This is a genomic window from Microbacterium sp. MYb64 (assembly GCF_002979495.1).
Classification (GTDB): Bacteria; Actinomycetota; Actinomycetes; order Actinomycetales; family Microbacteriaceae; genus Microbacterium; species Microbacterium azadirachtae_A.
This window is the reverse complement of the sequence record NZ_PCOW01000002.1, coordinates 1-57,671: the sequence shown is the minus strand read 5'-3', so window position 1 is coordinate 57,671 and position 57,671 is coordinate 1. Positions and strand designations below refer to the sequence as shown.

Below are 57,671 nucleotides of genomic sequence, written 5' to 3'. Positions count from 1 at the left end.
AACTCCGTCGTGAACGGCCGGGCGCCGTACCACCACGCCCTCGAGCGGGGCGAGATCCACTACACCGAGCTCGTGGACCTCGCCCGGAAGGCAGAAGTGCCGCACCCGCTGTTCTTCGCCCCGCTCTCGCTCGTCCAGGCACAGGTTCGCGCGAAGACGGAGAAGCTGCTGCAGGGCGTAGCCCCGGACACGTTCACCGTCAACACGAGGACCACGATCAAGCTCCGCGACGTGGAGCTGATCATCAAGGACCTCCTCCGGAAGCAATCGCTCGCGAAGAAGCACGACCCGTCGCTCGTCAAGAACAAGATCGTCGGGCTCCTGCGCCGGCCAGGTGCGACCGTGCGCGCGGATGCCGAGAAGCTCGTCGCGGCCCTCGGGCTCGATCTCGACGCGATCCGTCGAGCGAGGACGAAGGACATCGCCCTCGAGATGCTCATCGAACGCCTCGAGGCGAACCAGGTGCTCGTCTCTCGGAGCGTGCGCGGCTACATGCCGCAGATCCTCGACGGCGTGCACTTCAGCGGTATGACGGTCCGGGACCCGAAGGTGCCATACATCTTCCTCACCGGCGGCGACCACGGCGACTTCCAGGAACCACCAGGGCGGCAGATCTTCACCCTGATGCTGATGACCGTGCTCGTCGCGCGCGGGATCTTCGCACCCGTGACGTATGACGCGAACAGCGACGCGCCAGACGCCGGCGGCGAGTACGACATCGTCGGCGAGATCCTCATGCCCGGCCACGAGCTCCAGGACCTCGACCTCGACAGCCTCGACGCGGTGAAGGCTGCGGCGGATGCCTTCAAGGTCACCCCGAGCGCTATGGCCGTGCGCGCGAAGCGGCTCGGCAAGCTCAGCGTCGAGGGTGCCGTCGAGTACCTCGGTGAACTCGAGACCGAGTTCCGGGGCCGCCCGAAGCCTGGGCCCCGAAGTCAACCGAAGCCCGTCAACGCGATCCGGAAGTACAGCGGGCGAGCGCTCACCGCGCGGATGCTCCGCGCCGTCGAGGAACACCGACTCTCCGAGCGGGAGTTCTGCCGAGTTGTCTGCCTCAACCGCCTCTCCCCCGCCGACCTCGGCGAGCTGAAGGCGGCGCTGCGATGAATGAAGAGTTGTACCTCCTCGACAACAACGCCCTCTCGCACCTCACCCGTGCCCAGCGCGCGAGCGCGTTCTTCCACGATCGCTGCGCACTCCCATCGGAGATCATCCACGAGGCGGACGGGTACCCCGATGCCGCATCGTTCAAAGACGTCGAGTACCCGACCACCGCGAATGTCCTCAAGCACCTCGGCACCGTGATGGCTACCGTGTCGGTCGATGACACCACGCTCGTGAACCTCTACGCGAACAAGGGCGCCGCCGACCCGATGCTCATCGCCTGCGCACTCGACGGCATGGAAGAAGCAGCCACTGCCCTGTGGGGCCCGACCTGGGTGATCGTCTCGAATGACAACGCGGTACGCGCCAAGGCCGCGGAGCTCGGCGTCGAGTCGTGCACGAGGGAGGAGTTCCTCACCGAGACGGCGGGTGTTTGGGAGGAGTGATCACGATTTCCCTGCCGGGATACAAAGGACCAGTGTCGGACCTGTATGTCAGGCTTCTGAAAGACCCAACGATTCAAGGAGCCAACCGAATGATGTTCACGGCACTCCCGCTTCGGCGGTGACGACATGCAGGAGCTCTACGACATGGCGTTCACCAGACACGAACGTGCAGCCGCTAAGCGGGGCGAGTTCGCGGCGGCCTGGGGCACGTATGTCGATGGACATCCGTGGGACATCGACGTTCGAAACGTCAATCCATGCACGCTGGAGGTCCTGGCCGTCATGCGGGAGCCCGCTCCGGTCGAGATGGCCCTGATCTTCTCCGAGTGGCTGGCCGCCCTCCGGGCTGCGCTTGACAACGGCCTGTACGCCCTGGCCGCGACACTTTCTGGACGGAATCCGCCGCCGCAGGCTGAGCGAATCCAGTTTCCAATCTGCACGACCCCTCGTGAGTTCAAGCAGCAGTCGAATCGCTTGTCGATGCTGCCGACGCATGTCGTCGAGGCACTCGAAAAGTCACAGCCCTACCAGTCGCCCTACGGACCCGAGAGCAACCTGACCTACTGGATCCACGAGCTCGCACGCACTGACCGGCATCGCTCCCTCCACGTCGGGCTCGGGCGCATCGACGCCCATCGCATCCGCATTGCCGTGCCACCCGGCGTGAAGATCCAGTTCGACGAGACCGTAACGCCGTATCGCCAGATCGAGGGCGAACTTATCGTCGGACGATTCACCTGCAGCCGACCGATCGCTCCACGAGAGGTGCAGGCGGACCTGCGCGGGGTTGCGATCGCACCTGAGATCCAGGCATGGGCCGGTTTCACTCTGAACGGCAGCACGCAATCACTGCAGGACCGAATGATCTACACCGAGATCTTCACGCGCAATCACCTGGAGAACTTGGCCGCGATGGGGAACGTGACTCCAATAGGCGGATTCACGACCATCGATCCGGGCTCCAAGAACGACGTATCGCAAGTCCGAATGGCCGAGTGAGCGCGTGGGCCTGACCGAGCGCCCAACGAAGAGTCCGCCGCTGCGGTTAGGTAATCACCGTCGACGCTCTGGTTGAGCCGCAGGCGCGACGCACTCCTGCCGAATACCGTGCGGAAATCCAGGATCTGCGTTGTTGCGGCCGCCTCACTACTCCCCTAGATCCACAGCTTGGCGATGGAGGGACACTTCGCTGGCCACTCGCTAGACCTCAACTGATCCTGCATCGGCTTCCTCCCTCTGGTCGGAGTGCAATGTTTCAGCGAGACTTTCGACACGATGGAAGAAATCAATTGACTCCCAAGTTTCATCGAGCAGCGGATTAACACGACCGTCGAGGCCGCCAAACGCGTCGTTCAACGTCATCACGTTGTCGCGGACCGACGCCGCGGCATTAAGCAGAGCGGTCCCGCCTGGCCTTCGTCCGCGAGGTTGACGCTCATGTTGCAGAGGCGCATCAGCGTGCGTCCATCCGCCCGCGGCCGCGCGAGTCCTCCCCACGCCAAGGAAGTTCGCGCGACATCAGCAATGTTCCACGGCGTCAATCCGAGCTTGGTACTCTCCTCGGGAAGTTCGTCCCGCGCAATGAGGGCCGATACAGCCGCCGCCTGCACCAACAGGGTCTCTCGATCCTCCTTTCGGACCTCCCTCCTGAAAGCGCTCCATGTCGGTAGCGGCTCGCGGGGCCGAGTAGGGGCTTCTCCACCTGGTCACAAACCGATTGTCTCCAAAGAACATCGATATTCAGGGCGGCCCCGCCGAAAGCTGAGCCTCAGGGTCGGCGATTCCCTCTGGAGCTTTTGCACTCACACACGAACATGCTCTGTCTTTGCTCAAGAGTTGGTCGATGGTCCCGGGTCGCTGCTACTTTCTGGGTGCCTCTGCGCCGTGCGCGCAGCTGGTCGATGCGTTCGCACCTGAGTCAGAAAATTGCCACGCGAACGAAACACGACAGGGGCATCAGGACTCAGCCCCGCCCCAGACTGACCTTGGCCTACCTTTGGCGGAGACTCACTCTCAACCTGCCAGTTCTGTGCGGAGCGTACTTGGAAACCACACCTTCCGTCTTGAGTTTGTCCAGGATGACTCGCGCGGAAGGGGTATCCGCAACCTCCTTGAGCCCAAACCCGGGATCGGCGATCTTCTCCCATGGACTGTTGAGCATTCGCAATACCCTCCTGAGCTCATCTCCCGTCAGACGATCGATAAACCTGGCCGTGAGTTCCAAGGTCGTTCTCTTTCCTACGCCGCCTTCCAGGGCCATCCGCACCCCACCGAAGTTCAGCTTCCATTCCCCCGCCATTGCGCCCTCGGCAAAGGCCTCATACGCATCGCGCGGGAGATCGGAATATGCCGAGAGAACCTCGACCACTGGATAGTGGTGCTTCTTGAGTTGGTTGTCGCGTAGTAGGCGGGAGACATATCTCGCACTCAGTGAGTCAGGGCCCACGAACGAGCTGAAGTTGTCCGAGAGAGCGATCGTCGATGCCTGTGTTGGCCAATCGACCATGAGTCGAGCAGAGAAGGCTTCCTCATCGTCCGCAATGAGCTCAGCCCTAATTAGTTCGCCGACAAGAGAACCGGAGCGGGGCGCGATCGCGGAGGTCGGCAAGGTCCCGGGCTCCAATGACTCGGCCAACTGAACGCGATGCTCAGCTTCCAAAAGGTCAGACGGAGAGTTGATGACGGCCACCGCAACCCGCGCCCTCGCCGCATCATCCAACTCGTCTATCTCACCTAGCTCCGCTACCCCCGCGAGCGCGGCCGCGAGGTCATCGTCGACTTCGTCGTATTCATCGAGGTAGTTGATGGCATTGCTGGCCGTCATCAAAGCGTGCTGCGTACGAACGAGTGCCGGCCATGTCTCCACCGGAACCCGCTGCAAGTCATCGACGACGCAGTCCGAAGCCGCACGCGTAATGATCTCCGCAATTGCGTCGGAACTCTCGCCACCGGCCTCCCGAAGATATGTCACCAAGAGAGGGGCTGACGCCACAGAAGCTTGAGTCGCCGATTCACGCAACGCGGAAGCATAGTCGCTCGGCCTCGCCGCAATGTGAGAGAGCGATGCCTTCCCTGATCGGGCGACGGCATCGAGCGAGATGTCATTTGAACCCGTAATAACCTCGAGGTTCTTGGGAGTAATCGACCAGGCATCGGTCTCGCGAAGCGCAACGACAGCGTGTGGCCCGACACCGCGCAAGTCCGGTAGCACTGCCCCGACCGCCGCGAGGAACTGAACGACGTGTCTCGCGGATGTCTGCTCCGCCGTTGCACCGAGCGACGGCATGCTGAAGTATCGCGATTCAATGAGTGAACGAACTTCGGGAACGACCACGAAACTGACGCCCCGCCCTCGATTGTTGATTGCGACGTCGACGAATTCCGCCTTCTCATCGGGGCTAAGCGTCGCGTTGCTTGCGAGCATGGCGAGGGTATCCGACATGACCGATGCCATACACGCCGCAAAAGACTTCCTCTCGACGCCAACCTCGAAGTAGCGCTCGACAAAATCCGAAACGGACACGTCCCCTGCGCCCTGAGCTGAGCGGAAGGCGGTTTCTGCGTCTTTGAATCGCGCGGCGAGCAGGTGATCGAAGATCCCAACATTCAGCATGCTGCGCTCACCGAGTACTGTGCTGCCCTGGTCCTTCAGAATCGCTTCGACGTCCTCGGAGTCCAGCGGATAGTCCATGTCCACGAGACCGTGCTCGACGTATCGCATGACATAGGTCATCGCATCCGGCCGGATCAACTTGCCGTAGAAGGATGACACGTGAAGCGCGAAGTAAGACGTGATGTAGCCGTTGATCACCAAGTCCGCGGCGAGCCGCGACGGCATGAGATCCTTCGTCCAGCTCTGGAAGTTCTTCGCCTGCTCGCCAGGTTCGAGCGCATGTCGAAAGTTGGGCTCGCCGCAAAGGCGCTCCCAAGTGTGCCGTCGTAGCATGCTGATCTTCTCTTCGTTCTCCTCCAGTACCTGCCTGCTTGCTTCTTCAGCCTCAAAGGAGAACTTGTCTGCCGCAAGCGACAGCCCCAATAGGTCCTCCAACACGGAGCGCGTAAAGCTCATGTCGCGGACCGTATAATTGACGCTCACCTGAACTTGAAGCCCCGGGTCCTTGAACTCTTGCCAGAACTCAAGGGACTGCAACTGATCATCGGTCACTAGGTTCCCGCCGTACCTGATGTGTGCAGCAGCCAGGGTCGTTCCCGGCGCGTTGGAGAGGGCCGTGAACCGCGTACGCACAGCCTTTCCAACCGTCCTGGCGTGATCCTTCGCTCGTGTCTCGGCGTTGATGCTCGCCCGCAAGACACGGTTCTCCTCGCGTATTGACGCGATGTTCGCCCGAACAAAGACGCGCCAGTAGCCCCACAACCGATCGAGAGAGCTGGACCCGAGGCGGATCTTCTCAAAATCGCCCATATGCGCGTTCTTGAACAAGATCATCGCAAACAGTCTGTCTGGATCGAGTTCCGGAACCGGAGTTGCGACATCGAGCAGACGATGCTTGAAAACCGCGTACTCATTGATGATGTTGTGGATGAGACGCATGTCAGCGACGTGGCGCGCGGCAAGATCGATGAGGTCTTTCGAGACGACGAGTTGCCTTCGCTCAAGAAGGTCCGCCATCAGATCCCGTGCATTCTTGTGAGTGATGAACGGCACCACGGGGACGACCAGTTCGAAGAACTTCGTTCGATTGGCGCGGACCAACTCGGCGTGCGCTTCGTCATCGATGCCTGTGGTGGCGCCCCACCCAAGTCGCTCAAAGACGCTATCGCGAACGGCATAGATGAACCTGAAGTTCCGTCCATCGAGCTGCTGCGCGGCGTTCAGTAGGCTATTGAGAGAGCGGAGAGCCTCAAAGATGTGGGGGTCGTCGAAGCGATCCAAGTCTTCGATAACGACGATGTCACGTCTCTTGTTGACCTCGAAGAAGTAGATGATTTCGTCGAGGTATTCGTCAAAGAAGCTCGTTGAGCGCGATGGAAGTGTAATCGTTGCGGGTCCTGCCGTGACCTTCTCTACGCCCACTCTCCCTCGCACCAGTGCTCGGATCGCAAGCGTGACGGACCCTGCCAGCAAAGCAACGGCCAATAGCAGGAAGCTCAGACGCACCCATTGCGGCCGATCAGCAAAAGTCACCGCGATCGACGGCTGAAGAGTTACATCGAGACCAGCCACGAGTGCGATCGCGACGGCAGCCACACTCACGCACGCCGCGATTCCGAGCTCCGGCCACCAGCGGAATCGCATGATGCGGCGGAACCGCGACTCCCGAGCGCGTGTTGGCCGCTGCTGGTAGAGCAGTTGCTTGACGATCTCCTTTTGGATGCGGTTCGTCGTCGTTGCGGCTGCCGGATTGGAATCATCGGGCAACCCCGTAGCGTCAGGGTGCTCGCCGAGAGTGAGAAGCGAGAGTTCTACCACCCGACCCTCGTAGGCTTCCGCGACTTGACGGAGGACGCTGCTCTTCCCCGTCCCATACGTACCCGCCAGCGCAATGTTCGCTACCTTGGGCTGCGTATCGATCGTCTTCTTGAGGATGCTGAAGTACGTTCCATGGCGCTCAAATGCGTAGTCAGGAGCGAGGCTCGAGAGCTCGGGAGCCGTTGCATCTACCTGAATCTCCGGTCCTGAACGACGAGTGAACACCGCGATCCTCCATGGCAAAGGGTTGGAACAACGCCGGGACAGGCGGCTGTCTATCCAGATCCTATGAGTTGAGGCACCCAACGGCGGAACCAGTGTGGTCGGTGGCGCTTCCGTGGGTTCGTCCCAAGTTCGCATATGCATGAGCTGCCACCTCACGTAGTACCGCAGGAGCACACCCGCCGTTTGCCCGGCGGTGTTCAGCGAGCCGCTGCGCCAGCCGGCTTCGACGACGATGGTCGCGTCGCCCAGGGCCGCAATGAGTCTGTTGCGCGCACAAACGTCAAGTTGCGATCGTTTGCGTGTCGCCCTGTAGGCAGGCAGGTTATGCAGCCCGCGTCTTTCGCGTTGACGCGGGTGCGTCAACGGTGCTCGAGGTCCCTGGAGTTGCCCCGCGGCGGGTGATGGTCGCGAACGCGTCGAGCCGGTGTTCGTCGAAGCGGAGTCCTGCTCCGGGGTACGGGGTTGTCCCTGCGGAGTCGAGGCGAAACGCCACATGCCATCCTGATCTTGCTGTCTCGAGCTCGCGAACCGGCGCGACCTGTAACGCTCTCTAGTTCGCCCCAACAGCTCGAACGGGCGTCAACGTCAATACCTCTCCCATCGCAATGTAGGTGTGCAAGAACACGAATCGAGCTTCATCGACCGTCACGTCAGCATGAGTGCCCGCCGAACACCGTGAGTACAGATCAGCGATGGTCCGCCGAAGACGGTCTCGACGCCCCTTAGGAATTCCGCATTGATGCGTATATGCCTGCAGACGATTCAGCACGTTCTGCTGTCCGACCGACAACGTCGCCTCTGCGCCTATGGCGTATGGTTCCTCCTGCGCCGGAAAAACGTGGTCAGCACAAGAATCAATTAGCCGCCGACAGGTCGTTAGAGCTTGACTGACAGACTCCGGGTCACCGTCACGGAGACGGTCGGAGACGCTCTCGATCTTCTGGAGCGCCGACCCACTCGCTTCGGCCAGAGAACCATCGACTCGGCCTTGGATGTCTGCGAACAAGCTCGCCTGCAGCTCGCTAAACAACAGCTCGTGATAGGTCTCAGCCAACATTTCGTAGATCGTGGCGACTACCTGACCGGCGATCCCAGACCATACTCCGACCGCCTTCGCCTGCGATGCGATGCGCGCGTCGTGCTCGCGAGACGCTATCGTCACATAGTCCCCAGAGTAGTTTCCACCCCCTTGCATGGCCTTGATAGCCTCTTGGGCAGCTTCGAGGCTCGCCTCGACCTTTGCGATCGACTGTGGGTAGAACTTACTGTCGTCTTCGGTGACACGGCGCCCCGCTCGCGCGATCCATTCGGACTCTGAACCCGCGTATCCATTGCGCTCGCACGAGAGAAAAGCACTCAACTCATCGTGCCCTGTTAGTCGTGCGACCCTACTTGCCTTGAGAACGATCTCAGAGGGCTTCAGTCGCTTGAGCTCAATGTCGGCCAGGATCTCCTCGGCGACTCGCAGCGCCTCATCTTGTCTAGTCACGGCACCATAGAATCACGGAGCCCTGCAGCGCTGAGACAACGACGCGGCGCATTCGGAACCCATCATCTTGAAATCAGCGCCACCAAATACTCCGGAGCACCAAGCTCCAGCACACGGAACACCACCGCTGGCGGTGACACGCGGCCAGTGTCGCCCCTGGGACACCAGTACTCCTCCTCGGCGGGAAGCGATGCATCATTTCGCGCGATCGACATAAGACTCACGCATCGTCGAGCGGTCCGACGTCCCCACTAGCAGACGTCCTGCGGTGAGCTAAGGGCGGGCGGGTGTCTTCATCGCTGTCGAAGCCTCACTCCTCGATTTCGTCGATCGCCCGCTCCAGCCGCTGGACCTTCGCTTCGATCTCACCCTCGTAGCCTGGCCGGATGTCCGCTTTGATCACGAGCGAGATCCTCGACCCAAACGGCTCCACCGCCTCGGTTGCGCGCTTGACTACGTCGAACACCTCGTCCCAGCTGCCTTCCAGCTCCGTGAACATGCTCGAGGTCCTCGAGGGCAGGCCGGAGTCGCGGACTACCTTGACCGCAGCTGCCACTGCGTCATGGACGGAGCCGTCTGCGCGACCTGTGCCGGACGGGGCGACGGAGAATGCAATCAACATGATGAGATCCTCTCTCAAGCGGTGACGCGGTCGGAAGCCGAACCATGCCTTAGACGATCGATATTCGTGAACATGCTCGTGGTGCGGTGCGCGAGCCCGGAGGCGCGGACCACGGCCACGGCGGCGGCGACGGCGTCGTGCACCGAGGCGTCGGCGCTCTCCGAGCGCTCGGGGGCGGATCCGCTGGGGGCGACGGAGAAGGCGACGAGCATCAGGACCTCCTGGTTTCGGGGAGTTCGGGGGCGAGGGACGAGGTGCGACGCACCGGGGTGCGCACGATCGCGCGGATCGCGATCACGCAGATGACCACGACCAGGATGTTGCGGGCGCTCAGCAGGGCGATCGGCAGTGCCTCGGCCGCCAGCAGATGGTCGTACACGACAGGGTAGACCGCCTGGGTGAGCGCGTAGTCGAGGAGCACGAGGATCGCGGGAATCCGCACCCGGGGGCCGTCGAACAGGCACCACAGCACGAGCGGGGCGAGCATCCACACCTGGAACTGCGGCGAGCCCACCTTGTTACACGCGATCAGGATCGCGACGAGGGCGAGCATGGTCGCCGGCAACAGGCGCCGCGCCGAAGCCCCGGCGCGCAGCTTCCAGAGTGCGAGCGCCGCCACGGCGACCACGCCCACGACCATGAGCGGGGTGAGCAGCGCGGCGACGACGTCGACGCCGGGGCCGGCGAGCTGGAAGGTCAGGATCTGGCGGTCGTACTGGATGCGCGTCACGCCGACCTGGGTGAGCCACAGCAGCGGAGTCGCGCCGACCGCCTCGATCTGCAGCCCGCGGCCGCTCATCTGGCTGAGGAAGCCGAGCAGGTTCTTGGACCCGCCCAGCAGCACGAGTCCCAGCACGACGACGAACGTGACGATCGCGGCCGAGACGATCATGCGGATCCGGCCGCGCAGCAGCGCGAGCGCCGCGACGAACAGCGCGCCGGGCCAGATCTTGATCCAGGCGCCGATCGTGAACAGCGCGCTCGCGACCGCAGGGCGGGAGAACAGCCACAGCCCGCCGATGATCGCGAGCGGCACGGTGATCGCGTCGATCCGGAACATCGCGATGGGGCCGAGCAGCACGAGCGCGATCATCCAGAGCAGGGCGGCGCCGCGGCGGATCCGGCTGCGTCGTGCCACGGTTCCGCGCAGCAGGAACGCGAATCCCACGGCATCGAGCGCCGTCACCAGGATCGACCAGGCGACGACGTAGCTCGCGGATCCGACGGCGTACGACCCGGGGACCAGCGGGTGGATGAGCTGTGACAGCCCCTGTGCGATGAGCATGGGCACGAGGGCGAGCTGCGGGTAGACCCAGCTCTCCGTGACGCCGACGATCGCGCCTCCGCCGAGGGCGTTCCTCGCCCACGGCTCGTACACGAAGACCGTGTCCCCCATCGGCAGCGCCGGCATGACCCAGCCGATGGTCGCGACATACAGGTGCGCGACGACGAACGCGAGCCACAGCACGGTGAGCGGCAGACCAGCCCTGCGCAGGGTCGTGGACGCGCGCCGGGCGGCGCCTCTGGTCGGTTCGGCACGGGTCGCGCCCGTCGGCTCGGCACCGCTCACGCGCGGCCCTCCTCGGTCTCTTCGTGGTGTTCGATGTGTCCGGCCCCGGCGTCGTCGGCGGCGAGCCCGAACGCGAACGCGGCCGGCAGCGCCTCGGCGACGTCCAGCGCGACAATGGGATGGCCCGGGCGGCGAGCGCCGACCTCCGCGGCGATGCGGCCGGCGGTTCCGTGCAGCCAGGTGCCTGTCGCGGCGACCTCGGCGAGGGGCGTCGCCGGATTCAGGACGCGGCTCGCCAGGAGCGCGCCGATGACGCCCGCGAGCACGTCGCCGGTGCCGGCGGTCGCCAGCCACCCCGTGCCCGCATCCACCGCGATCGCCTGCGCGGCGCCGGGGTCCGCGATGAGCGTCGTCGCGCCCTTCAGCAGCACGGTGCCGCCGAGGGCGTCGGCGGTCTCGCGCACGGCATCCGCGCGCCGCGCCGGATCCTGCAGCGTGTCGGTGTCCACCGGATCCAGCCCGAGCGTCGCCCGCAGCCCGCGGAACTCGCCCGCATGAGGCGTCGCGATCACCGGCGCCGTCGCCGGCAGCAGCGCCAGCGCACCCGCGTCCACCACGATGGGGACGGTCCCGGCGAGCAGTTCTCTCAGCGCCGCCGTCTCGCTCTCCGCCTGCCCCGCATGATCGGTGCCGGATCCGATCACCCAGGCGTCGCCACGGACGCCGCCGAGCGCATGCGCAGTCTCGACTCGGGTGCCCACTCGCACCGAACGATCATCCGCCACGATGGGATCCGTCACGATCGTCTCCGGCCGCCGCGCGAGCACGAGGTCCGCCGCACGCCGGGGACCGACGTAGCGCACGTAGCCGCAGCCGGCGCGCCAGGCGCCCTCGACGCCGAGCACCGCCGCACCCGGATACGCGTCGGATCCGGTCCGCAGAGCCACGACGCCGCGGCTGCGCTTGTCGTCGCGCTCGCCCGGCGCGCGCAGCAGTCGGCGTACGTCCCGACTCGTCCACACGATGCGGTTCTGCGCGTCGTGGGCGCCGGCGGACGGAGAAGGCATGGGGTCAACGGTACTGGGCCGACGCTGTGCGCGCCGCCGCCGGGACGTCGCAGGGCGGATCCGGCCCTCGCGCACCCGCGCCCCCTCCACGACGGGTAGCGTCGTCCCGTGAGCCTCCTATTCTCCCCACTGACCATCCGCTCCCTCACCCTGCGCAACCGTTTGTGGGTCTCCCCCATGTGCATGTACAGCGCCGTCGGCGGTATGCCGCAGGAGTGGCACCACACGCATCTCGCGCAGTTCGCCTCGGGCGGCGCCGGACTCGTCGTGGCAGAAGCCACGGCCGTCGTGGCGGAGGGCCGGATCAGTCCGCGCGACACGGGCCTGTGGAACTATGCCCAGCGGGACGCGTGGAGGCCGATCGTCGACGCGGTGCACGCGCGCGGCGCGCGGATCGGGGTGCAGCTCGCGCACGCCGGCCGCAAGGCCTCGACGTGGTGGCCGTGGGCGCAGGAGCACGGCTCCGTCCCCGCCGACGATGGCGGCTGGACGACCGTCGCCCCGTCGGCGATCGCGTTCGAGGGGTTCGCCGCGCCGGAGGCCCTGGACGCCGCCGGGATCGCCGGCGTCGTCGCCGCCTTCGCCTCCGCCGCGCGCCGCGCTCTCGACGCCGGCTTCGATGTGCTGGAGATCCATGGCGCGCACGGCTACCTGCTGCACCAGTTCCTCTCGCCGCTCAGCAACCACCGCGAGGACGCGTACGGCGGATCGCTGGAGAACCGGGCCCGCCTGCTGCTCGAGGTCACCGCGGCCGTGCGCCGGATCGCGGGCGACGAGGTCCCCGTGTTCGTGCGGATCTCGGCGACGGACCACGCCCCCGGCGGCTTCACGCCGGACGAGGCCGCGACGGTGGCGGACTGGGCGGTCGCGCACGGCGCGGACCTCATCGACGTCTCGAGCGGCGGACTCGTCGCGCACCAGCGCATCGAGGTGCATCCGGGGTATCAGGTGCCGCTTGCCGCGGCCGTGCGCCAGGGCGGTCGCATCCCCTCCTCCGCGGTGGGGCTGCTGACCAGCGGCGCGCAGGCCGAGGCCGTGCTCGCCGAGGGCTCCGCGGACGCGATCTTCGCCGGGCGGGAGTGGCTGCGCGACCCGCACTTCGGCCTGCGCGCCGCCCACGAGCTCGGCGACGAGATCACCTGGCCCGACCAGTATCTGCGGGCCCGCTGGCGCTGAGCAGCGAGCGCAGCGCCCTTCGTCTCGCCTTCGGCTCGCTCAGGGACCGATCACAGCGCACCCCCCGAGCGAGCGCAGCGCCCTTCGTCTCGCCTTCGGCTCGCTCAGGGACCGATCACGGCACGGTCCCTCAGCGAGCGCAGATCAGCGGCCGAAGCCGCGGCGGGTGATGTCTCGGACCTCGCCGACGAGCTCCTCGATGATGTCCTCCAGGAACAGGATCGCCGTGGTCTCACCGGCCGCGTCGCGCACCTGCGCGAGGTGACGGCCCGCGCGACGCATGATCGCGAGCGCGTCCTCGAGGTCGGTGTCCTCCTGCATCGGCACCATCTGGTGGATCCGCTTCGCGGGGATCGGCGCGGCCGCGCGCGCCGCAGCATCCGGCCCCTCGGCAGAGCGGATCACGTCCTTCAGGTGCACGTAGCCCACCGGCACGCCCTCGGGATCGACCATGACGTAGCGCGAGAAGCCGTGCTTGGCGACAGCGCGCTCGACATCGTCCGGGGTCGCGCCGAGCGGCAGCGTCACGAGGCCCGCGAGCGGCACGGCGACGTCCCGCGCGTCCTTGTCGGTGAACTCCACCACCGCGCTGACCGTGCCCGCGGAGTCCGTGAGCATGCCCTCGCGCCGGGACTGGTCCACGATCGTCGCGACCTCGTCGAGCGTGAACGTCGAGGCGGCCTCGTCCTTCGGCTCGACGCGGAACAGCCGCACGACGCCGTTGGCCGTGGCGTTCAGCCCGCGGATCACCGGGTAGAAGACCTTCGAGATCCACACCAGCGGCGTCGCGAGGATCAGCACGGCCCTGTCCGGCACCGAGAACGCGAGGTTCTTCGGCACCATCTCGCCGAACACGACGTGCATGAACGACACGATGACCAGGGTGATGATGAACGCGATCGCGTCGACCGCTCCCTCCGCCAGCCCGAGTGCGCCCAGGGGGGCTGCGAGCAGGTGGTGCATCGCGGGCTCTGAGACGTTCAGGATCAGCAGCGAGCACACGGTGATGCCCAGTTGCGAGGTCGCCAGCATGAGCGTGGCGTGCTCCATCGCGTACAGGGCGGTGCGCGCGGAACGGGATCCGCGCTCGGCGAGCGGCTCGATCTGCGAACGGCGCGCGGAGATCACCGCGAACTCCGCCGCGACGAAGAACGCGTTGAAGGCGAGCAGCACGAACAGCCATGCGATTCCGGCCCAGTCGCTCATCGCTCGCCCCCTTCCTCGGTCGCTGCCTCCGGCGTGAAGCGGATCCGATCCACCCTGCGGCCCTGCATGCGCACGACGTGCAGGATCCCGCCGGGCACGGGCACTTCGTCCCCGGCCTTGGGCAGGCGCTCCAGCACGCTCATCACGTAGCCGCCGATCGTGTCGTACACGTCGCCCTCAGGCACCTCGATGCCGGTGCTCGCGCGCAGCTCATCGGGGCGCAGCTCCGCGGGGAAGGTGATCCCGTCACGGCCCTTCACGACGCCCGCCCTGCTGCGATCGTGCTCGTCCGACACCTCGCCGACGATCTCCTCGACGAGATCCTCGAGGGTCACGATCCCGGCCGTGCCGCCGTACTCGTCCACGACGATCGCGAGCTGGTACCCGCCGCCGCGGAGCTCTGCCACGAGCGCGTCGAGGTGCACGGTCTCCGGCACCCGCAGCGGCTCGGAGGCGAGCGCGCCCACCGGCACCTCGGTGCGGCGATCGCGCGGCACCGATACGGCCGCCTTCAGGTGCACGACGCCCGTGATGTCGTCGAGGTCCTCGTCGAACACCGGGAAGCGGCTGTGGCCGGTGCGCCGGGCGAGGCCGATGACGTCGTCGGCGGAATCCGCCGCCGCGATCGCGTGCATGCTGGGCCGCGGGGTCATCACGTCGCCCGCGGTCAACCGGGCGAACCCGAGGCTGCGGTCCAGCAGCGTCGCGGTGTCCTCCTCGAGCAGCCCGGCGCTCGCGGAACGGCGCACGAGTGAGCTGAGCTCCTCCGCGGAGCGGGCTCCGCTGAGCTCCTCCTTGGGCTCGATGCCCATCGCCCTCAGCACGCCGTTGGCGCTTCCGTTCAGCACCGAGACGATGGGGCGGAACACCACGGTGAACGCGGTCTGGAAGGGGATGACGACCCTGGCCGTGGCCACCGGCAGCGCCAGCGCGAAGTTCTTCGGCACGAGCTCGCCGAGGATCATCGACAGCGTCGTGGCGATCGTCATGGCGACGATCACGGCGATCGTGACGGTGACGGCCTCGGGGATCCCCCACGAGCCGAGCACCGGACGGAGCAGGTTCGACAGCGCCGGCTCCATCGTGAAACCGGTCAGCAGCGTCGTGAGCGTGATGCCGAGCTGCGCCGACGACAGATGCGTCGACGTGATCTTGAGCGCAGCGATGGTCATGCCGAGACGGCTCTCGCCGCGATCCCGTCGCGCCTCCAGATCGGCGCGGTCGAGGTTGACCAGTGCGAACTCGCTGGCGACGAACAGGCCCGTCCCCACGATGAGCAGAAGCCCCACGCCCAACCAGATGTAATCCATCACGGTGTCACCTCCGACGAAGCGGAGAGCGGGCAGTGGGGCGATGTACTACACGAGGGAGGGTCGTCCATGGTGCAGACGATTCTACTGTCCCGCGGTGGGAGCGAAGCTGAGCGGATGCCCGATCCCGGACGCGTTCACCAGCTGACCGGCAGCGCCTTGCCCTCTTCGTAGCCGGCCGCGGACTGCAGACCGACCAGCGCCCGCTCGTGGAACTCGGGCACGGACGAGGCGCCGGCGTAGGTGAACGAGGACCGCACGCCGGACGTGATCATGTCGAGCAGATCCTCGACGCCGGGGCGGAGCGGATCCAGGTAGATCTTCGAGGACGAGATGCCCTCGGCGAACAGCTCCTTGCGTGCGCGCTCGTAGGCGTCGAGCCGGCCGAAGCGCGCCTGCACCGCCTTGGTCGAAGCCATGCCCCAGGACTCCTTGTAGAGGCGCCCCTCGGCGTCGATCTGCAGCTCGCCCGGCGCTTCTATCGTGCCGGCGAACCAGGAGCCGACCATGACCGACGCGGCTCCCGCGGCGAGCGCGAGGGCGACGTCGCGCGGGTAGCGCACTCCCCCGTCCGCCCACACGTGCGCGCCGAGCTCGGCGGCGGCCTGCGCGGTCTCCAGCACGGCGGAGAACTGCGGACGACCGACCGCGGTCATCATGCGGGTGGTGCACATCGCGCCGGGTCCGACGCCGACCTTCAGGATCGATGCGCCGGCCTCGACGAGATCGCGCACGCCGTCGGCGGTGACGATGTTGCCCGCGACGATCGGGATGCCGAGCTCGAGCGCCGACACCGTGCGCAGGGCGCGGAGCATGCCCTCCTGGTGGCCGTGCGCGGTGTCGACCACCAGCACATCGACCCCCGCCGCCGCGAGGGCCTTGGCCTTGGCGGCGACGTCGCCGTTGATGCCGACGGCCGCGGCCACGGCGAGGCGCCCGGAGGCGTCGACCGCGGGACGGTACAGCGTGGAGCGCAGCGCGCCGCGCGCGGTCTGCGTGCCGACGAGGTGCCCGTGCTGGAGCACGCACACCATCTCGGCCTCCACGGCGGTGATCGCGTCGAAAGCGGCACGCGGGTCGGCGATGTCCTCCGCGTCGAGCGACGGCGAGTCCGCGCGGACCAGATCGCCCAGCTGTGCATCCCGCAGAGCGGTCGCGAGGCGGACCGCGGGCAGGATCCCGTGGATCGCGTCGACGTGCAGGCCGTCCGGCCCGCCCGGCGCATCGGCGACCACGATGCCGTGGCCGTCGGTCGCGGGCAGCAGCCGCAGCGCGTCCTCCACGGTGGCCAGCGGCGAGAGCACGAGCGGGGTGTCCCAGGACACCGGCTGGCGCTTGACCCAGCGGATCGCCTCATCCAGATCCTGCAGCGGCATGTCCTGCGGCAGCACGCCGATGCCGCCACGGCGCGCGAGGGTCGCCGCGAGTCGAGGACCGGTCACCGAGTTCATGTTCGAGGACACGAGCGGGATGGTGGCGGGGGTGCCGTCCTGCGGTGCGAGATCGACCTGGAGGCGGCTCGTCACGTCCGAGCGGCGCGGCACCAGGAACACGTCGGAGTAGGTGAGGTCGACCATGGGTGCTTCGCCGGAGAACTGCATGCTCTCAGGGTAGCCGCCCCCGCCCGGATCGCCTCGGGATCGCGTCCGGCGGACCGCCGGGGGCGACCTTGGGAAGGGGCGGCGGCGAAAGGTCCTGCCATACGCCGCGATCCACGCCCGCAGGGCACCTCCGACACGTTAGGCTTGACACCCGGATGAGTGGCCATACCCGGAGACCACCGGGGACGGATCCCACCAGATTCAGCGATGAAAGAGGGCGATCGAGCGTGTCGAGCCAGGTGACCGGCGTCGGGACTTCTGGAGATGGAGAGTTCGGGGCCAATTCCTGGCTCGTCGACGAGCTGTACGAGCAGTTCAAAGTCGATCGCAACTCCGTCGACAAGGAGTGGTGGCCGGTCCTCGAGAACTACCATCCCTCCCAGCCCTCGGCGGCTCCCGCCGCCCCCTCCTCCCCCGCGGCCGCGCCGGCCGCTGCCGCCGCCGATGCGCATCCGGTGACCGCGCCGATCCCGGTGATCGGCCAGCAGCCGGTCGCGCGCACGACGACGAAGCCCGCGCGCCAGGCCCCGATCCCCGCCCAGGCGCAGGACCGCACCGCCGCGGAGCCCGGCACCGAACAGCACGAGGACGTCGTCACGCCGCTGCGCGGCATGCCGAAGACGCTCGCCGCCAACATGGACGAGTCGCTCACGGTGCCGACCGCGACGAGCGTGCGCACGGTTCCGGCGAAGCTGATGATCGACAACCGGATCGTCATCAACAACCACATGTCCCGCACGCGCGGCGGCAAGGTGAGCTTCACGCACCTCATCGGCTGGGCGCTGATCCAGGCGCTCAAGGAGTTCCCGAGCCAGAACGTGTACTACGCAGAGGTCGACGGCAAGCCCAGCGTCGTCGCCCCCGCGCACGTGAACCTCGGCATCGCGATCGACATCCCGAAGCCCGACGGCACCCGCGCCCTGCTCGTTCCGAGCATCAAGCGCGCCGAGACCCTCACCTTCAGCGAGTACCTGTCGGCCTACGAGGACCTCATCGGCCGTGCGCGCGGCAACAAGCTGACCGCCGCCGACTTCCAGGGCACCACGCTGTCCCTCACGAACCCCGGCGGCATCGGCACCGTGCACTCCGTGCCGCGCCTCATGAAGGGCCAGGGCTGCATCATCGGCGCCGGCGCCCTCGAGTACCCGGCCGAGTTCCAGGGTTCGAGCCAGAAGACGATCGACGTGCTCGGCATCGGCAAGACGATCACGCTCACCTCGACCTATGACCACCGCGTCATCCAGGGCGCGGGCTCGGGCGAGTTCCTGAAGAAGGTGCACGAGCTGCTGATCGGCGAGCGCGGCTTCTACGAGGGCATCTTCCGCGCCCTCCGGATCCCCTACGCGCCGATCCGCTGGAACAAAGACATCGCGGTCGACCTCGCCGAGCGCATCGACAAGACCGCGCGCGTGCAGGAGCTCATCAACTCCTACCGCGTGCGCGGCCACCTGATGGCCGACATCGACCCGCTCGAGTACGTGCAGCGCACGCACCCCGACCTCGAGATCGAGACCCACGGGCTCACCTTCTGGGATCTGGACCGCGAGTTCGTCACGAACGGCTTCGGCGGCCAGCGCCAGCTGAAGCTGCGCGAGATCCTCGGTGTGCTCCGCGACTCCTACTGCCGCACGCTCGGCATCGAGTACATGCACATCCAGGACCCGGATCAGCGCCGCTGGTTCCAGGACAAGGTCGAGGTCAAGTACGTCAAGCCCGGCCACGACGAGCAGCTGCGCGTGCTCAGCAAGCTCAACGAGGCCGAGGCCTTCGAGACCTTCCTGCAGACGAAGTACGTGGGCCAGAAGCGCTTCTCGCTCGAGGGTGCGGAGTCGCTCGTCCCGCTGCTGGACGAGATCCTGCAGGGCGCAGCCGGCGCGGGCCTAGACGGCGCCGCGATCGGCATGGCGCACCGCGGCCGCCTGAACGTGCTCGCGAACATCGCAGGCAAGACGTACGGCCAGGTGTTCCGCGAGTTCGAGGGATCCATGCAGCCGGGCAACCAGCGCGGATCCGGCGACGTGAAGTACCACCTCGGCAAGGAGGGCACCTTCGTCGCCGACGACGGTGCCGAGCTGCCGATCCTCCTCGCCGCGAACCCCTCGCACCTGGAGACCGTCGACGGCGTGCTCGAGGGCATCGCCCGCGCCAAGCAGGACCGCAAGCCGATCGGCACCTTCACCTGGCTGCCGATCCTCGTCCACGGCGACGCGGCCTTCGCCGGCCAGGGCGTCGTCGTGGAGACCCTGCAGATGTCGCAGCTGCGCGGCTACCGCACCGGTGGCACGATCCACGTGGTCGTGAACAACCAGGTCGGCTTCACCACGCTGCCCAACGACTCGCGCACCTCCGTCTACGCGACCGACGTCGCCAAGACGATCCAGGCGCCGGTCCTGCACGTGAACGGCGACGACCCGGAGGCCGTGGTCCATGTGGCCCAGCTCGCGTTCGAGTACCGCGAGCGGTTCCACCGCGACATCGTGATCGACCTCGTCTGCTACCGCCGCCGCGGTCACAACGAGGGCGACGACCCGTCGATGACGCAGCCGCTGATGACCGACCTGATCCAGGCGAAGCGGTCGGTGCGCAGCCTCTACACCGAGTCGCTCGTCGGCCGTGGCGACATCACCCAGGAGGAGTACGACCAGGCCAAGGCCGACTTCCAGAACCGCCTGGAGATCGCCTTCGCGGAGACGCACGCGGCGGAGACCGGCGCCACGCCGATCGCCCCCGACCTCGCTCCCGTCGACGACCAGGTCGGCTCCCCCGAGGTCACCGGTGTGCCGCTCGAGGTCGTACATCTCGTCGGCGACGCGCACGCGAACAAGCCCGAGGGCTTCACCGTGCACCCGAAGCTGCAGCAGGCGATGGACAAGCGCGTCGACATGAGCCGCAACGGCTCGATCGACTGGGGCTTCGGCGAGCTGCTCGCCTTCGGCTCGCTGCTGGTGGAGGGCACTCCGGTGCGCCTCGCCGGTCAGGATTCGCGCCGCGGCACGTTCGTGCAGCGCCACGCCGTGCTGCACGACCGCGCGAACGGCCAGGAGTGGCTGCCGCTGGCGAACCTCTCCGACAACCAGGCCCGCTTCTTCGTCTACGACTCGCTGCTCAGCGAGTACGCCGCGCTCGGCTTCGAATACGGCTACTCGGTCGAGCGTCCCGAGGCGCTGGTGCTCTGGGAGGCGCAGTTCGGCGACTTCGTGAACGGCGCGCAGTCGGTCATCGACGAGTACATCTCCGCGGCCGAGCAGAAGTGGGGCCAGCAGTCGAGCGTCGTGCTGCTGCTGCCGCACGGCTACGAGGGCCAGGGACCGGACCACTCCTCGGCCCGCATGGAGCGCTTCCTGCAGCTGTGCGCGCAGGAAAACATGACGGTGGCGCGTCCGTCCACGCCGGCGAGTTACTTCCACCTGCTGCGTCGTCAGGCGTACGCGCGCCCGCGCAGGCCGCTCATCGTGTTCACCCCGAAGGCCATGCTGCGTCTGCGCGGCGCGACCAGCCCGGTGGAGGACTTCACGCAGGGCCGTTTCGAGACCGTCATCGACGACAACCGGGAGCTGGACCGCAACGCCGTCAAGCGCGTGATCTTCCACTCCGGCAAGGTGCACTGGGACCTGGTCGCCGAGCTCGAGAAGAACCCGAACCCCGAGGTCGCGCTGGTGCGCGTCGAGCAGCTCTACCCCGTGCCGCTGCGCGCGCTGAAGACCGTCGCCGACACGTACCCGAACGCGGAGATCGTGTGGGTGCAGGAGGAGCCGGAGAACCAGGGCGCCTGGCCGTTCCTCGCGCTGCACTTCCAGACCGTGCCCGGCCCGCGCGTCGTGCGTCCGATCACGCGTCCCGCGTCGGCGGCGCCGTCGACCGGATCCTCGAAGGTGCACGCCGCGGAGCAGGCGGATCTGCTCTCGCGGGCGCTGACTCTCTGAGCCGTCCGCTCAACCGATCGACGCGGTGTCCCGGTTCTCCGGGGCACCGCGTCGTCGTCCCCGCGCCCGGCGCACCACGGTCACGGCGAGCGCGATGACCGCGACGGCGGCGGGGACCACGAGCGCGACCCCGGCGAGCAGCAGCAGTCCGACGGTGCAGACCGAGGCGATCACCGCCATCCACCAGCCCGGCGTCCGCCGCGGCAGGATCCGGATCGCGGCGATCATGCCGATCGTGTAGACGGCGACCATGCTCGCGGTGTGGATGAGGATGAACGGCTGCAGGTCGAACCCGGTCGCCCAGGTCACGGCGAAGTAGGCCAGGACGAGTGCCATCGACAGCATCAGGGCGCGCCGCGGCACCGCACCGGACTCGGCGCCCTTCGCGAACCAGCGCGGCAGATCGCCGTTGGATGCGAGAGAAGCGCCGAGCTTGCCGAACGCGGCGAGGTACACGTTGAGCACCCCGAGCGCGACCACCGCCGACACCACGCCGATCAGGGTCGGCGCCGCGCGCACCCCTCCGGCCTCGGCGAGATCGAGCAGGACGACGTCGCCGTGCCCCGCCCTCTCCCCCAGGGCTCCGACCGTCACGACCTGCAGAGCGAGATAGGACCCGCCGGCGAGCACCAGGGTGATGGCGGTTGCGAGCGGGATGGTGCGTCGCGGCCGTGCGAACTCCCCGGAGATGTGCGTCCCGACCTCCCAGCCGGCGAACGCCCACACGAACATCACGATCGCGGTGCCCACCCCGCCCCACCCGTGCGGCAGGAACGGCGTGAAGCTCTCCGGTCGCACCGCGGGGGCCGCCACCGCGACCACCACGACGACGATCGCGAGCAGCAGGCCCGTGAGCACCAGCTGCAGCCAGCCGGTGAGCCGCACTCCGAAGAGGTTGGCGACGAACGGCACCACGAGGAATCCGAGGGCGAGCCACGGGATGCCGGCGCTGTCGATTCCGACCGCGGTCGCGATGTAGCGTGCGCCGAGCACCGACACGACGGGACCTCCGGCCGCGACCCCGAAGAGGAACCAGTACCCGGTGGCCCTGGCCGCGGTCGGCCCGAGGGCGCGACGCGCGTAGCTCGCGACACCGCCCGGATCCGGATGACGGGCGGCGAGCGCGGCGAACGCCCCGGCGAGGGGCACCGCCAGGAGCGTGATCACCCCCACCGCGATGAGACTGGCGGGGCCGGCGGTCTTCGCTGCGAGCCCCGGGAGCACGAGGAGGCCCGTGCCGAGGACCGAGGCGAGGTACAGCGCGATCCCCTGCGCCAGGCCGAGGCCCGATGGCGCGTGCGTGCCGAGATCGGCGCCATCGGATCCCTCGGCGGGGCGGAGTGCGGTCATGCCCTCACGGTAGCGAGGGCGTCGGACATCTCAGTACCAGATCGTGAGGGCGGGCGCCGCGGCGGTGCCGAAGGCGTTCTGGATCGCCGCCGCCGTCTCCGCAGACGCCGAGATCCGGCCCGCCGCGCGCAGGGTCGGCGCGCTCACACCGCCGAGGTACAGCGACGAGAGCGCGTCGACGCGGAGCTCGACGTCGGGCGCATCGGTCGTGACGTCGACGACGCCCTTCCCGTCCTGGCCGACCCGCAGGCGCCAGGATCCCTCGGCGAGTCCGAGCGGATCCGACACCCGCAGCACGAGATCGAGCGGGGCGCGGTACGAGCGCGCCGCGAGCACGGCGGGCACGTCGAGGATCCGCAGCCAGCCGTGGTCGTGCACCGTGGTCTGCACCGCGCGCTGGTTGGCGACGAGCCAGGGCAGCGGATCGTCGATCGGGCGGAGGTCCGCGTGCACGGTGCGGATCAGGTCGTGGTTGACGGCGAATGCCCAGAGCGCGCGCAGCGCCTCCGGCGTCTCGGCGTCGAGGTGGCGGATCGCGAAGTCGGCGCCGAACTCGTCCGGCAGCTCGTCGAGCGTGTACGCGAGCACGCCGCGGGTGCCACCATCGGCGTCGACCGCCCTGACTCCTCGGACCGCGCGGGACCTCTCATCCCCCGGCACGAGCCCCGCCATCCGACGCCAGCGCAGCGGCCAGCCCGGGATGTCGCCCGGCCGATCGAGGCGAGCACGCTCATGCACCTCGCCGAGTGCCGCCAGCAGCGCCTCGGGCTCGAGGTACTCGACCGTCGTCGCTCCGTCCGCCGCCGGCAGCGTGACGCCGCCGGCGCGCCGCGCGTCGACGCGCACGCGCGACACGGGGATCGCGGGACCGAAGCCGTAGCGGCCGTAGATCGTCGCCTCGGTGGCGGTGAGGCCCGCGATCGGGACGCCGGCCGAGGCGGCCGCGCGGAGCTCCCCCTCGAGGAGGTTGCGCGCGATCCCACGCCGGCGATGCGTCGCGGCGACGGTGACGATGCTGATCGCCCACATGTCGAGGTGCGCTCCGGCGTCGCCCGGCACGGTCATCGGCGTCACCCAGGAGTCGACGGTGGCGACGGGCAGGTCGGCACCGGGCGCGTACACGCCGATGTTGCGCCGCCCCGACATCATCTCGCCCATGACGCGGATCGTCTCGTCGTCGGGCTCCTTGTCCAGGAAGCCTCGGGCGTCGGCCCGCGCGAATCCGCGCAGCTGCGCCGGATCCGAGAGGTCGACGATGCGGTACTCGAGACCAGAGGCGCTCAGGCGCTCCTGCGAGGTCGGGTCGACGGGGACGTCACGGGCGTCGAGGTCTGCCATGCCCCCAGCCTAACCACGGCTGCCGACGATGCGGCGGCCACGGGACGCGAAGCGGCTCGTCAGTGGACGGCGGCCTGCACGGCGCGCAGCCGCGCCATGACCTGGTCGCGCAGCTCCTCCGGGGCCGTCTCCTTGCACGCCCGCGAAACGACCTCGGTCAGCGTGGTCGCGACCAGCGCCTCCTCCGCGCAGGACGGGCAGTTGTCGAGATGCTCGCGGATGTCGGAGTGCTCCGTCTTGCACATCTCGTTGCGGAGGTATTCCTCCAGGTCCTGCCGCGCCTTGGCGCATCCGCAGTCCGTCATTTCGTGCTCCTCGTGCCGGCCGTGGCGATTCCTCGCTCTGCGGCGTAGTCCGCCAGCAGCTCCCGCAGCATGCGGCGCCCGCGGTGCAGGCGGCTCATGACGGTGCCGATGGGGGTCTTCATGATGTCGGCGATCTCCTGATAGGCGAAGCCCTCGACGTCGGCGAGGTACACCGCCAGTCGGAAGTCCTCCGGGACCGCCTGCAGCGCCTCCTTGACGACCGACGCGGGCATCCGGTCGATCGCCTCGGCCTCGGCCGAGCGGCTGTGCGACGCCGTGGTCGATTCGGCGCCGCCGAGCTGCCAGTCCTCCAGCTCGTCGATCGTGCCCTGATAGGGCTCGCGCTGGCGCTTGCGGTAGATGTTGATGTAGGTGTTCGTCAGGATCCGGTACAGCCACGCCTTGAGGTTCGTGCCCTGCGTGAAGCTCGACCATGAGGCGAACGCCTTCACGAACGTCTCCTGGACGAGGTCCGCGGCATCGGACGGGTTGCGCGTCATGCGCATGGCGGCGGCATACAGCTGATCCATGAAGGGGATCGCCTGCTCCTCGAATTCCCGGCGCGCGGAGGATTCCGCGTCCGGCTGCGCGTCCAGCGGTGCGTGATCGTTCATCGCCAGCCAGTTTAGGCCGAACGCGTCGACCTCCACCGGTTCGAGAGTCGCGAGCATGCGCACTGCCTTCCGTTTTCCCGCCCTCCGCTGCCGGAGGCCTTCAGTAGGGTAGGAACCGATGAGCGCCTCCATGTATTCCCCCGCACCGCGCGGACGCTGGTCCGCGCCGCTCGCCGCAGGCACCCTGAACGCGCGGTTGCGCGTGCCGGGATCCAAGTCGCTCACCAACCGCGAGCTCGTGCTCGCGGCGATCGCGGACGCGCCGGGACTCGTCTCCGCTCCCCTGCACTCGGACGACTCCGCCCGGATGATCGACGCCCTGCGCGCCCTCGGCGTCGGGGTCGAGGAGCAGCCGGGCACGGGCGGGTTCGGACCCGACCTCCGGATCACCCCCGCCCGGCTCACCGGCGGCACCACGGTCGACTGCGGTCAGGCCGGCACCGTCATGCGCTTCATCGCACCGCTCGCGGGACTCGCCCGCGGCGACGTCCTGCTGACCGCGCACGAGACGGCGCTGCACCGCCCGATGGGCGCCATGATCCATGCGCTGCGCGACCTCGGTGTCGACATCGAGGACAACGGCAGCTGGTCCCTCCCCTTCACGATCCGCGGGCGCGGACACATCCGCGGCGGTCGTGTGGAGATCGACGCCTCCGCATCCAGCCAGTTCGTCTCGGGCCTGCTGCTCGCCGCGCCGCGCTTCGACGTGGGCCTGCACCTGGTGCACACCGGCGAGCGGCTCCCGAGCATGCCGCACATCGACATGACCGTCGAGGCCCTGACCCGCCGCGGGATCAAGGTCTCCCGTCCGGCGCCGGGGGAATGGATGGTCGAGGGCGGCGTGCCGCGCTCCAGGGAGATCGCGATCGAACCGGATCTGTCCAACGCCGCACCGTTCCTCGCGGCCGCGCTCGTCGCCGGCGGCGAGGTCACGGTCGAGGGGTGGCCTGCGCGCTCGACCCAGCCGGGCGCCCTGCTGCCGGAGCTGCTGGCGCACCTCGGCGCCGAGGTCCGCCGGGCCGATGGCGTGCTCACCGTGCGCGGCACCGGTCGCATCCGCGGCGGCGAGTTCGACCTGTCCGCTGCCGGCGAGCTCGCGCCGACGTTCGTGGGCCTCGCCGCTCTGGCCGACGCGCCCACCGCGATCACCGGCATCGGCCACATCCGCCTGCACGAGACCGACCGGATCGCCGCGCTCGCCGGCAACCTGCGCGCGCTCGGCGGAGAGGCCGAGGAGCTCGAGGACGGCATCCGCATCGTCCCCACCGCGCTGCAGGCCGGCACCTGGCCCGCGCATCACGATCACCGCATGGCCACCACGGGCGCGCTCATCGGCCTGCGCGTGCCGGGCGTCGAGATCGACGAGATCGGCACCACGGCGAAGACCCTGCCCGAGTTCACCCAGCTGTGGGAGCGCCTGCTCGCCGTCGACGCCACCGGGAGCGCCCGCGCGTGAGCTGGCTGGACGACGACGGCGATGACGAGCTCGACGACTTCGACGAGTCCCAGATCCGGATGCGGCCCAATCCGAAGGCCAATCGCCCGCGCACCAAGCGGCGCCCCGCGCACAGCGACGCCGAGATCGGGCGCGTGCTGGGAGTCGATCGCGGCCGCTACACCGTGCTGCTCGGAGAAGGCGGCGACGCGGACGACGAGCGCACGATCACCGCGGCGCGCGCCAGAGAGCTGCGCCGCACCCCGATCGTCACCGGCGACGCCGCGCGGGTGGTCGGCGATCTCTCGGGCGAGGACGGCTCCCTGGGCCGGATCGTCGGCATCCTCGAGCGATCCTCGCTGCTCCGCCGCAGCGCAGACGACACCGATCAGGTGGAACGGGTCATCGTCGCCAACGCCGACCAGATGCTGATCGTGGTCGCCGCGGCGGACCCTGAGCCCCGTGAACGCCTGGTGGACCGCTACCTGGTCGCGGCGCTCGACGCGGGGATCCGCCCGCTGCTCGTGGTCACCAAGACGGATCTGGCGGATCCGTCCGAGTTCCTGAAGCACTTCGAGGGCCTGGATCTCCAGGTCTTCACCAGCGCCCAGGGCGAGATGCCGGTGGACGAGATCGGCATGGCGCTCATCGGGCATTCCACCGTGTTCGTCGGGCATTCCGGCGTCGGCAAGTCCACGCTCGTGAACGCGCTCGTCCCGGGGGCCCGACGCGCCACCGGGCACGTGAACGAGGTCACCGGCCGGGGAAGGCACACCTCCTCGTCGACCGTGTCGCTGCGCTACGTCGCCCCTCCTCTCACCCCCGGGTCGGGCTGGGTGATCGACACCCCCGGCGTCCGCTCCTTCGGGCTGGGACACGTGGAGCCGCAGAACATCCTCGCCGCCTTCACCGAGCTCGCCGCGATCGCGGAGAACTGTCCGCGCGGCTGCACGCACCGGGCGGACGCCGAGGACTGCGCGCTCAACGAGGCCGCGGCCGACGGCGCGCTCGGAGAAGCGGGCCTGGCGCGGCTGGAATCCCTGCAGCGGCTGCTCGCGACTTTCGCGGACAAGCTCTGAGCGGATCCGCTCCCCTGCGTGCGGGTAGCCTGGAGGCGTGACTGCGCAGCGCCTCGAACCCGGATCCCCCGCCCCCGACTTCACCCTGCAGAACCAGGACGGCGCGTCCGTCTCGCTGCACGACCTGCGCGGCCGGAATGTCATCCTGTACTTCTATCCGGCCGCGATGACGCCCGGTTGCACGACCGAGGCCTGCGATTTCCGCGACAGCCTCGCCTCGCTGCAGGGCGCCGGGTACACGGTGCTGGGCGTCTCCCGCGACGACGTGGCGAAGCTCGCGCAGTTCGCCGAGCGCGACGCGCTCTCCTTCCCGCTGCTGAGCGATGCCGACCTGGCCGTCCACCACGCCTACGGCGTCTGGGGCGAGAAGAAGAACTACGGCAAGGTGATCCAGGGCGTGATCCGCTCGACCTTCGTCATCGACGAGGACGGCGTGATCGCGCACGCCCTCTACAACGTCAAGGCCACAGGCCACGTCGCCCGCATCCGCAAGCTCGTGGGGCTCGCCGCGTAACGCGCGTCAGTCGTTCTCCTGCTCGGCGTCGGCGCTCCGGCGTGCTTCGGCACCCGCGCGCCGCGTCAGCAGGAACAGCAGCACCGCGCCGATCGCGCCGGGGATCAGCAGCGCGAGCACGAACACGACCGGGAACGGCTGCACCGTCAGAGCGCTCAGCGCGACCGCGATCGCGAGGATCTGCACCACCATGCCGCCGCTGCGCCCGAACGATCGCCCGCGCAGCACGGCGAAGGCCAGTGCGGCGAGCCCGACGGCGCCCACCGCGCTGAGCCCGATCAGCCCGAGGGCTGAGGGCAGCGACGTCGCGGCCCCCGAGCTCAGGCCGAACACCTCCATGAGGGTGACCACGAGCAGTGCCGCCGCTTCCAGAGCGAGCACGGCCGCCGCCGCGATGGTCAGTCTCGACGGGCGCATGCGGGCTCCTGAGGGGGTGTCTGGGGCGATGGCGTTCGCTCGAGGTTCGCCTCCCGTTCACACGGAGTGCAGAAAATCCTTGATCGTTCGCCTTTCATGTAAGAGAATAGATCACAGCCATGTGCTCCCACAGCGGCGTGGGGCGAGCATCCGCTCGCATCACCGATGGGCGTCGACCCCCCGAACGCCGCCCACGAATTCCGGGCACGCGAGATTCGCGCGCCCATGACATTTCCACACTGAGGAGCCCCCATGGATTGGCGCGACAAGGCCGCCTGCCTCACCGTCGACCCCGAACTGTTCTTCCCCGTCGGGAACACCGGTCCGGCCGTCGATCAGATCGAGAAGGCGAAGGCCGTGTGCGCCCGGTGCACCGTCACCGAGGTCTGCCTGCAGTACGCCCTCGAGTCCAGCCAGGATTCGGGCGTGTGGGGCGGACTCAGCGAGGATGAGCGCCGCGCCCTCAAGCGCCGCGCCGCCCGCGCCCGCCGCGCCGGCTGATACCCGGCCAGGCGCAGATTCAGGACGGGCGAGCAGCCCGCAGGCTTCGACAGGGACCGCTGCGCGGTCCTCGCTCAGCCATGAGTCGGCACGTCGCAGGTCCGCGTCGCGGACGAGCGTCGTGTCGACTCAGCCGTTCACCCAGCGCATGGGCAGGTCGATCGTGACCGTGGTCCCCTCGCCGTCAGAGCCCTCCCACACGATCGTCCCGCCGAGCTCGCCCTGAATGAGCGTGCGGATGATCTGCGTGCCGAGGCCCTGACCGATCCGCCCCTCCGGCAGACCGTGTCCGGTGTCGCGGACGATCACGCGCAGGTTCTCATCGGTGCGCTGCGCCTCGATGGTGACCAGGCCCTCCTGACCCGCGAGACCATGCTCGACGGCGTTGGTCACGACCTCGGTGAGGGCGAGCGCCAGCGGCGTCGCGTACTCGCTCGGCAGCACGCCGAACCGCCCCGTCGACTGCGTGCGCGCCCGCGTGTTGGGCGCGGACGCCACCTCCGCCACGAGCTTCAGCACGCGCGCGAACACCTCGTCGAAGTCGACTTTCTGCGCGAGCCCGCCCGCGAGCGTGTCGTGCACGACGGCGATCGACTCGACACGGCGCATGGCCTGGGTCAGCGCGTCGCGCGCCTCCTCGGAGTGCGTGCGGCGGGCCTGGATCCGCAACAGCGACGCAACCGTCTGCAGGTTGTTCTTCACCCGATGGTGGATCTCGCGGATCGTCGCATCCTTGGTGATGAGCTCCTGCTCCTGGTGGCGCAGCTCCGACACGTCGCGGCACAGCACGATCGCGCCGATCCGGGTGCCGTGATCCTTGAGCGGGATGGCGCGCAGCGAGACGGTGACCCCTCGCGCCTCCACATCGGTGCGCCAGGGCGCGCGCCCCGTCACCACGACGGGCAGGGATTCGTCGACCTGCCGCGAGGGCGGGACGATGCGCGTCGTGACCTCGACCAGGGACTCCCCCTCGAGCTCCTCGTCGAAGCCCATCCGATTGAAGGCGCTCAGCGCGTTCGGGCTGGCGAACGTGACGACGCCGTCGACGTCGATGCGGATCAGGCCGTCGGAAGCGCGCGGGGCGCCGCGGCGCGGCGAGGTCGGCGCGGACAGGTCGGGGAACGCTCCGCCCGAGATCATGCGGAACAGGTCGTCCGCGGCCTCGTTGAACGTGATCTGCTGCCGGGAGGGCGTGCGCGCCTCGCCGAGGTTCGTGTGCCGGGTGAGCACGCCGACCGGGCGCGTGCGCTCGCCGTCGGTGCCGCTCTTGCGCGTGCGGACGATCGGCACGGCCCGCACCCTGGTGGGCGTCTCCTCGAACCAGTCGGGATTCGCCGAGTCCACGATCTCGGCCGTGTCGAAGGCGCCCTGCACCTGGGTGCGCCACTGCGGCCGCACCCGCTCCCCCACGATGTCGCGGTAGAACAGGGTCGCCGCGCCGCTCGGGCGGGTGTGCGCGACCGCGATGAAGGATCCGTCGGCGGTCGCGATCCAGATCACGATGTCCGCGGAGGCGAGATCCGCCAGCAGCTGCCCGTCGCTCGCGAGGCGGTGCAGCCATTCGACGTCTTCGTCTTCGAGGCAGCCCTGGGCCTGGGCGAGATCACTGAGTGTCGACACCCTATACAGCCTAAGGCGTAACCTCTGCCCGGCACGCGCGAGCCGGGGCGGCGGACGCGCGGGCCCGAGCGACGCCGGATCGCGCTCAGAGCATGGCCAGCGACGTGGCCCGCCAGCGCCGGTCCAGCCCCTCCAGCCGCACCGCGACGGCCCTCGTGCGACCGGGGGTCTGCACGATCAGGGTGGCCTCGACGATGCCGTCCGCCGGCGAGGACACATGCGTGGACAGGATGCGGAACACGGGCCTCGCCGGAGCCACCCCGCGCGCGCTCCGCGCCCTGGCCGACAGGTTGGCGCGCGTCGTGAGCACGACGAACGCGTCCTCCGCGAACCAGCGCGCGAGCTGATCCGCCTCGCGCACTCCGGCCAGCACCTCGAGGACGCCGCGCGTCAGGCTCTGCAGAAGCGGAGTCGGATCCGGCAGTTCCGCGCTCGGCGTGGGCTGCGGCGCGAAATCCTCAAGCGTCATCATCGGCGTTCTCCCCCTCGAGACTCGGATGGCGTGACTCGCAGTCGAGCACATCCGCGTGCGGCACGGGGCGGATCGGCCAAGGTGTGTGGAGAACCCGTATGCCGCCTGCGGGTGCATCGCCTACCCTCGACGGCATGGAATGGGACCGGCTGTTCGAAGACCTCGAGGACCAGGTGGCCTCCGGCTGGGAGGCGGAGCGCGCAGCCCTGGACGCCGAGACGGAGCGTCTGCGCGTCGCCCGACTCGACCTGCGCACTCGGCTGGGCGCGCTCGTGGACGAGGGCGCGACGCTCGCCGCCGTGCTGACCGATTCCACCCGCGTGCACGGCCGGTTGCGGGCGGTCGGCGCGGACTGGACGGCCGTGCAGCCGCAGGGCGCTCCCGGGATCGTGCTGCTGCCCTCGCACGCCGTGGAGCTGTGGGCGCTCGACCACGGGGCGCTGCTCAGCAGCAGCGCTGCCCCCGCGCCGCTCTCGCCGCTGCGCGAACGGATGACGTTCGGGTTCGTGCTGCGGGACCTCGCCCGGCGCCGCAGCGGAGTCACGGTGCGCACCCGCTCCGGCACGGTGCTGGCAGGGACGATCGACCGCGCAGGATCCGACCACCTCGATCTCGCGCTGCACGACGCGGGCTCGCCGCGCCGAGCACGAGCGGTCGCGGGATTCCGCATCCTGCCGTTCGCCTCGGTGCTCTCGCTCAGCACGGATGCTCCCGCCCCCGGCCTCGGCTGAAGCGCGCGCGACCGCTCCGCTCCCGCATGCGGAGCCCACTCCCCGAAGGCGATTGCCCCCACACTCCGAGTCGTCCCCACCAGCGCACGCCATAGCCCCCGCTCACAGGGACGACCCAAAAGGCGGGTGCCCGCACACTCCGAGTCGTCCCCACCAGCGCACGCCATAGCCCCCGCTCACAGGGACGACCCGAAAGGCGGGTGCCCGCACACTCCGAGTCGTCCCCACCAGCGCACGCCATAGGCTCCGCTCACAGGGACGACCCGAAAGTAAGCACGGGACGGCGGCGGGCTCACTCGCCGAGGCGGACGGGCGGGCCCCACAGCTCGGGGAAGCTCGCCGCGTTGGCCTGTCGCCACAGCGCCCTGCGCCGCGCGTCCTCCGCCTGCTCCGCGAGGTACTCGGCGATCGAGGCCTCCTCGACCCGCCACACGGCGGGAGCGCCGAGTCTCGCTCCGCGCAGCCGGCTGTGCATGATGAGCTCGACGATCTCGTCGACCCCCACTCCGAGAAGCTCCGCCACCTGAGCCAGGGCGAGATAGCGCACGGCAGGCGTGGATGCGTCGGGCATGCCTCCATTGTGCTCCGCGTCGGTGCGGGCGAGCCAGAGGCCCCGACGCTGTGGATAACTTCCTCGCCCGCATCCGGATTCTGTGACCATGGGCGCATGACCACCGCACGCGCCGCTCGACGGCCCTGGACCGATCTGCGCTTCTTCATCGGCCTCGCCCTGATCGTCCTGTCGGTCGCAGGGGTCTGGCTGATCGTGGGCGCGGCGAAGCAGACCCGTCCCGCGCTGCAGGCGGTGCGCACGATCGTCCCCGGCGATCCGCTCACCTCCGCCGATGTGCGCGTGGTCGACGTCATGCTCGGAGCCGTCGGATCCGGCTATCTCACGCCTGCCACGCTCGAGCCGGGCCTGATCGCGACCCGCACGATCGCCGAGGGCGAGCTCGTGCCGTCGACGGCTGCCGCCGCCGCCGACGAAGGACGCACCACCTCGGTCGTGGTGCGCAGCGCAGTGCCGGTCCCCGGTTCGATCGGCAGGGGCTCCGTGGTCGAGCTGTGGGCGGCCGATCCGCGCGCCGAGGGCAAGGGCTTCGACGCGCCGCGCGTGCTGCTGCCCGATGCGACAGTCGCCTCGGTCGACCGCGAGGACGGTCCGCTGTCGGCGAAGTCCACGACACTCGAACTCGTCGTGAGCCGGGCGAAGGTCGGCGAGGTGCTCGGAGCGCTGACCGCCGGATCCTCCCTGTCCGTGGTACCGGTCGGAGCCCGTTCGTGACCGGGGTCGTCCTGGCCCTGCCCCCGGAACGCGCCGAGCGGCTCGCTGAAGAGCTGGAGCTCGCCGGCGTCGCGGTGATCGCGCGGATGCCGCCACACCAGGCTGCCCGCCTGGTCGCGCACGCCGAGGAGCTCCGCGGTGCCGAGGCGCTGCTGATCCCGGCGGAGCGGGCGTGGCTGAGCCCGGCGCTGCGCGGGGCCTGCGACCGCGCAGGCGTGCGGATCCTGACTCTGGGCGACGGTCCAGCCGCCGCCCGGCTCGCGCACCGGCACGGACTGGGTGCACCGTTGCCCGCCTCCGCGAGCGGATGGGATGTCGCAGACGCGCTCCACGACCGGGGCACGGACGCGGACTGCGGCGCGACGAGCATCGCCGGAGCCGGTGCTGGCGACGGCGCCGCCTCCTCGCCGAACCGGCTGATCGCAGTGTGGGGCCCCCACGGGGCGCCGGGACGCAGCACGGTCGCCGTGCAGCTCGCGGCGCTCCTCGCCGCCCCGGATCGCGGGGTCGCCCTCGTCGATGCCGACACGCATGCCCCCGCCCTCGCCCTCCTGCTGGGCCTCACCGACGACGGGCCAGGCATCGCCGCCGCATGTCGCCGCGCGGAGCTGGGACTGCTCGACGGGGCCGAACTCAGCCGGCTCTCCCGCCCCGCGGAGTCCTCCGGCGGCACCATCGACGTGCTGGTGGGCATCAATCGCCCCTCGCGCTGGCCGGAGCTGTCGGCCGCGCGTCTGCGCGCCGCGCTCGACGCGTGCCGGCGCTGGAGCGCGATCACCCTGGTCGATGTCGCGGCCTCGCTCGAGGCCGACGAGGAGATCAGCAGCGATCTGGGCGGCCCCCGGCGGAACGCCGCGACGCTCAGTGCCCTGCACAGCGCCGACCGCATCGTGGCGGTGGCCGCGGCCGACCCGCTCGGGATCGCCCGATTCGTGCGCGGCTATGCGGAGCTGCGCGCCGAGGTCGGCGATGTCCCCGTCACGGTCGCCGTGAACAAGGTGCGTCCAGGCCCCCTCGGCGTCGACGCGCGCGGTCAGGTCCGGCGCGCCCTGGACCGGTTCTCCGGCATCCGCGAGGTGCATTTCCTGCCGTACGATCGGCGCGCGCTGGACGCCGCAGCCCTGCACGCCAGACCCGTACCCGACGTGGCGGGCCGCTCGGCGTTCGCGACCGCGGCGCGCGCCCTCGCCACGACGCTGCTGCGCGACGCGCACAGCCCCGGGACGCGGCGCGAGCGGCGTCTCGGGGCTGCGGCGGCGGTCTGACCCGCGCCGGCGACGGGTTACTGCTTGTAGCTCGCCAGGAAGTTGCCGAGGCGCTCGATCGCCTCGGTGATCACGCGCGGCTCGGGCAGCGTCACCACGCGCAGGTGGTCCGGCGTCGCCCAGTTGAAGCCCGTGCCCTGCACGAGCAGGATGCGCTCCGCGACCAGCAGGTCGTAGATGAGCTTCGCGTCGTCGTGGATCTCGTGCACGTTCGGATCCAGCTTCGGGAACGCGTAGAGGGCTCCCGTGGGCTTCACGCAGCTGACGCCGGGGATCGCGGAGAGCCCCTCCCAGGCGGCGTCGCGCTGCAGGTGCAGGCGCCCGCTCGGAGCGATCAGCGACTCGATCGACTGCACCCCGCCGAGCGCCGCCTGCACCGCGTGCTGCGCCGGCACGTTCGGGCACAGTCGCGTGGACGCGAGCAGGGTGATCCCCTCGATGAAGCCCTTCGCGTGCTGCTGCGGACCCGTGATGACGAGCCAGCCCGACCGGTATCCGGCCACGCGGTAGGTCTTGGAGAGGCCGTTGAAGGTCAGGCAGAGCAGGTCGGGCGCGAGGGTCGCGGTGGGGATGTGGTGCGCGTCGTCGAAGAGGATCCGGTCGTAGATCTCGTCCGACAGCAGCAGCAGGTCGTTCTCCCTCGCGACCTGCACGATGCCCTGCAGCACCTCGCGCGAGTACACCGCGCCGGTCGGGTTGTTCGGGTTGATGATGACGATGGCCTTGGTACGAGGCGTCACCTTGGACCGCAGATCCTCCAGATCCGGGTTCCAGCCGTTCTCCTCGTCGCACAGATAGTGCACAGGGGTGCCGCCGGCGAGGCTGGTCATCGCGGTCCACAGCGGATAGTCCGGCGCGGGGATGAGCACCTCGTCGCCCTCGTCCAGCAGCGCCTGCATGGTCATCGTGATGAGCTCGGAGACGCCGTTGCCGAGGTAGACGTCCTCCGGGTCGACGAGCGGGAAGCCGTCGACCTGCTCATAGCGGCTGACCACGGCGCGGCGCGCGGAGATGATGCCCTTGCTCTCGCTGTAGCCGTGCGCGGTGGGCAGCGTCGCGAGCATGTCGCGCACGATCTGCTGCGGCGCCTCGAATCCGAAGACCGCGGGGTTGCCCGTGTTCAGCTTGAGCACCGAGTGGCCTGCCGCCTCCAGCCGAGCCGCCTCGACGAGCGCGTTGCCGCGGATCTCGTACAGGACGTTCTTCAGCTTGGACGACTGGTCGAAGGTTCTCGGTGTCATCGGCCAAGGTTACCGCCCGCGCGAGGGGTCCCCGTGCACGCGAGTCTCGCTACTCGACGCCGGCCGTGCCCGCACGGACCGCCTCGACGTGCGCGATGCGCTCCCGACGGCTGCTCTCCACATGCGCGGCGGCGAGCTCCGCCGCGCGCTCCGCGTCGCGCGCCTTGATCGCCTCGAACAGCTCGACGTGCTCCCCGCTGATGTGCTGGAGGTCGTCGTGCTGCGAGAGCGCCCAGCGCAGTCTGCTGCGGATGCCCTTCATCATGTCGCTCAGCAGCCGGTTCTCGGCGAGGTCCGTCACGATCTCGTGGAAGTCGGCCGCGGCGCGGCGGGACCCGATCCCGTCCCCCGACCGCGCACCGGTCTCCTCCAGCTCGAGCGACCGCTGCAGCCGGGCGAGGCCGTCGCGCCGATGGCGCTCCGCAGCGAGCCGGAACGCCAGGGGCTCGAGCACCGCGCGCACCTCGTCGAGGTCGGCGAGGTCGGCGTCGGTGAACTCGCGCACCACGGCCCAGGTGTGCGGACGCAGCTCGACGAGGCCCTCCGCGACGAGCACCTTGAGCGCGTCCCGCACCGGCACCCGGCTCACGCCGAACTCGGCCGCGAGGTCGCGCTCGATCAGGCGGCCGCCGGGGGCGCGCACGCCGTCGAGGATCGCGTCGCGCAACCACGACGCGATCCGCGTGGACTCGGGCTGACGTTCATCCGTGCTGGTCACGGCCCCATTCTTCCATCGCCCGGTCCGCCTCCTGCGACGACGGCACGCGGGTCAGGCCTTCGCGGTCTCGACCCAGCGGATGCCCTCCTTGAGCGTCGGCACGATCTCGGTGCCGATCTTGCGCGCGAGCAGGTCGTCGAGCCGGTCGAGCGGACCGATGAGGGTACGGCCTCCGGCGCGGGCGACGCGGATCGCGGCGTCGATCTTCGGCTGCATGGATCCCTCGGCGAACGACATCGCGGCGACGGCGTCGACCGAGGCCGTGTGGATGTCGCGCTGCTCCGAGGTGCCCCAGTTCTCGCTCACGTAGTCGCCGTCGGTGAGCATGATGAGCGTGTCGGCCTGGATGTCGGCGGCGAGCGCGGCGCTGGCGAGATCCTTGTCCACCACGGCCTGCACGCCGATGTGGCGGCCCTTCGAGTCCACGCGCACCGGGACTCCCCCGCCGCCCACGCATACGGCGAGGCTGCCGGCCTCGAGGAGGCGGCGGATGAGCGGCGCCTGCACGATCGAGAGCGGCATCGGCGAGGGCACGACGCGACGGAACGCGTTGCCGTCCTTCGCGATGGTCCAGCGGTACTCGGCGGCGGCCTCTGCGGCGTCGTGCGCGGAGTACTGCGGTCCGATGAGCTTGGTGGGGCGCACGAAGGCGGGATCCGCCTCGTCGACCACGGTCGTGGTGATGATGCCCGCGACCTCGCGCTCGCCGCCCAGCGCGTTGGAGAGCTCCTGCTGCACGACGTAGCCGATCATCCCCTGCGTCTCGGCTCCGAGGATGTCGAGCGGATACGCCGCGACGTCCTGGTAGGCGAGGTTCTGGAGCGCGAGCAGGCCGACCTGGGGACCGTTGCCGTGCGTGATGACGACTTCGTTGTCGCGGGCGAACGAGGCGAGCGCCTCGCACGCGGCCTTGACGTTGGCCCGCAGGTATTCGGCCGTCATCGGCTCGCCTCGGCGGGCGAGGGCGTTGCCCCCGAGTGCCACTACGACACGCATCTGGTCTCTCCTTCGCTGTGGCCGCGAAGGCGACCCGTTCGATCAGAAATGGTACTCCATTTAAGACAATGGTATACATTCAAGAGACCACTTGATCACCCTTCCCCGTCGGGGAAGGCCCAGGAGAGAACACGATGCCCCCCATCGCCACCCCGATCGCCGTGCGCGCGATCACCTGGGACCCCTCGCTCGAGGACACGCTCGTACGCGCCGCCGATGCGCAGCCCCCTTCAGTGCTGGCCCGCACTCGCCCCGGCGTCACCCCGTCGATGCCCGTCGATGCCGACGTGCGGGTGCACTCGGTGCATCGCCGCGCCGTGAACCTCCGTGTCGGCGATGAGCTCGTCGCACTGGTCTCGGCCGAGCTCGACGACGCGCCGGCCACGGTTCGCGTCCCGGTCGAGGACTGGACGGCGCTGCAGGTGCGTCAGGGCGATCCCGCGTCGATCGGACCGGACGGCTTCCGCATCGAGACGGTCCACGGGCCGATCGCCGTGCTCACCTCCTCGGCCACCGCGTGGGCGCCGGCCGAGATCTGCCTGTGCGCGCTCTCGGGCGGGCAGCTGCTGCGCGCGGAGGCGACGATCGCGGCGACCCCCGCGCCGGCGCAGCAGTCCGCATTCGGCAGCGCCGCCGCCGCACTGCTCACCGAACGCGTGGCGGCTCTCGAAGAGGCGCTGCGGCGGCGGGATCCCTCCGCGATCACCGCGGCGGCGACAGGACTGCTCGGACTCGGAGAGGGGCTGACGCCGTCCGGCGACGACGTGCTGACCGGGCTCGCCTTCGTGAGCGCGCAGCGCGGGACCAGGCTCCATGGAGCGCTCGCATCGCTCGCCGCCGCGCTCGACGACGAGGAGGAGCGCACGACCCTGCTGAGCGTCGCGACCGTCCGTCACGCGCTCGGGGCCCGCGCCCAGCAGGGCCTGCACGAGCTGATCCAGGCCGTCCGCGACGGCGACGACGAGCGCATCCGCGACGCGGCGCTGCACGTCGCGGGGATCGGTCATACCTCCGGCACGGACATGCTCTCGGGCGTCCGGCTCGCCCTGCGCACCGAGGCGGCGCTGCGCTCCGCCTCCGCACCCGTCCCCGCGACCTCGTCGTCCGGGATCGTTCCGAAGGAGCAAGCGTGATGACCAAGACCGTCCCCACGGAGACCAGCACGGGTGAGTTCGAGCACGAACCCGTGCCGCTCAGCCATCGGAAGTCGCTCTTCACCGTCTCGGCGGTGTGGTTCGGCTTCCCGATGATCCTCACCAACGCCGTGCCCGGTGGACTCGTGGTCGCGATGCTGGGCTTCTGGCCCGGCGTCGGCGCGATCCTCACCGCGAACGCGATCATGTTCGTCTACGTGAGCCTGCTCAGCTGGCGCGCGGGCCGCACCGGCAAGAGCTTCTCGCTGCAGGCGACCGAGACCTTCGGCACGGCGGGCTACGCGATCGCGTCAGGATTCCTCTCGACCGTGGTCGTCGGATGGTTCGCGTTCAACACGGGCGCGACAGGCGACAGTCTCAGCACGGCCTTCGGCTGGAACGAGACGCTCGTCGCCGCACTCGCGGGCCTCGTGTTCATCGCCGTCACGTACCTCGGCATCCGCGCCCTGTCCGTACTGGGCGCGATCGCGGCCCCGCTGTTCATCGCCGCGGTCCTCATCGCGATCGGCATCGCGGCGCAGAACCACGACTTCTCCGCCGTCTTCGGCTACACCGGCGTCGGCGGCGGCGCGATGTCGTTCGGCGTCGCGGTGACCGCGATCATGGCGACCTTCGCCGACTCCGGCACCATGACCGCGGACTTCACCCGCTGGGCGCGCAACGGGAAGCAGGCCGTGATCGCCACGGTCACCGCGTTCCCGTTCGCGAGCCTGGTCGCCCAGCTCAGCGGAGCGCTCTTCGTCGCCGCGGGCGCGATCGCGTCCCCGGCCGTGAACGGCGGCAACTTCGCGCCGATCCTGACCGGCACCCGTAATCCGCTGCTGGACGTGTTCCTGCTGCTGTTCGTCGTGATCAACCTCGGATCCGTGTGCACGCACTGCCTCTACAACGGCGCCCTGGGCTGGTCGCACCTGACCCGTTCGAAGATGCGCGTGCTGACCCTGATCCTGGGCGTGATCGGAACGCTGGTGGCCGTGCTCGGCGCCTGGCACTACTTCGTGAACTGGCTCGCGCTGCTCGGTGTCCTGGTGCCACCGCTCGGCGCCGTGCTCATCGCCGATCAGATCATCCTCGCGAAGCGCAACGCCGACCGGCCGCCGCAGCGTTTCCGGCTCACCGCGCTGGTGGCCTGGGCCATCGGCGCCGGGGCGGCCCTGCTCTCGCACTTCTTCGCCCCCGTCCTGAGCGATGCCGTCGTCGGCCTCGTCGTGGGCTGCATCGCCTATCTCGCCCTCGAGCGACTCGCCCGCCCGCAGACCGCCCTCAAGAAGGAGACCATCCGATGACCGCTTCGACCAGCGCCGACGATCGCTACCTCGCCGCCGCTGCGGCCGGCGACCTGGACGCCGTCCGCACCGCCCTCGCCGGCGGCGCCGACCGCAACGCCGTGGACCGTGAAGAGGCCACCGCCATCCTGCACGCCGCGCGCGGCGGCCACCTCGACGTGGTGCGCGCCCTCATCGCCGAGGGCGTCGACATCGACGCCCAGGATCAGACCTGCTCGAACCCGTTCCTGTTCGGCTGCATCACCGACGACCTCGCGCTCGTACGGACCATGGCCGAGGCCGGAGCCGACCTCAAGCGGCTCACGCGCATGGGCGGAAACGGACTCACCCCCTCGGCGGAGAAGGGACACCTCGAGGTCGTCCGGTACCTCCTGGAGAGCACGCGCATCAACGTCAACCTCACCAACAACCTGGGCTGGACCGCGCTGATCGAGACGATCATCCTCGGCGACGGCGGCCCGGTGCGCCAGCAGATCGTCGAACTCCTCCTCGCGCACGGCGCCAAACCAGGCATGCCCGACCCGTGGGGAACGTCCCCCGCCGACCTGGCCCGCGAGCGCGGATACGACGAGATCGTCGCCATCCTCGAGCGCCACCAGGCCTGAGACCCCCCGAAAGGAACACGATGACCCGGCACATCGAGATCAGGAAGAACACGTACCTCGACTCCGTCTCGCTCATGTCGATGAGCACCAGGGCGAATGCGGTCGACGGCGTCAGCCAGGCCCTGCTCGGCATGGCGACGCCGATGAACAAGGAGGTCCTCCTCAACGTCGGCGTGCAGGACGCCGCGATCGACGAGGCCAGGCCGAGCGATCTGATGATCGTGATCGACGCCTCGGACGACACCATCACCGAGGCGATCGAGGCGGTCGACGACATCCTCGCCCGCAAGGACAAGGGCACCGCCGGCGCCGCCGAGGTGCGCTACCGCACTCTGGACGGCGCGTTCGCGGAGGTCCCTGACAGCAACCTCGTGCTCATCTCGGTGAACGGCGCTTTCGCGGCCCGCGAGGCGCGCAAGGCGCTGAACGCCGGCAAGCACGTCATGATCTTCTCCGACAACGTGTCCGTGGAGGACGAGCTGGCCCTCAAGACGCTCGCGCACGACAAGGGCCTGCTCGTGATGGGCCCGGACTGCGGCACCGCGATCATCAACGGCACCGGCCTCGCCTTCGCGAACGCCGTCCGCCGCGGCTCGATCGGCATCGTCGGCGCCTCCGGCACCGGCAGCCAGGAGCTGAGCGTGCGGATCCACGACTTCGGCGGCGGCGTCTCGCAGCTGATCGGCACGGGCGGTCGCGACCTCAGCACGGAGATCGGCGGCATCTCGATGATCGACGGCATCGCCGCGCTCGACGCGGATCCGGAGACCGCGGTGATCGTCGTCGTCTCCAAGCCCCCGGCGGAGGAGGTCGCCGACAAGGTGCTCGCCGCCGCCGGCGCCGCGTCGAAGCCTGTCGTCGTCACCTTCCTCGGGTCGGCCCGCACCGAGAGCGGCTACGACAACGTGACGATCGTCTCCGGCACCAAGCCGACCGCGATCGCGGCGGTGGTCGCGACCGGGATCGACGAGTCCGCGCTCGACACGCATCCGCTGAACCTCCCGCTGATCGCGGAGGTGCGCGCGAAGCTCGCCCCCGAGCAGGCCTACGTGCGCGGGCTGTTCTGCGGCGGCACGCTGTGCGACGAGGCGATGTTCGCGGCGCTCGCGACCTCCGACGACGTGTACTCCAACATCCAGAAGGACCCGGCGCGCGTCATCGGCGCGAGGGACGCCTCCCGCGCGCACACCTTCCTCGACATGGGCGACGACGACTTCACCAACGGCCGTCCGCACCCGATGATCGATCCGAGCCTGCGCCTGCAGCGGCTGGTCCAGGAGGCCGACGATCCCACCGTGGGCGTGATCGCGATGGACTTCATCCTCGGCTTCGGCTCGCACGAGGATCCGGTGGGGGTCACGATCCCGGCGATCCAGGAGGCCAAGGCCAAGGCCGCGGCGCGCGGGCAGCACCTGGAGATCCTCGGCTACGTGCTCGGCACCGACCTCGACACCCCGGCGATCGCCGACCAGATCGCGAAGCTCGAGGCCGCGGGCGTGACCATCGCCTCCTCCTCCACCAACCTCGGGCTGCTGGCCCGCGAATTCGTCGCGAAGGGTGACAACCGATGAGTGTCAACGAACTGTTCGGCTCCGCGCTGAAGCCGGTCAACCTCGGCCTCGACATGTTCGCCGAGGACCTCGCGGCGCAGGGCGTGAGCCCTGTTCTCATGGACTGGACCCCGCCCGGCGGCGGCGACCCCGAGGTCATCGCCGCGCTCAGCACGCTCGAGGACCCGGCCATCGCCGCCAGGATCGACGCCGCCAACCTGGAGGCGCTGAGCCGCATCCTCGCCGCACAGCCGTTCCTGGAGGGCTTCGGCCAGGCGATCGACGTCGTCCCCGGGATGACCGCGAAGACGATCCTGCACGCCGGCCCGCCGATCGCCTTCGCCCGCATGTCCGGCCCGATGAAGGGCGCCGTCACGGGCGCGCTCGTCTTCGAGGGACTCGCGAAGGACCTCGACGAGGCCTTCGAGCTGGCCGCCTCCGGCGAGATCACCTTCTCGCCCTGCCACGAGCACCAGTCGGTCGGCTCCATGGCGGGGGTCACGAGTGCCAGCATGTGGGTGCACCAGGTGCGCAACCGCACGCACGGCAACCTCGCGTTCACGAACCTGTCCGAGCAGCTGTCGAAGATCCTGCGCTTCGGCGCCAACGACCAGTCGGTCATCGACCGACTGAACTGGATGCGCGATGTGTTCGGCCCCGTGCTCTCCGGCGCCATGAAGCTCAACACCGACGGCATCGATCTGCGGCTCATGCTCTCGCAGGCGCTGCACATGGGCGACGAGGCGCACAACCGCAATGTGGCCGGCACGACCCTGCTGATCCAGGCGCTCGCGCCCTACATCCTGGAGACCGACTTCACGACGAAGGAGAAGCGCGAGGTCTTCGACTTCGTCGCCTCGTCGGACTACTTCTCCGGCCCCACCTGGATGGTCACGGCGAAGGCGTCGCTCGATGCCGCGAACGGCATCGAGAACTCCACGGTCGTGACCACGATGGCCCGCAACGGCGTCGACTTCGGCATCCGCGTCTCCGGCACCGGTGGCCAGTGGTTCACCGGACCCGCGCAGCAGGTCGTCGGCCCGATGTTCGCCGGCTACACCCCGGCCGACTCGGGCCTCGACATGGGCGACTCCGCGATCACGGAGACCTTCGGCATCGGCGGTTTCGCCATGGCCGCGGCGCCCGCGATCGTCGCACTCGTCGGCGGCACCGTCGACGAGGCCATGGGCTACTCGCGCACCATGAACGCCATCACGACCGGGAACAACCCGAACGTGACCATCCCGGCGCTCGACTTCATGGGCGTGCCCACCGGCATCGACGTGCGCAAGGTCATGGAGACCGGGATCCTCCCGATCATCAACACTGCGATCGCCCACAAGGATCCGGGCATCGGCATGATCGGCGCCGGCATCACCCACCCGCCCGTCGAGGCCTTCCAGCAGGCGCTCATCGCGCTCGCGGCCCGCGTCGCCTGACCCCCTGACAGCCGGCGCGGGCGCCCGATCGCCCGCGCCGGCCACCATCCGGGCCCCGCGTCGTCCTCGCCGGTGCCCGCAGCCTCCACACCGCACGTGCGAGCGCATCGTGCCGACAGATATGGATGACGATGTCCGCCACCCCCATCGATCCTGCCCTGGTGGATCCCGGCGCCGAGCGCGTCGCGGAGTACGCGCGGCGCGGTTACGCCGACGACGTGCTGCCGATCCGCCCTCAGGAGCGCACTTGGAGGACCACGCAGTTCCTCACCGTGTGGATGGGGCCGATCCACAACATCCTGTCCTACTTCACGGTGGTCGGCTTCTTCGCGCTGGGCCTGTCCGCCTGGCAGGTCGTCGCGGCGATCATGACGTCGGCGGTGATCGTCTCCCTCGGGTACGTCCTGAACGGGCAGGCGGCGGCGAAGTACGGCGTGCCGTTCGCGATGCAGCTGCGCGAGGCGTTCGGCCACAAGGGCGCGCTCCTGCCCACCTGGATCCGCGGCATCATCGCGGGCGTCGTGTTCTTCGGCCTCACCACGGTGTCGTCGGCGAAGGCGTTCGACGTCGTGTTCACCACGATCTTCCCCGGATTCATGGACATCGGAGGCGGAGGGGACATCTTCGGGCTGCCGATCCCCACCGCCATCTCCTATCTGGTGACCTGGGTGATCACGGTCGCACTGTTCCTCGGCGGCCAGAAGTTCCTCGGGCGGTTCAGCACCTGGGCCAACCCCGCGGTGTTCGTCCTCGTCGTCATCGCCGTCGTCCTCGCCGTCGTCAACGCGGGCGGCTTCGGCGAGGTGTTCGCCTTCCAGGCAGCGCACACCGCGGTGACTCCGCTGATCTTCATCAGCTGCGTCTCCGCTCTGGTCTCGAACTGGGCGGGCCCGATCGTGAACACGGGCGACTACACCCGCAACGCCACGTCGATGAAGGCGCCGGCGATCGGCTTCCCGATCGGCGTGATCGGCTCCTACATCCTGTTCGCCCTGGTGACGGTGTCGTTCATGGCGTCCCTGCAGGTCGCGACCCGCGGAGAGTTCGACATCAGCAGCCCCGGCGTCTTCGTGCAGGCGATCAACTCGATCGGCAACCCGTTCGTCGTCGTGCTGCTCATCCTCGCCATGAACGTCGGGGCGATCGCGTTCTGCGTGTTCGGCAACATGCTGCCCGCGGGCCTGCAGCTGACCGCGCAGCTGCCGAAGGTCTTCACGGTCAGGCGGGCGGCGGTGCTCTCGGCGGTCCTCGGCACGCTGATGCTGCCGTGGGTCTTCCTGGAGAACACCGACGTACTCTTCCTCTTCTACTCGTTCATCGGATCGATGTTCGGGCCGATCGCGGGCATCATGCTCGCCTCGTACTTCATCGAGGGCAGGAAGACGCTCGATCTGGACGGCATCTACGCGGACTACAAGGGCGGACAGAAGGGATCCCTGCCCGCGTACAACTGGCGCGCGGTGGGCCTGCTGATCGTGAGCTTCGTCATCACGATGGCGGGCACCGTGCTGAAGGACGTCGAGGTCCTGGTGCAGATCAAGAACCTCGCGTTCTTCGCCGGTCTGTTCATCGGGTTCGTCGGATACGCCCTGCTCACCCTGGCCGCCCGCCGGCGCGCCTGACCCGGACGAAGGAGACGTCATGACCCCCACCACTCCCCCGGCCGACGTGCTGGACCGCTACTTCGCGCCCGCCGTCGAGGCGACCCTCGAAGGCCTGCGCGCCGGAGACGGCGGACCGTTCGGCGCCACGCTCGTCGATCCCGCCGGACGGATCGTCGTCGCGGTCGGCAACACCGTCCTCCGCGAGACGGATATCTCCGGCCACGCCGAGATGGTCGCCGTGCGCGAGGCGTGCACGCAGCTGGACACCCTGGATCTGTCGGGCCACGTGATGTACGCGACGTGCGAGCCCTGCCCGATGTGCGTCGCCGTGATGATGTGGGCGGGGATCACCACCTGCTTCTACGCGTCGACCCACGTCGACGCGGCCGACAACGGATTCAGCGATCTGCGCCTGCGCCGCTTCCTCGACGGCAGCGACACCTCGGCGCTCGACATGATCCACCTCGAGCGCGGCCGCGAGGACTGCGCCGGGATCTGGACGGAATTCCAGCGCCGGAACGCCTGACCGGCCGATGAAGGAGGCCGGCACCCTGGACGGGTGCCGGCCTCCTTCGTGTCCCTGGAAGCGGGAGCTACTTCTTCTTGCCCTGGGCGCGACGCTCCGCGCGGTTCGCCGGAGCGGCCTGGTCGCCCTCGACGCGCTGCCCGAAGGCGCCGCGCGCGGCCGGCTCCGCCGGCTCCTCGCTCTCGGACTGCGCACGCGCGGCCGCCTGGCGGAGGCGATCGGTCGCCGCCTGCTGCACCTGACCACGGTCGTTGCGGACCTCGACGTCGCCCGCGTCGTTGGGCGCGGAGTACTCGAGTCGCTGGTCGCCCGCCGACTCGGCGAGACCCTTGGCCTCGACCTCGGTGATGCCCTCGTCGCCGGCCTGACGCACCTCGACCTCGAGGTTGTAGAGGTAGCCGACCGACTCCTCCTTGATCTGGCCCATCATGGCCTGGAACATGGAGTAGCCCTCGCGCTGGTACTCGACCAGCGGGTCGCGCTGCGCCATCGCGCGCAGGCCGATGCCGTCCTTGAGGTAGTCCATCTCGTACAGGTGGTCGCGCCAGCGACGGTCCAGCACCTGCAGCACCACGCGGCGCTCCAGCTCGCGGGTCGCGGCGTCTCCGAGCGACGTCTCGCGCGTCTCGTAGGCGACCATCGCGTCCGAGACGAGCTCGCGCTTGAGGCCCTCGGCGGTGATCCCGCCCTTGCGTCCGCCGGCCTCGGCGACCACCTCGTCGATCGTGACGTCGACGGGGTAGAGCGTCTTCAGCTCCGTCCACAGGCTGTCGAAGTCCCAGCTCTCGGTGTGCCCCTCGGCGGTGTGGTCGTCGACGACCGCGCCGATCGCATCCTCCACGAAGTGCTTCACCCGGTCGGCGATGTCGTCGCCCTCCAGAATGTGACGGCGGTCGGTGTAGATGGCCTCGCGCTGACGGTTGAGGACGTCGTCGTACTTGAGGACGTTCTTGCGCATCTCGGCGTTGCGCGCCTCGACCTGGCTCTGCGCGCTGCGGATGGCGCGGGTCACGAGGCCCGACTCGATCGGCATGTCCTCGGGGAAGTTCGTGCGCGCGAGGATCGCCTCGGCGGCGCCCTGCTGGAAGAGCCGCATGAGGTCGTCCGTGAGGCTCAGGTAGAACCGGCTCTCGCCGGGGTCGCCCTGACGGCCGGAGCGTCCGCGCAGCTGGTTGTCGATGCGGCGCGACTCATGGCGCTCGGTGCCGAGCACGTACAGGCCGCCGGCCTCGACGACCTTGGAGCCCTCGGTCGCGACCTTCTCCTTCATCGCCTCGTAGGTCTCGTCCCACGCGGCCTCGTACTCGTCCGGCGTCTCCACCGGATCCAGTCCCTTGGCCTTGAGATCCTGCACCGCGAGGAACTCGGCGTTGCCGCCGAGCATGATGTCCGTGCCGCGGCCGGCCATGTTGGTCGCCACGGTGACGGCGCCCAGGCGTCCCGCGCGGGCGACGATCTCGGCCTCGCGGGCGTGGTTCTTGGCGTTCAGGACCTCGTGCTTGATGCCCTTCTTGCTCAGCAGCCGGGAGAGGTACTCGCTCTTCTCGACGCTCACGGTGCCGACCAGCACCGGCTGCCCGTTCTCGTGGCGCACCGCGATGTCCTCGACCACCTGCGCGAACTTCGCCGTCTCGTTCTTGTAGACGAGGTCGGCCTTGTCCTGGCGGATCATCGGCCTGTTGGTCGGGATCGGCACGACGCCGAGCTTGTACGTGGACATGAACTCGGCGGCCTCGGTGTCGGCGGTTCCGGTCATGCCCGCGAGCTTGTCGTAGAGGCGGAAGTAGTTCTGCAGCGTGACGGTGGCGAGGGTCTGGTTCTCGGCCTTGACCGGCACGGCCTCCTTGGCCTCGATCGCCTGGTGGATGCCCTCGTTGTAGCGGCGCCCGACGAGGATTCGTCCGGTGTGCTCGTCGACGATCATGACCTCGTCGTTCATCACGACGTAGTCGGTGTCGCGCTTGAACAGCGCGAGCGCCTTGATCGAGTTGTTCAGGAACGAGATGAGCGGCGTGTTCGCCGACTCGTACAGGTTGTCGATGCCGAGGTAGTCCTCGACCTTCTCGATGCCGGGCTCGAGCACGCCGACGGTGCGCTTCTTCTCGTCGACCTCGTAGTCCTCGCCCACCTCCAGCGTGCGAGCGATCTTCGCGAATTCGGCGAACCAGCGGTTCGCCTCGCCCGACGACGGGCCGGAGATGATCAGCGGCGTCCGCGCCTCGTCGATCAGGATCGAGTCGACCTCGTCGACGATCGCGAAGAAGTGCCCGCGCTGGACGAGATCCTCCTTGCGCCACGCCATGTTGTCGCGCAGGTAGTCGAATCCGAACTCGTTGTTCGTGCCATAGGTGATGTCGGCGTTGTACTGCTCGCGGCGCACCTCGGGCGTCTGCCCGGAGACGATCACGCCGGTGGTCATGCCGAGCGCGCGGTAGACGCGGCCCATGAGCTCGGACTGGTAGGTCGCGAGGAAGTCGTTCACGGTGATGACGTGCACGCCCTGTCCGGCGATCGCGTTGAGGTACGACGGGAAGGTCGCCACGAGGGTCTTGCCCTCACCGGTCTTCATCTCGGCGATGTTGCCCTCGTGCAGGGCCGCACCGCCCATGATCTGCACGTCGTAGGCGCGCATGCCCAGAGTGCGCTTCGCGGCCTCACGGACGGCGGCGAACGCCTCCGGCATGAGCTGCTCGAGGGTCTCGCCCTTCTCGAACCGCGCGCGCAGCTCGACGGTCTCGTTGCGGAGGTCCTCGTCGCTGAGCTTCGCGAAGTCGTCCTCGAGCGCGTTCACGGCCTTGACGACGCCGTTCAGGCGGCGCAGGATCCGTCCCTCACCCGCGCGCAGCAGCTTCTCAAGAGGATTCGCCACGGATTCCATCTCCCTAGGGGTCTGACCCGCGCGCGACGCGCGCACGGCATACGGACCCATGTTACCGGGCCGTGACCTGTCGATCCCCTGCACCGGGTCGGTGGATCCGATCCGAGGCCGGGCCACCGCCCCCGAGGCGCCGACACACCGCGCGGCGGAGACCGACGGATATTTCCGGGTATGCATATACTCGGAAACAGATTCCGGGAAAGGAAATACCGATGTCCGTTCGCCAGAGCCTCCTCGCCATCCTCAATCAGGGTCCCTGCTACGGGTACCAGCTGCGCGCCGAGTTCGATCGCCGCACCGGCTCGACCTGGCCGCTCAACGTCGGCCAGATCTACAACACGCTCGAGCGCCTGGAGCGCGATGGGCTCGTCGAGCGCGGCGACGCCGACGACCAGGGGCACGTGTACTGGGCGATCACGCCGGCTGGATCCGTCGAGGTCTCCGGCTGGCTCTCCTCCCCTGTCGAGCGCGGCACGGGCACGCGCGACGAGCTCGCCATCAAGCTCGCGGTCGCTGCGACTCTGCCCGGCGTCGATGTGACGGCCGTCATCCAGTCGCAGCGCAAGGCCTCGCTCGCGCAGCTGCAGGAACTGCAGCGCACGAAGTACGCCGGCCCCCAGCCGGACAGCCCGCAGGAGCTGGCCTGGACGCTCGTGATCGACAGCATGATCTTCCAGGCGGAGGCGGAGGTGCGCTGGCTCGATCACACCGAGCAGCGCCTCGCGCAGCACCCCAGGCACGCGCTGGAGCTCGAGCTCTCCACGGAGCATCCCAAGCGCGGAAGGCCGACGCGCGCCGTCACGCTCTGATCGCCGAGGGCGTAAGGGATCCACAGCCCGTGCACGGTCGGGGACCATAGGATCGGCGCATGGCCGGATTCTGGGGCAGACGCAAACGTGAACAGGAAGAGCTGCAGGCGCAGGACGCGGATCTCGCGCGGCGCGCCGAGCAGGCGATCGTCGCCGCCGACGAGCGGATCCGCACCTCCTCCGATGAGCTCGCCTTCGCCACGGCCGAGCTCGGCGACGAGATGACCGCCGACTTCCAGTCGGCGGTGGAGGCCGTGCGCTCGCACATGGGCGAGGCGTTCCAGCTGCACCAGCTGAATCACGACGAGATCCCGGACACTGCAGAGGAGCTGCGCACCCGCAACGCCCGCATCGTGCAGCTGTGCCAGTGGGCCGAGGACCTGATCGACGAGAAGTCCGCCGCGATCGCCGATGCCGTCGCCCGGGTGCGCAATGCGCCGCAGGTCGTCGCCAAGGTACGCGCGGACGCCGCCGCGCTGGAAGGCAGGGTGCCGCAGGCGCAGGCCTCCGTCGAGCGGCTGGCCACGCGCTACTCCGACACCGCCATGCAGCGTGTCGCCAAGAGCGCCGAGGAGGCCGCCCAGCTCGTGGTGTTCGCGAACCACGGCGCCGACGTGTTCGAGCGTCGCCGGGACGCCGGCCGCAACCAGGAGGCCGTGCTCGCGCTCGAGACGGCGACCGAGGCCACGCGCCGGGCGTCGTCGCTGCTCGACGCCGTGGACGACTTCGAGATCGAGGCGCTGCGGGCGGAGTCCACGCTCGCCGAGGTCGTCGCCGACTCGCGCGGCGACCTGGCAGCCCTGCCGATGGCGCCCGATGCCCCTGCCGTCGCGGCCGCCGCGGCCGAGCTGCAGCGGGCGCTGAGCGCCCTCGCACCCGCCGGCAGCCGCACCGACCCGTTCGGGGAGCTCACGCGCCTGCGCGCGGCGAACACCGCGCTGGACGCGGCGATCGCGGCGGCGCGGTATCGCGCGGAGCACCCGCTCCCCACGGTCAGCGCCGTGCAGCATGCGCTCGACGACGCGGACCGGCAGCTCGGCGTCGCGCGCGGCCTGATCGAGGGCCACCGCGGCTGGATCGGCGCGGACGCCCGGACGCGTCTCGCCGAGGCCGAGCGTCTGCGGGTGGACGTGCCCTCGCTGCTGCCCGCCGAGGAGACCCGCGAGCAGGCCCTCAGCACCGCGCGTCGCGTCGCCCAGCTCGCCGCGGAGGCGCTCCAGCTCGCCCAGCACGACATCGACCGCTCCCGCCCCGACCAGGGCTGGGGCGGCGGCGGAGGCAACGGCTGGGGCGGTGGCGGCGGCAACGGCTGGGGCGGCGGCCGCGGCTCCGGCGGCGGAGACGTCGTGACCGGCGTGCTCGGCGGCCTCGTCATCGGCGGCCTGCTCGGCGACATCTTCGACTGACTGTCTTCGGCCCCACTATCTTCGAGTCGTCCCTGTGAGCGCACGCTATGGCGTGCGCTCACAGGGACGACTCGGATCTACGGAGGCAGATCCGGGAGGATCAGGCCCCTCGCACAGCGCTGCGCCCCGGTCTTCCAGGACCGGGGCGCAGCCTTTCGTCTGTCAGGACCGCGTCAGCTGACGAGCTCCTCGGCGGGCGCCGCCTGGGTGGTGAGCGAGATCACGCCGTAGTCCCAGCCCTTGCGGCGGTACACGACGCTGGGGTGGTCGCTGCGCGCGTCCACGAAGAGGAAGAAGTCGTGCCCGACCAGCTCCATGCGATCGACGGCCTCTTCGACGGTCATCCACTCGGCATCGAAGTTCTTGGTGCGGATGACGACCGGGGAGTACTCCTCCTCGATCTCGAGCGTCGGGATCGCACCGGTGGACACCGCATGAAGCGTGTCGGCCGAGACGGGGTGCACGTCGATGCCCGCGAGCTCGCCGGTGCCCTTCTCGAACCGCGCGCCACGCGGATGGTGCCGCCCGTCGATGCGGCGCTCCTTGGCGCGCCGCACCTGCTCGATGAGCTTGTCGACGGCGAGGTCCAGCGCCACGAACTTGTCCGCGTCGCGTGCCTCCGCACGGACCAGCGGGCCCCTGCCGATGAGAGTGAGCTCGACGGTCTCATCCTCCACATGACCGCCGCGATAGGAACGATGAGTGACCTTCACGTCCAGGCTCTGCGCCTTCGTCGCGATAGTCGCGATCCGTGCGGTCTTCTCTTCGACCACCGCTCGGAATCGATCGCTGATGCCGACTCCGACACCGACGATGTTCGTTTCCATCCTGACCTCCTTGTTCCGGTCCGCCCGGCCAAGGGCGGACCGTGGTCGCCTTTGTGAGTCCCCACCGTAGTCGCCCCACCCTGACATGTCATCCACAATTCATCTGCGTGTCGTGCGGATCCGCTAGGAGGCCCCTCGGGCCGAGCGCGCCGAGTCTCGGCGGCTCCTCCCTGGACGCTCATCCGCGGCGCAGAGTGGCGGCGACGGCCACCGCGCCGACGACCGTGAAGCCTGCCGCTCCGAGCGCTCTGGCGGCCTCCGCACAGGTCGCTCCTGTGGTGATCACGTCGTCGACGATCAGCGCCGACGCTCCGTCTCCGGCACGGGACGAGAGGAGGCCGCCGGCGAGGTTGGTCCTGCGCTCCTGCGCACCGAGCCCGCGCTGATCGCGTACCCGGCGCACGTAGGACAGCGTTCGCAGCAGCGGGATGCCGGTGCCGCGGGCGAGGATCTCCGGCACGCGATATCCGCGCCGCCGGAAGGCCGCACGCGTGGTCGGCACCGGCACCACGACGTCGAGGCGGCGCGGCGCGGTCGCTCCGGCGCACAGGTCGTCCACGGCGGCGGCGAGCGCCGGCCGCAGGGGCCGGATGAGCGAGGTCTGCCCGTCCTCCTTGACCGCGCGCAGCACGGAGGCCGCGACGCCGTCGAACACGAGGCCCGCCCGCAGCGGAACGACGCCGGACCGGAGGCGCACCACGCGCGGTTCGAGCTCCGCCTCGCACGAGGTGCACAGAGCCGTCCCCGCGGCTCCGCACCCGGCGCACGCCGAGGCGAAGGCGAGATCGGCGATCTCGCGGACGAGCCGGCGCGCGGTCGGCCAGGAGAGAAGCCGTGCGCCGGGCGAGGAGGACGGTGTCTTCGGAGGCATCCCGCGAGTATGCGCGCCGAGGCACGTCGGCGGGGCGGCCAGTCCGCGATCCGTGCGCCGTCCCCTCTCCCGATGGTCTGTGCAGGACGATCGGACCGGCTCAGCCGCCGGGCTGTCCGCCGATCTGCACGGCGAGCACCTTGACGTTCGTGCTCACCTGCGTGGGGGCGGGCCCGCTGCGCACCCACAGCACGCCATTGCCGAAGAGTTGCACCGATGTCGTCGGCGAGCCCGGTGCGATCGTCTGGGTCGCCTCCGGCACGTCGACGGTCCTCGCCGGTCCGCCGACCTGCTGCTGACGCAGCAGGGGCGATGCCGCGTCGGTCGCGAGCACGCCCACGGTCGTGTCGTCCAGCCACGCGATGTCGAGCGCTGCGGCCGGCCAGGCGATCACGTTCGGATCCGCGACGCCGAGCCCTGTGGGCGCGCCGCGGTCATCCCGCGCGATCGCGACGACCTCGATGCGGACCTGGCCGTTCGCGGTCACCGCCATGGCGAGCCTGGCACCGTCCCTGCTCACCGCCATCGCCGTGATCTGCCCCGCGTCGGAGGGGCCGGCGAGCGAGCGCGAGGCCGATGCCGAAGCCGAAGCCGAATTCGACCAGGCCAGGATCGACGAGGGCGAGGTGCGGGGAACGGTCCAGATGTATCCGAAAGGATCCAGGGCGGGCGGGATGAGGCCGGGACGCGCGTCGATCTCGTCGGTCCGGCCGTCGGCGACCGCGTACACCGTGCCGCTCACCCCCTGCACCGCGACGCGCTGCGCGCCGCTCGCCGCACGGATCGCGGTGATCTGCTCGGGGAAGTTCTGCAGCGGCACGGAGACGCCGTCGATCGGGGTGAGCTCGCCGCCGGCCAGATAGCCGAACCCCTTGTCGGTGAGCACGAGCGGACGCGGGTCGACCGCTGTCGGCGCGGCCGTGGCGGCTCCTGCGCTCAGATCGCGGCCGGAGGAGGTGAGCTTGACCTGCAGCACGCCCGCGCCGCTCAGGCTGCTCAGGCTGCGCTCGAGCTGGGTGCGCATGCGCGCCAGCGTGACCGGGTCCGCCTTGTTCGCGGCATCGTTCAGCGCGACCTCGGCGATCTGCGAGTCGAAGGTCACCGCGTTCCGGCCGAGCGCGATGTCCCCGGTGAAGGCCGTGCGCACCGCCCCGGACAGCCAGGGACTCGGCTTGCCGCTGACGAGGGACTGCACGATCCTGCTGGCGGTGTTCTCCCGCTTCGGGAACCAGCGCACGTCGGGCACCAGGTAGGTCCAGCTCGGGTCGAAGTACTGCAGCGCGTAGGGGGCGAACACGTCGGCGGCGGCGAAGGAGTCCGCGTCCAGCACGATGCCGTCCGGCGCCGCCGAGATGCGCCACTGGCCGTCCTTGTTCTTGGCGAGCGTGAACATCAGCTCGGCCGCGCGGTTCACGGGGGCCCCGGAGTACGCGCCCGTCTCGTCCACGGCGCCGGCCTGCTGCAGGCTGAGGTGCACGCTGGTCGAGGTGGCCTCCTTGGCGACGTCGGGGACGTCGAAGCGGCGCTCGGCGGATCCCGTGTCGATCGTGACCCCCGCGTCCGGCTTCCACTTCTGTGCTTCGTCGGCGGTGAGGAACTGCCGGGCGATGCTCCAGCTGTCCTTGGGGCTCGAGGCCGCATCGATGAAACCGCGGACGATGTCCTTGGGATCCATGCCGTTCGACGGCCCCTGCGGCACGAAAGCGAGATCCGAACCACCGCCGCTCTGCCCGGCGGCGAGGCCGGGGCGCACGTCGCCCGTGACCGGCAGCGACGCACAGGCCGTCAGCCCGAGGAGGGCGAGCGCGATGACCGCACCCCGCAGTATCCGTCCGATTCTCATGACTCCTCCTGCGGGGCCGCCGGGGGCACCGGCCGTGCATCGCCCGGCTGGACGATCGGCGCGGTGGTGACGCCGATCTCGGCGATCGCCTCGACCGGCTCCAGGGGCACGGGCGATGCGCTATCGAGCGGTCGGGATCCGCGCGGAAGCGTCAGCACGAAGTTGGTGCCCTCCCCCGGCTGCGACCACACCATCAGGGTGCCCCGGTGCAGTCGCGCATCTCCCAGGGCGATCGACAGGCCGAGCCCCGTGCCGCCGATCGTGCGCTTGCGCGAAGGGTCCGCCCGCCAGAATCGGTCGAACACGCGCTCCGCATCCTCCGGGGTCATGCCCATGCCCCGATCCCGTACACCGACGGCCACGGCGTTCTGGCCGCTGTCCACCGTGATCACGATGGGATGCCCCTCGCCGTGCTCGATCGCGTTGCCGATGAGGTTGCGCAGGATGCGGCGCACGCGGCGCGGATCGAGATCCACCGGCGTGTGCCCGCCCGGAGCCACGAAGCGCAGCTCGGTGTCGTGCGACTCGGCCAGGGGGCACATCTCGTCGACCATGTCCTCCGCGAGGTGAGCGAGGCTCACCGCCTCGGTCTCCAGCTGCACGGATCCGGCGTCATAGCGGCTGATCTCCAGCAGGTCCGCGAGCAGCGTGTCGAAGCGGTGCACCTGCGTCTGCAGCAGCTCAGCGGTGCGGGCGGTCGTCGGATCGAACTCGTCGCGACGATCGTTGAGCATCTCGGCGGCGAGCCGGATGGTCGTGAGCGGTGTGCGCAGCTCGTGCGAGACATCGGAGACGAACCGCTGCTGCACGAGCGACAGTTCGCCGAGCTCCTTGATCTGCGCCTCGATGCTGTCCGCCATGGCGTTGAAGGATCGTCCGAGAATCGCCAGCTCGTCCTGCCCTCGCACGGGCAGGCGCACGTCGAAGTCGCCCCCGGCGAAACGGGCGCTGGACTCCGCGGCCTCGGTGATCGGCTGCACCACGGTGCGCAACGAGAACCAGGCGATCACGCCGATCAGGGCGACGAGCACGATCCCGGCGATCCACAGGCTCGACTGCACGAGCACGAGGGTCTGCTCGGTGTCGGCGAGGTCGTACGCGATGTACAGCGCGTACGACCCTGCATCGGGGACGTTGAGCTGCTGGCCGACGAGGATCCCGGCATGCACGGCGCCGTCGGCGTCGTGCAGCGCGACCGGCTGCCACCACTGCTTGGTGGCGTCCTTCTCGACGCGCTGCGTCAGCTGGTCCGAGACGAGCTCTTGACTGAATCCGGTCTGGGTGAATCCCAGTCCGGCCTGCGAGTCGAGGGGGATCACGCCGTACAGCGGGGACGCCGAGACCGACTGCACCTGGAAGCTGACGTCGCGCATGAGGCTGGTCAGGGCGGTGCGGTTGCCCTGCGTGTCGGCCGAGTACAGCATCAACTGCGCGGAGTTCGCCGCGCGCCCCGCGTCCTTGAGCGCCTGGTCCTTCCGCGACTCCCAGAGGTTGTTCTGCACCGCGAGGGCCATCGCCACGCAGGTCACCAGCACGGCGACGCTGGTCAGGGCGAGAGCGATCACCATGGTGCGGAACCGCAGCGACTGCCGCCACAGCTGCGCCAGGCGATGCCGCCCGCCGCGAATGCCGCGCACCGCCGCATTCGCGAGCGCCACGGTGTTCGTCATCGGCGGACTTTCAGCATCGGCGGGGGCCGCTTCTTCTCAGCGGAGGCGTCGGCGCGACCCGCACGCGGGTCAGACCACGCTCCCCGCGCGGTATCCGACGCCGCGCACGGTCGTGACGATGCGCGGGTTGTCCGGATCCACCTCGACCTTGGCGCGCAGTCGCTGCACGTGCACGTTCACGAGGCGGGTGTCGGCCTTGTAGTGGTAGCCCCAGACCTGCTCGAGCAGCATCTCGCGGGAGAACACCTGCTGCGGCTTGGAGGCGAGTGCGACGAGCAGCTGGAACTCGAGCGGTGTGAGCGCGATCGGGGCGCTGCCGCGCCGCACCTCGTGCGCGTCGACATCGATCGTCAGGTCCCCGATGCGCAGCACCTCGCTGGTCGACTGCGGCGTGGGACGCAGCCGCGTGCGGATGCGGGCGACGAGCTCCTTCGGATTGAAGGGCTTGACCATGTAGTCGTCGGCGCCGACTTCGAGACCGCGGACCACATCGGCGGTGTCGCTGCGGGCGGTGAGCATGATCACCGGAACCCCCGACTCGGCGCGGATGCGGGTGCAGATCTCGATGCCGTCCATACCGGGCAGCATGAGGTCCAGCAGGACGAGGTCGGGGCGCTGTGCGCGCCACTCGTCCACGGCCTTCGCGCCGTCCGCGCAGAAGACGGGCTCGAAGCCCTCCGTGCGCAGCACGATGCCGATCATCTCGGCCAGGGCCGTGTCGTCATCGACCACGAGGATGCGTGAGGTCATGGGCGGGCAGTCGTCTTTCGGATCTCGCGATGTTCGGATCTCTTGCGGGACGTGGGCGCGGGTGAGCGCCCCCACGTCGGTCCAGCGTACTTCACGACCCGCGGAAGTCGGCCGAAGGGCACCGTACGCACGCCGTCGCGTCGCCGATCCGGGTGCCGCGGCGGTATGACACGATGGACGCACACGCGAACCGGAGGACTCGTGAGCCAGCACAGTGTCAATGCGCAGGGCTGGACCCCCGCGCCCAAACCCGGCTTGATCCCGCTGCGCCCGCTCGGGTTCGGCACGATCCTGGGGAAGTCCTTCGCGGCGCTGCGGCACAACCCCAAGGTGCTCTTCGGCTTCGCGGTCGTCGTGCAGCTGATCGTGATGATCGTGGTGCTGGCCGTCGTCGGCGCGGTCGCGTTCGCGACCCTGAGCCGGCTCAGCACCGTGCGGCCCGGCAGCGACGAATGGCTCACCCTGTACCTCGGCTCGATGGCGTTCGTCGGCCTCGCCGGCCTGCTCATGGGGTTGTTCTCCGTCGCTTTCACCGCGATCGTTCAAGGCATCGTCGCCGCGGACGTGCGCGCGGCGGTGCTGCGCGAGAGCGCGACGCTCGGAGTCCTCTGGCGTCGGGTGCGGCCGGCCGTCTGGCGCCTGATCGGCTACACGCTGCTCTACGGCGTCGCCGGCGTGGTCGCCGCCGTGCTCATCATCGGCGTGCCTTTCGTCGCGATCGGCGTGCCGACGGGCTTCGACGGCCCCGGCATGGTCTTCGCGGTCCTTGGCATGGTCGGCGGGATGGCCGGACTCGCGGTGCTGTCCATCTGGGTCGGCACCAAGCTCATGCTTGTGCCGTCGCTCCTGGTGCTCGAGGGCGCAGGAGTGCGTGCGGCGATCGTCCGCTCCTGGCGCCTCACCCGTGGCCGGTTCTGGTTCGCCTTCGGGATCGTGTTCCTGATCGGCGCGATCATGTACGTCGGCACGCAGGCGATCAGCATGATCGGCGGTCTGATCACCTCGCTGTTCGGCCCCGTGCTCAACCCCACGGGAAGCACGGAGCTCGCCCTGGGCGTGAGCGCGATCGTCGGCCTCGTGATCACCCAGATCATCGTCGTCGTGCTGCAGTCCATCAGCTCCGTGGTGCAGGCCACGGCAGGCGCGCTCGTCTACATCGACTGCCGGATGCGGTACGAGGGCCTGGATCAGGATCTGATGGCCACCATGGAGCGCCGTGCGGCCGGTTACGACGACGGGACGGATCCGTTCCGGATGGATCCGGCCAGGGCCGTGCGCGCCGGCTTCCGCCCGGCTCCGGCCGCGGTGCCGTATCCCCTGCCGACCGGCCCCGTTCCGGGCTATCCCGCACCGCAGGGTTACCCGACGGCGCCTCCGGGCTATCCGGTCGCGCCTCCCGCCTATCCGACGGCGCCGCCCGCCGCAGCTCCGGCCGCGCCCTCCGCGTCGCGCTGATCGCCCT

At 69.4% G+C, this 57,671-nt stretch carries 48 protein-coding genes and 1 pseudogene (1 of these 49 running past the window's edge); 22 read left to right on the top strand and 27 right to left on the bottom strand.

The genetic code is table 11. From position 1 onward, the window contains the following. The 3 genes from CQ044_RS02405 to CQ044_RS02395 all read left to right on the top strand — a co-directional run. Positions 1-1,107, top strand: the 3' portion of a protein-coding gene (locus CQ044_RS02405; RefSeq protein WP_105686609.1) for a hypothetical protein. Its footprint begins 66 nt before the window's first position; 1,107 of the gene's 1,173 nt are visible here — the last part of the coding sequence; its start codon lies beyond the left edge, outside the window; its stop codon occupies positions 1,105-1,107. After that, positions 1,104-1,550, top strand: coding sequence for a hypothetical protein (locus tag CQ044_RS02400; RefSeq protein WP_146116721.1), 447 nt, complete (start codon positions 1,104-1,106; stop codon positions 1,548-1,550). Before CQ044_RS02405 ends, CQ044_RS02400 begins: the two co-directional genes overlap by 4 nt. A gap of 126 nt (positions 1,551-1,676) precedes the next feature. Beyond that, positions 1,677-2,549 carry a hypothetical protein gene (locus CQ044_RS02395; RefSeq protein ID WP_105686606.1) on the top strand — a complete coding sequence of 291 codons (873 nt, stop codon included), beginning with the start codon at positions 1,677-1,679 and terminating at the stop codon, positions 2,547-2,549. A gap of 991 nt (positions 2,550-3,540) precedes the next feature. On the opposite strand, the gene CQ044_RS02390 is transcribed toward CQ044_RS02395, so the two are convergent. From CQ044_RS02390 to CQ044_RS02365, 7 genes and pseudogenes are all read right to left on the bottom strand, one after another. Further along, positions 3,541-7,206, bottom strand: coding sequence for a hypothetical protein (locus CQ044_RS02390; RefSeq protein WP_219844915.1), 3,666 nt, complete (start codon positions 7,204-7,206; stop codon positions 3,541-3,543). A gap of 171 nt (positions 7,207-7,377) precedes the next feature. After that, positions 7,378-7,476 (bottom strand): annotated as a pseudogene (locus CQ044_RS19715) (DNA-processing protein DprA); the annotation flags it as partial. Positions 7,477-7,756: 280 nt separating this feature from the next. Next, positions 7,757-8,695 carry a hypothetical protein gene (locus CQ044_RS02385; RefSeq protein ID WP_105686603.1) on the bottom strand — a complete coding sequence of 313 codons (939 nt, stop codon included), beginning with the start codon at positions 8,693-8,695 and terminating at the stop codon, positions 7,757-7,759. A gap of 310 nt (positions 8,696-9,005) precedes the next feature. Further along, entirely contained in the window at positions 9,006-9,317 is a 312-nt protein-coding gene (locus CQ044_RS02380; protein WP_105686602.1) for a thiamine-binding protein, read from the bottom strand. 14 nt (positions 9,318-9,331) lie between these two features. Then, on the bottom strand, positions 9,332-9,529 hold the full coding sequence (locus CQ044_RS02375; protein WP_105686600.1) for a thiamine-binding protein: 198 nt from the start codon (positions 9,527-9,529) through the stop codon (positions 9,332-9,334). Further along, entirely contained in the window at positions 9,529-10,887 is a 1,359-nt protein-coding gene (locus CQ044_RS02370) for a hypothetical protein (protein ID WP_258133125.1), read from the bottom strand. The genes CQ044_RS02375 and CQ044_RS02370 overlap by 1 nt, the downstream gene beginning before the upstream one ends. Continuing rightward, the gene (locus CQ044_RS02365) at positions 10,884-11,894 is read right to left on the bottom strand and encodes an ADP/ATP-dependent (S)-NAD(P)H-hydrate dehydratase (protein WP_105686599.1); all 1,011 of its coding nucleotides are present in this window, start codon (positions 11,892-11,894) and stop codon (positions 10,884-10,886) included. Before CQ044_RS02365 ends, CQ044_RS02370 begins: the two co-directional genes overlap by 4 nt. 108 nt (positions 11,895-12,002) lie before the next feature. Between CQ044_RS02365 and CQ044_RS02360 the strand changes: the two genes are divergently transcribed. After that, entirely contained in the window at positions 12,003-13,070 is a 1,068-nt protein-coding gene (locus CQ044_RS02360) for an NADH:flavin oxidoreductase/NADH oxidase (protein WP_105686597.1), read from the top strand. 144 nt (positions 13,071-13,214) lie between these two features. Here CQ044_RS02360 and CQ044_RS02355 read toward each other — a convergent pair whose 3' ends face one another. The 3 genes from CQ044_RS02355 to CQ044_RS02345 all read right to left on the bottom strand — a co-directional run bounded on the left by CQ044_RS02355 (position 13,215) and on the right by CQ044_RS02345 (position 17,187). Continuing rightward, the gene (locus CQ044_RS02355; protein ID WP_105686596.1) at positions 13,215-14,276 is read right to left on the bottom strand and encodes a hemolysin family protein; all 1,062 of its coding nucleotides are present in this window, start codon (positions 14,274-14,276) and stop codon (positions 13,215-13,217) included. Continuing rightward, positions 14,273-15,586, bottom strand: coding sequence for a hemolysin family protein (locus CQ044_RS02350; protein WP_105686594.1), 1,314 nt, complete (start codon positions 15,584-15,586; stop codon positions 14,273-14,275). Before CQ044_RS02350 ends, CQ044_RS02355 begins: the two co-directional genes overlap by 4 nt. Before the next feature lie 137 nt (positions 15,587-15,723). Beyond that, positions 15,724-17,187, bottom strand: a complete 1,464-nt coding sequence (locus CQ044_RS02345) for a GuaB1 family IMP dehydrogenase-related protein (RefSeq protein ID WP_105686592.1) — start codon at positions 17,185-17,187, stop codon at positions 15,724-15,726. 227 nt (positions 17,188-17,414) lie between these two features. Between CQ044_RS02345 and CQ044_RS02340 the strand changes: the two genes are divergently transcribed. After that, positions 17,415-21,110 carry a multifunctional oxoglutarate decarboxylase/oxoglutarate dehydrogenase thiamine pyrophosphate-binding subunit/dihydrolipoyllysine-residue succinyltransferase subunit gene (locus tag CQ044_RS02340; RefSeq protein WP_181158154.1) on the top strand — a complete coding sequence of 1,232 codons (3,696 nt, stop codon included), beginning with the start codon at positions 17,415-17,417 and terminating at the stop codon, positions 21,108-21,110. 9 nt (positions 21,111-21,119) lie between these two features. Here the strand turns inward: CQ044_RS02340 and CQ044_RS02335 are convergent, their stop codons facing one another. From CQ044_RS02335 to CQ044_RS02320, 4 genes are read right to left on the bottom strand one after another with little or no spacing between them, the layout of a single operon-like run. After that, entirely contained in the window at positions 21,120-22,460 is a 1,341-nt protein-coding gene (locus CQ044_RS02335; protein WP_105686590.1) for an APC family permease, read from the bottom strand. A 30-nt stretch (positions 22,461-22,490) separates the two neighbouring features. Further along, positions 22,491-23,798, bottom strand: a complete 1,308-nt coding sequence (locus tag CQ044_RS02330) for a GNAT family N-acetyltransferase (protein WP_105686588.1) — start codon at positions 23,796-23,798, stop codon at positions 22,491-22,493. Positions 23,799-23,857: 59 nt separating this feature from the next. Continuing rightward, positions 23,858-24,103: a mycothiol system anti-sigma-R factor gene (gene rsrA / locus CQ044_RS02325; protein WP_045273924.1), complete on the bottom strand. Its 246-nt coding sequence runs from the start codon at positions 24,101-24,103 to the stop codon at positions 23,858-23,860. Beyond that, positions 24,100-24,717 (bottom strand): sigma-70 family RNA polymerase sigma factor, encoded by a 618-nt coding sequence (locus CQ044_RS02320; RefSeq protein WP_233310625.1) that lies wholly within the window; start codon positions 24,715-24,717, stop codon positions 24,100-24,102. The genes rsrA and CQ044_RS02320 overlap by 4 nt, the downstream gene beginning before the upstream one ends. Before the next feature lie 118 nt (positions 24,718-24,835). Between CQ044_RS02320 and aroA the strand changes: the two genes are divergently transcribed. The 3 genes from aroA to bcp are packed head-to-tail and all read left to right on the top strand — an operon-like array spanning position 24,836 to position 27,745. Further along, positions 24,836-26,173 carry a 3-phosphoshikimate 1-carboxyvinyltransferase gene (aroA, locus tag CQ044_RS02315; RefSeq protein ID WP_105686587.1) on the top strand — a complete coding sequence of 446 codons (1,338 nt, stop codon included), beginning with the start codon at positions 24,836-24,838 and terminating at the stop codon, positions 26,171-26,173. Then, entirely contained in the window at positions 26,170-27,231 is a 1,062-nt protein-coding gene (gene rsgA / locus CQ044_RS02310) for a ribosome small subunit-dependent GTPase A (RefSeq protein ID WP_105686586.1), read from the top strand. The genes aroA and rsgA overlap by 4 nt, the downstream gene beginning before the upstream one ends. Positions 27,232-27,268: 37 nt before the next feature. After that, on the top strand, positions 27,269-27,745 hold the full coding sequence (bcp, locus tag CQ044_RS02305) for a thioredoxin-dependent thiol peroxidase (RefSeq protein WP_045273927.1): 477 nt from the start codon (positions 27,269-27,271) through the stop codon (positions 27,743-27,745). Positions 27,746-27,751: 6 nt separating this feature from the next. Here the strand turns inward: bcp and CQ044_RS02300 are convergent, their stop codons facing one another. Next, a complete protein-coding gene (locus CQ044_RS02300) occupies positions 27,752-28,162 on the bottom strand; it encodes a hypothetical protein (RefSeq protein WP_045273928.1) in 411 nt (136 codons plus the stop codon). Between the two features lie 252 nt (positions 28,163-28,414). Between CQ044_RS02300 and CQ044_RS02295 the strand changes: the two genes are divergently transcribed. Next, positions 28,415-28,663: a WhiB family transcriptional regulator gene (locus CQ044_RS02295; protein ID WP_045249333.1), complete on the top strand. Its 249-nt coding sequence runs from the start codon at positions 28,415-28,417 to the stop codon at positions 28,661-28,663. Positions 28,664-28,792: 129 nt separating this feature from the next. On the opposite strand, the gene CQ044_RS02290 is transcribed toward CQ044_RS02295, so the two are convergent. Beyond that, a complete protein-coding gene (locus tag CQ044_RS02290) occupies positions 28,793-30,283 on the bottom strand; it encodes a sensor histidine kinase (protein WP_105686585.1) in 1,491 nt (496 codons plus the stop codon). 85 nt (positions 30,284-30,368) lie between these two features. Continuing rightward, positions 30,369-30,752, bottom strand: a complete 384-nt coding sequence (locus CQ044_RS02285; protein ID WP_374954844.1) for an Rv3235 family protein — start codon at positions 30,750-30,752, stop codon at positions 30,369-30,371. Positions 30,753-30,889: 137 nt separating this feature from the next. Between CQ044_RS02285 and CQ044_RS02280 the strand changes: the two genes are divergently transcribed. Continuing rightward, positions 30,890-31,486: a hypothetical protein gene (locus CQ044_RS02280; protein ID WP_105686965.1), complete on the top strand. Its 597-nt coding sequence runs from the start codon at positions 30,890-30,892 to the stop codon at positions 31,484-31,486. Between the two features lie 292 nt (positions 31,487-31,778). On the opposite strand, the gene CQ044_RS02275 is transcribed toward CQ044_RS02280, so the two are convergent. Beyond that, on the bottom strand, positions 31,779-32,057 hold the full coding sequence (locus CQ044_RS02275; protein ID WP_105686582.1) for a helix-turn-helix domain-containing protein: 279 nt from the start codon (positions 32,055-32,057) through the stop codon (positions 31,779-31,781). A gap of 96 nt (positions 32,058-32,153) precedes the next feature. Here CQ044_RS02275 and CQ044_RS02270 point away from each other — a divergent pair, with 96 nt between their 5' ends. Then, complete coding sequence (locus tag CQ044_RS02270) at positions 32,154-32,771, top strand: SAF domain-containing protein (protein ID WP_105686580.1); 618 nt, start codon at positions 32,154-32,156, stop codon at positions 32,769-32,771. Then, positions 32,768-34,036, top strand: coding sequence for a P-loop NTPase (locus CQ044_RS02265; protein WP_105686578.1), 1,269 nt, complete (start codon positions 32,768-32,770; stop codon positions 34,034-34,036). Before CQ044_RS02270 ends, CQ044_RS02265 begins: the two co-directional genes overlap by 4 nt. A gap of 17 nt (positions 34,037-34,053) precedes the next feature. On the opposite strand, the gene CQ044_RS02260 is transcribed toward CQ044_RS02265, so the two are convergent. The 3 genes from CQ044_RS02260 to CQ044_RS02250 are packed head-to-tail and all read right to left on the bottom strand — an operon-like array spanning position 34,054 to position 36,991. After that, a complete protein-coding gene (locus CQ044_RS02260; protein ID WP_045273934.1) occupies positions 34,054-35,277 on the bottom strand; it encodes a pyridoxal phosphate-dependent aminotransferase in 1,224 nt (407 codons plus the stop codon). A 49-nt stretch (positions 35,278-35,326) separates the two neighbouring features. Then, positions 35,327-35,995, bottom strand: coding sequence for a GntR family transcriptional regulator (locus CQ044_RS02255; protein WP_105686577.1), 669 nt, complete (start codon positions 35,993-35,995; stop codon positions 35,327-35,329). 51 nt (positions 35,996-36,046) lie between these two features. After that, positions 36,047-36,991 (bottom strand): carbamate kinase, encoded by a 945-nt coding sequence (locus tag CQ044_RS02250; protein WP_105686575.1) that lies wholly within the window; start codon positions 36,989-36,991, stop codon positions 36,047-36,049. A gap of 134 nt (positions 36,992-37,125) precedes the next feature. Between CQ044_RS02250 and CQ044_RS02245 the strand changes: the two genes are divergently transcribed. The 7 genes from CQ044_RS02245 (at position 37,126) to CQ044_RS02215 (ending at position 45,155) form a co-directional block, all read left to right on the top strand. Further along, the gene (locus CQ044_RS02245; RefSeq protein ID WP_105686574.1) at positions 37,126-38,124 is read left to right on the top strand and encodes a DUF2877 domain-containing protein; all 999 of its coding nucleotides are present in this window, start codon (positions 37,126-37,128) and stop codon (positions 38,122-38,124) included. Then, positions 38,124-39,431 carry a cytosine permease gene (locus CQ044_RS02240; protein ID WP_105686572.1) on the top strand — a complete coding sequence of 436 codons (1,308 nt, stop codon included), beginning with the start codon at positions 38,124-38,126 and terminating at the stop codon, positions 39,429-39,431. The genes CQ044_RS02245 and CQ044_RS02240 overlap by 1 nt, the downstream gene beginning before the upstream one ends. After that, complete coding sequence (locus CQ044_RS02235) at positions 39,428-40,036, top strand: ankyrin repeat domain-containing protein (protein ID WP_105686571.1); 609 nt, start codon at positions 39,428-39,430, stop codon at positions 40,034-40,036. The genes CQ044_RS02240 and CQ044_RS02235 overlap by 4 nt, the downstream gene beginning before the upstream one ends. Before the next feature lie 20 nt (positions 40,037-40,056). Then, positions 40,057-41,607 (top strand): acyl-CoA synthetase FdrA, encoded by a 1,551-nt coding sequence (fdrA, locus tag CQ044_RS02230; protein WP_105686569.1) that lies wholly within the window; start codon positions 40,057-40,059, stop codon positions 41,605-41,607. Next, positions 41,604-43,025 carry a DUF1116 domain-containing protein gene (locus CQ044_RS02225; RefSeq protein WP_105686568.1) on the top strand — a complete coding sequence of 474 codons (1,422 nt, stop codon included), beginning with the start codon at positions 41,604-41,606 and terminating at the stop codon, positions 43,023-43,025. Before fdrA ends, CQ044_RS02225 begins: the two co-directional genes overlap by 4 nt. A gap of 131 nt (positions 43,026-43,156) precedes the next feature. Further along, positions 43,157-44,647 carry a cytosine permease gene (locus CQ044_RS02220; RefSeq protein WP_181158153.1) on the top strand — a complete coding sequence of 497 codons (1,491 nt, stop codon included), beginning with the start codon at positions 43,157-43,159 and terminating at the stop codon, positions 44,645-44,647. Between the two features lie 19 nt (positions 44,648-44,666). Beyond that, a complete protein-coding gene (locus CQ044_RS02215; RefSeq protein WP_105686564.1) occupies positions 44,667-45,155 on the top strand; it encodes a nucleoside deaminase in 489 nt (162 codons plus the stop codon). Positions 45,156-45,222: 67 nt separating this feature from the next. On the opposite strand, the gene secA is transcribed toward CQ044_RS02215, so the two are convergent. Next, positions 45,223-48,024, bottom strand: coding sequence for a preprotein translocase subunit SecA (gene secA, locus CQ044_RS02210; protein WP_105686963.1), 2,802 nt, complete (start codon positions 48,022-48,024; stop codon positions 45,223-45,225). A 221-nt stretch (positions 48,025-48,245) separates the two neighbouring features. On the opposite strand from secA, the gene CQ044_RS02205 reads away from it, so the two are divergent. Next, on the top strand, positions 48,246-48,842 hold the full coding sequence (locus CQ044_RS02205) for a PadR family transcriptional regulator (protein ID WP_105686563.1): 597 nt from the start codon (positions 48,246-48,248) through the stop codon (positions 48,840-48,842). Between the two features lie 59 nt (positions 48,843-48,901). After that, positions 48,902-50,248 (top strand): hypothetical protein, encoded by a 1,347-nt coding sequence (locus CQ044_RS02200; protein ID WP_105686561.1) that lies wholly within the window; start codon positions 48,902-48,904, stop codon positions 50,246-50,248. Between the two features lie 173 nt (positions 50,249-50,421). On the opposite strand, the gene hpf is transcribed toward CQ044_RS02200, so the two are convergent. From hpf to mtrA, 5 genes are all read right to left on the bottom strand, one after another. Further along, entirely contained in the window at positions 50,422-51,075 is a 654-nt protein-coding gene (gene hpf / locus CQ044_RS02195; RefSeq protein WP_045270191.1) for a ribosome hibernation-promoting factor, HPF/YfiA family, read from the bottom strand. A 178-nt stretch (positions 51,076-51,253) separates the two neighbouring features. Then, positions 51,254-51,946, bottom strand: coding sequence for a ComF family protein (locus CQ044_RS02190; protein ID WP_105686560.1), 693 nt, complete (start codon positions 51,944-51,946; stop codon positions 51,254-51,256). Between the two features lie 100 nt (positions 51,947-52,046). Then, positions 52,047-53,789, bottom strand: a complete 1,743-nt coding sequence (locus CQ044_RS02185) for an LpqB family beta-propeller domain-containing protein (protein ID WP_105686558.1) — start codon at positions 53,787-53,789, stop codon at positions 52,047-52,049. After that, positions 53,786-55,459, bottom strand: coding sequence for an MtrAB system histidine kinase MtrB (mtrB, locus tag CQ044_RS02180; protein WP_105686557.1), 1,674 nt, complete (start codon positions 55,457-55,459; stop codon positions 53,786-53,788). Before mtrB ends, CQ044_RS02185 begins: the two co-directional genes overlap by 4 nt. 69 nt (positions 55,460-55,528) lie before the next feature. Further along, positions 55,529-56,209, bottom strand: a complete 681-nt coding sequence (gene mtrA / locus CQ044_RS02175) for an MtrAB system response regulator MtrA (protein WP_045270195.1) — start codon at positions 56,207-56,209, stop codon at positions 55,529-55,531. Positions 56,210-56,410: 201 nt separating this feature from the next. On the opposite strand from mtrA, the gene CQ044_RS02170 reads away from it, so the two are divergent. Next, positions 56,411-57,664 carry a glycerophosphoryl diester phosphodiesterase membrane domain-containing protein gene (locus CQ044_RS02170; protein ID WP_146116720.1) on the top strand — a complete coding sequence of 418 codons (1,254 nt, stop codon included), beginning with the start codon at positions 56,411-56,413 and terminating at the stop codon, positions 57,662-57,664. The last annotated feature ends 7 nt before the right edge of the window (positions 57,665-57,671 follow it).

Excerpts from the sequence above, each read along its gene's own strand:
- CQ044_RS02400 (WP_146116721.1), top strand. The coding sequence starts at position 1,104 with ATGAATGAAGAGTTGTACCTCCTCGACAACAACGCCCTCTCGCACCTC.
- CQ044_RS02395 (WP_105686606.1), top strand. The coding sequence starts at position 1,677 with ATGCAGGAGCTCTACGACATGGCGTTCACCAGACACGAACGTGCAGCC.
- CQ044_RS02380 (WP_105686602.1), bottom strand. The coding sequence starts at position 9,317 with ATGTTGATTGCATTCTCCGTCGCCCCGTCCGGCACAGGTCGCGCAGAC.
- CQ044_RS02375 (WP_105686600.1), bottom strand. The coding sequence starts at position 9,529 with ATGCTCGTCGCCTTCTCCGTCGCCCCCAGCGGATCCGCCCCCGAGCGC.
- CQ044_RS02365 (WP_105686599.1), bottom strand. The coding sequence starts at position 11,894 with ATGCCTTCTCCGTCCGCCGGCGCCCACGACGCGCAGAACCGCATCGTG.
- CQ044_RS02355 (WP_105686596.1), bottom strand. The coding sequence starts at position 14,276 with ATGAGCGACTGGGCCGGAATCGCATGGCTGTTCGTGCTGCTCGCCTTC.
- CQ044_RS02350 (WP_105686594.1), bottom strand. The coding sequence starts at position 15,586 with ATGGATTACATCTGGTTGGGCGTGGGGCTTCTGCTCATCGTGGGGACG.
- CQ044_RS02345 (WP_105686592.1), bottom strand. The coding sequence starts at position 17,187 with ATGCAGTTCTCCGGCGAAGCACCCATGGTCGACCTCACCTACTCCGAC.
- CQ044_RS02335 (WP_105686590.1), bottom strand. The coding sequence starts at position 22,460 with ATGACCGCACTCCGCCCCGCCGAGGGATCCGATGGCGCCGATCTCGGC.
- CQ044_RS02330 (WP_105686588.1), bottom strand. The coding sequence starts at position 23,798 with ATGGCAGACCTCGACGCCCGTGACGTCCCCGTCGACCCGACCTCGCAG.
- rsrA (WP_045273924.1), bottom strand. The coding sequence starts at position 24,103 with ATGACGGACTGCGGATGCGCCAAGGCGCGGCAGGACCTGGAGGAATAC.
- CQ044_RS02320 (WP_233310625.1), bottom strand. The coding sequence starts at position 24,717 with ATGAACGATCACGCACCGCTGGACGCGCAGCCGGACGCGGAATCCTCC.
- aroA (WP_105686587.1), top strand. The coding sequence starts at position 24,836 with ATGAGCGCCTCCATGTATTCCCCCGCACCGCGCGGACGCTGGTCCGCG.
- CQ044_RS02300 (WP_045273928.1), bottom strand. The coding sequence starts at position 28,162 with ATGCGCCCGTCGAGACTGACCATCGCGGCGGCGGCCGTGCTCGCTCTG.
- CQ044_RS02295 (WP_045249333.1), top strand. The coding sequence starts at position 28,415 with ATGGATTGGCGCGACAAGGCCGCCTGCCTCACCGTCGACCCCGAACTG.
- CQ044_RS02285 (WP_374954844.1), bottom strand. The coding sequence starts at position 30,752 with ATGACGCTTGAGGATTTCGCGCCGCAGCCCACGCCGAGCGCGGAACTG.
- CQ044_RS02280 (WP_105686965.1), top strand. The coding sequence starts at position 30,890 with ATGGAATGGGACCGGCTGTTCGAAGACCTCGAGGACCAGGTGGCCTCC.
- CQ044_RS02275 (WP_105686582.1), bottom strand. The coding sequence starts at position 32,057 with ATGCCCGACGCATCCACGCCTGCCGTGCGCTATCTCGCCCTGGCTCAG.
- CQ044_RS02270 (WP_105686580.1), top strand. The coding sequence starts at position 32,154 with ATGACCACCGCACGCGCCGCTCGACGGCCCTGGACCGATCTGCGCTTC.
- CQ044_RS02260 (WP_045273934.1), bottom strand. The coding sequence starts at position 35,277 with ATGACACCGAGAACCTTCGACCAGTCGTCCAAGCTGAAGAACGTCCTG.
- CQ044_RS02250 (WP_105686575.1), bottom strand. The coding sequence starts at position 36,991 with ATGCGTGTCGTAGTGGCACTCGGGGGCAACGCCCTCGCCCGCCGAGGC.
- CQ044_RS02245 (WP_105686574.1), top strand. The coding sequence starts at position 37,126 with ATGCCCCCCATCGCCACCCCGATCGCCGTGCGCGCGATCACCTGGGAC.
- CQ044_RS02240 (WP_105686572.1), top strand. The coding sequence starts at position 38,124 with ATGACCAAGACCGTCCCCACGGAGACCAGCACGGGTGAGTTCGAGCAC.
- CQ044_RS02235 (WP_105686571.1), top strand. The coding sequence starts at position 39,428 with ATGACCGCTTCGACCAGCGCCGACGATCGCTACCTCGCCGCCGCTGCG.
- fdrA (WP_105686569.1), top strand. The coding sequence starts at position 40,057 with ATGACCCGGCACATCGAGATCAGGAAGAACACGTACCTCGACTCCGTC.
- CQ044_RS02225 (WP_105686568.1), top strand. The coding sequence starts at position 41,604 with ATGAGTGTCAACGAACTGTTCGGCTCCGCGCTGAAGCCGGTCAACCTC.
- CQ044_RS02220 (WP_181158153.1), top strand. The coding sequence starts at position 43,157 with ATGTCCGCCACCCCCATCGATCCTGCCCTGGTGGATCCCGGCGCCGAG.
- CQ044_RS02215 (WP_105686564.1), top strand. The coding sequence starts at position 44,667 with ATGACCCCCACCACTCCCCCGGCCGACGTGCTGGACCGCTACTTCGCG.
- CQ044_RS02205 (WP_105686563.1), top strand. The coding sequence starts at position 48,246 with ATGTCCGTTCGCCAGAGCCTCCTCGCCATCCTCAATCAGGGTCCCTGC.
- CQ044_RS02200 (WP_105686561.1), top strand. The coding sequence starts at position 48,902 with ATGGCCGGATTCTGGGGCAGACGCAAACGTGAACAGGAAGAGCTGCAG.
- hpf (WP_045270191.1), bottom strand. The coding sequence starts at position 51,075 with ATGGAAACGAACATCGTCGGTGTCGGAGTCGGCATCAGCGATCGATTC.
- CQ044_RS02190 (WP_105686560.1), bottom strand. The coding sequence starts at position 51,946 with ATGCCTCCGAAGACACCGTCCTCCTCGCCCGGCGCACGGCTTCTCTCC.
- CQ044_RS02185 (WP_105686558.1), bottom strand. The coding sequence starts at position 53,789 with ATGAGAATCGGACGGATACTGCGGGGTGCGGTCATCGCGCTCGCCCTC.
- mtrB (WP_105686557.1), bottom strand. The coding sequence starts at position 55,459 with ATGACGAACACCGTGGCGCTCGCGAATGCGGCGGTGCGCGGCATTCGC.
- mtrA (WP_045270195.1), bottom strand. The coding sequence starts at position 56,209 with ATGACCTCACGCATCCTCGTGGTCGATGACGACACGGCCCTGGCCGAG.